We start from the raw sequence: 57671 nt of genomic DNA on the forward strand, positions 1-57671 counted from the left end.
GGCCTGAATCGAGCGGCCATTCGGCGTGAAATACAGCGCCGTGGTCAGCTTGAGCGCGCGGTCGTTGGCCAGTGGCAACACGGTTTGCACCGAGCCTTTGCCGAAGGTGTCCGTGCCCATCAGGATGCCGCGTTTCTGGTCTTGCAAGGCACCGGCGACGATTTCCGACGCCGAGGCGCTGCCGCCGTTGATCAGCACCACCAGTGGCGCGCCTTCGCTGGCGTCGGCCGGGTCTGCCGAGAAGCGCAGTTCGGAATTGGCGATGCGGCCCTTGGTATAGACGATCAGCCCTTTGGTCAGGAAATGGTCCGCCACTTCGACCGCCGCCTGCAGCACGCCGCCCGGGTTGTTGCGCAGGTCGAGGATCAGGCCGTTCATCTTCTTGCCGTTGTCCTTGCGCAGCTTGGCCAGCGCCTTGCCGACCTCTTCGCCGGTCTTGACCTGGAACTGCGTGATGCGGATATAGCCGTAGCCCGGCTCCAGCATCTGCGATTTCACGCTCTTGACCTGAATGGTCGCGCGGGCGAGCGTTACGTCGAACGGGTTGCCGCCGTCGCGCACCAGCGTCAGGGTGATCTTCTCGCCCAGCTTGCCGCGCATCTTGTCGACGGCTTCCTGCATGGTCTGGCCTTGGGTCGGCGCGCCATTGATCTTGACGATCAGGTCGCCTGCCTCGATGCCAGCCTTGGAAGCGGGTGTGTCATCAATGGGCGAAACGACTTTGATGAAGCCGTCTTCGACGCCCACTTCGATGCCCAGACCGCCGAACTCGCCGCTGGTGCTTTCTTGCAGCTCCTGGAAGTCTTCCGGGCCGAGGTAGGCAGAGTGCGGGTCGAGGTTGCTGAGCATGCCTTTGATGGCGTTTTCCAGCAGGGTCTTGTCATCCACAGGCTCGACGTAAGCGGCCTTGATCCGGTCCATCACCTCGGCGAAGGTCCGCAGCTCGTCGAGCGGCAGTGGCGCCTTGATATTCGCGGCGTTGGCGGGCGCGGCAGCAGCAGGCGCAGCAGCCGGTGCGGCACCTGCGGCCAATGCATGCGGAGCGCCGATAACCACGGCGATAGTCAGGGCCAGCGAGGTGAGGCGGGACGAAAACAGCATGTCTTACGAACTCCTGAGTGAGGTGTCGACTTATCCTTGAGTGCGACACCATTGGGCCGGATCACTAGGGCGACCCTGCTGACGAATAGCGAAATACAGCGCCGGAGTGTCCTGACCACCACCACTGTTGCCCACAGTGGCGATCGCTTCCCCGGCTTTTACAACGTCCCCAGCTTCCTTCAACAGGCTCTGGTTGTGACCGTACAGACTCAAATAACCGTTGCCGTGATCGAGAATGACCAGAAGGCCAGCCCCGCGCAACCAGTCGGCGAAGACCACACGACCCCCATGCACAGCGCGTACCTGACTGCCTGCGGCAGCGCTGATCATCACGCCATCCCATTTGGTTCGCTCGTCATCGCCACGGGTTTCACCGAAACGCGCCAACAATCGACCATCGACAGGCCAAGGAAGTTTTCCTTTTGCTTGTTCAAAAGGCCCGCCGTAGGACTGACCCGCGCTGGAAACCATCGCGCCGGGGGCTTTCACCGGCTTGCGAGGCGGCTCATCGCTGTCATCTTTGCTGCGGTTTTTTGCCAGTGCTTCCTGTTGCTCACGCTGACGCTTCTCGGCTTCCTGCTGGGCGAGAAGCGCTTTCTGACGCGCCTCTTCGGCTTCTCGCGCCTGACGGGCGAGGGTTTCTTCGATGGTCTTCAGGACTTTAGTCAGGTCTGCCTGATCCTGCTGGCGAGCCTGTAGCTTTTGGTCGCGAGCTTTGTAGTCCTGATTCAGCTTGGCCAGTGCAACCTGGCGCTCCTGGCGAACGGTGTCGAGCTGGGATTTCTGGTCATCCAGCGAGCTTTTCTGCACCAGCAGCTGCGCCTGTTGCAGGTCGATGTCTTTCTGGACTTCGGCCAGTTGGCGCAGGGTTTCGTTGAAGGCGTGCAGTTGTTTGAGGCGGGCCTGACTCACGTAATCGTAATAGGTGAGCGTGCGGGCGAATTTTTCGGGGTTCTGCTGGTTGAGCAGCAGTTTGAGGTATTCCTGACGGCCACTTTGATAAGCAGCGCGGGCTTGAATCGCGATCAGTCGTTGTTGTTCAACGCGTGCGCTTTGGAGTTTTTTTTTCTCTTCATCGAGCCGTTGGAGCTCGGCTTCGCTCTTTTTTAGTTCTTTTTGCAGGGCCTCCACCTGCTTTTCCAGCTGACCCATTTGGGTTTCGGTTGTGCGGAGGTCTTTTTGTACGCCGGATTTTTCGTCCTGGATCTGACTCAGGGTCTTCTTCAGCTCAGCAATGTCCTGACGCGTGGCATCCAGCTGTTTTTGGGTTTGTGCGCGATCATCGTCGGCAAAGGCCGGAGTGAGCAAGCACATCAAAGCAAGGACGATCAGGGCGCGGAGCATGGAGTTGGGCGATACCAGGAGTGAAGACGGGCTTAGTATGCCCGCCGAAGGCTGCAAAAAAAACGCTCATCGGGCGCGGCTTTCAGACATTTCATACAAAAACCGGCGTGTTTGGGATGAACACGCCGGTTTAGGGGCTTACTTGGCGACCAGAATCGACGTGCCGGTCATCTCTTTCGGGATTTCCAGGCCCAGCAAGGTCAGCATGGTCGGCGCCACGTCTGCCAGAACGCCGCCTTCGCGCACTTTCAGGTCACGCTTGCCGACGTAGACGAACGGCACCGGCTCAGAGGTGTGCGCGGTGTGCGGCTGATGCGTCTTCTCGTCTGTCATCTGCTCGACGTTGCCGTGGTCGGCCGTGATCAGCGCTTCGCCGCCGACTTTCTCCAGTGCTTCGGTGATGCGACCCACGCACACGTCCAGGCATTCAACCGCTTTGACTGCTGCCTCCATAATGCCGCTGTGGCCAACCATGTCGCCGTTGGCGTAGTTGACGATGATCACGTCGAAACGCTGGTTTTCGATGGCATCGACGATCTTGTCGGTGACTTCCGGCGCGCTCATTTCAGGCTGCAGATCATAGGTCGCGACTTTCGGCGAAGGAATCAGGATGCGCTGTTCGCCTTCGAACGGCTCTTCACGGCCTCCGGAGAAGAAAAACGTCACGTGGGCGTATTTTTCGGTTTCGGCGATGCGCAGCTGAGTCTTGCCGTTTTTGGCCAGGTATTCGCCGAGCACGTTGTTCAGGCTGCCTTTGGTGAACGCGGCGGGTGCGTGAATAGAAGCAGCGTATTGGGTCAGCATGACGAATGCAGCGAGTTTTGGCTGGCGGGCGCGTGCGAAGTCTTTGAAATCATCTTCGACGAACACACGCGTCAGTTCGCGGGCGCGGTCAGCGCGGAAGTTCATGAAGACAACAGCGTCGCCGTCTTCGACCTTGACCTGCTCGCCAATGCGCGTGGCTTTGACGAACTCGTCGTTTTCGTCTCGGGCGTAGGCGGCGTCCAGTCCTGCCTTCGCAGTGTCGGCCTGGAATTCGGATTTGCCGTCGACGATCAGGTTGTAGGCTGATTCAACGCGGTCCCAGCGATTGTCGCGATCCATGGCGAAATAACGGCCAATGATCGTGGCAGTACGACCTTTGCCCAGCCGGCCATAGGCCGCTTCCATAGTGTCGAGGTATTGATGCGCACTGCGTGGCGGCGTGTCGCGACCGTCGAGGAACGCGTGCAGGTAGATCTGTTCGGCGCCACGTTTGGCGGCCAGTTCGACCATGGCCACCAGGTGATCTTCATGACTGTGTACGCCACCATCGGAGAGCAGACCCAGGATGTGCACGGCCTTGCCGTCACCCACGGCTTGATCCACGGCCTTGCAGATGGCTTCGTTCTCGAAGAACTCGCCGTCCTTGATCGCCTTGGTCACGCGAGTGAAATCCTGATACACCACCCGTCCGGCGCCGAGGTTCATGTGGCCGACTTCTGAGTTGCCCATCTGACCGTCTGGCAGGCCGACATCCATCCCGGAACCGGAGATCAGGCCGTTGGGCATGGTCTTGTACAGGCGATCGAAGGTCGGGGTTTTCTTGCTGGCGGTCGCTTCGTAGACCGCGTTGCCGTCGTGGCTGTCGCTGTGACCGAAGCCGTCCAGGATGATCAGAACCAAAGGTTTAGGCGTGGTAGTCATGAATCCCACTCTTGGCTAATAGGTGAAGTAGAAAAAAGATCAGCAGTTTAGGACGAAGTTCCGACGGCGTCACTGCCGTACGGGCTTTGGCCCACCTTGGGGGCTGTGTATACTGGCCGACATTTTAACGCCCTGGAACCTGATGATGGTTGATCACCTGCTTGCATTTGCCACGAACCACTATTTGATCACTGGCGCTTTTGTCATTCTGCTGGCGCTGCTGATCGCGACAGAGCTGAACAAGGGCGGCAAGAGCTTGAGCACGGGTGAGCTGACCGCGCTGGTCAACCGTGATGAGGCGGTCGTCATCGACGTGCGTCCCAAGAAGGACTACGCCACCGGCCATATCGTGGGCGCCCTGAACTTCCCTCAGGACAAGGTCATGTCCCGTACCTCGGAACTTGAGAAGTACAAACCAAAGACCCTGATCATCGTCGATGCCGCCGGTCAGCACGCCGGTCACGTGGCCAGCGAGCTGCTCAAGGTCGGTTTCACTGCGGCCAAGCTGTCTGGCGGCGTCTCGTCGTGGCGCGGCGACAACCTGCCACTGGTGAAGTGACATGGCTGAAGTCGTCGTCTACTCCAGCGATTATTGCCCTTACTGCTCGCGAGCCAAGTACCTGCTCGAGAGCAAGAACGTCGATTTCGAGGAAATCAAAGTCGACGGCAAGCCGCAGATTCGCGCTGAAATGACAAAAAAAGCCGGGCGCACGTCGGTCCCGCAGATCTGGATCGGCTCGGTCCATGTCGGCGGTTGCGACGATCTGTTCGCATTGGAACGTGCCGGTAAGCTCGACACACTGTTGAGCGCCTGAATTCGAACCCTACAAGACCCAAGAGTAAGAAGGATCTGAGATGAGCGATCAAACGAATAACGGCGCTACTTCCAACGAAGAAGAAGCTCCACAATTTTCCCTGCAACGCATCTACGTGCGTGACCTTTCGTTCGAAGCGCCGAAAAGCCCGGCGATCTTCCGTCAGGAGTGGACCCCAAGCGTCAGCCTGGACCTGAACACTCGCCAGAAGCAGCTGGAAAATGACTTCTACGAAGTCGTACTGACCCTGTCGGTCGAAGTGAAGAACGGCGAGGAAATCGCCTTCATCGCTGAGGTCCAGCAAGCCGGTATCTTCCTGATCAAGGGTCTGGATGCTTCGTCGATGAGCCACACCCTCGGCGCGTTCTGCCCGAACATCCTGTTCCCGTACGCGCGCGAAACCATCGACAGTCTGGTGGTTCGCGGTTCTTTCCCGGCATTGATGCTGGCGCCGGTGAACTTCGATGCCCTGTACGCGCAAGAGTTGCAGCGCATGCAGGAATCGGGCGAGACCCCGACCGTTCAGTAAGCCTCGCGGCCTGAATGAATGAAAAAAGCGCCTGTGATGGGCGCTTTTTTATTGGAGATCGTACGGCATGCGCAGATCACCTGTAGGAGCGGGTTATTTAAACCCCAACTGCCGCCAGCCCTCGTACACCGCGATGGCCACGGTGTTGGACAGGTTCAGACTGCGGCTATCGGGACGCATCGGCAGACGCAGGCGTTGCTCGGTGGTCAGCGGGTCCAGCACTTCTGGCGGTAATCCCCGGCTTTCCGGGCCGAACAGGAAGGCATCGCCTTCCTGAAACGCCACGTCATGGAAAGGCCGCGAGCCCTTTGTGGTAAAAGCGAACAGGCGCGGCTGGCCGATGCTTTCAAGGCAACTGGCCAGATCGGCGTGGCGGTGCAGCCTAGCGTACTCGTGATAGTCAAGGCCCGCGCGGCGTAGGCGTTTGTCATCCAGCTCGAAGCCCAGCGGCTCGATCAAATGCAGGTTGCAGCCACTGTTGGCGCACAGCCTGATGACGTTGCCGGTATTCGGCGGAATTTCTGGTTGAAAAAGGATCACGTGAAACATGCACGGCTCCGAACAAAAGGACGGGATGCATTCTACCCCTGAAGAAGACCCGAGACCGAAGCTATGGCGGCGGTTTTTGGGGTCTATCGCGATATTTGGCGTGATGGTCGGGTTGATGATCGGTCGCGTGACCACGCCAGACCCGATTGAGCTGCAACGCGTCGAAATATTGCCCACGGGTGTGGCGGTGTGGTTCAACCGCGAGCCGCAGTTGCATGGCGAGATCATCGACGGCGCTGTGGCCTTGCTCTTCAACGCCAAAGGCGATGCGCAGCGGGGCGAGTTGAAGCTCAACGGGCGTGATGTGCGTTGGAGAGTTCAAAAGAGTGACAAGGGGTTGTTGCTGAACCTGCTGGCGGCCCGTCCGTTGCGCGGTGAGTGGCACGGCGCAACTGAGGACGGGCGCTGGAGACTGGAGGTCAGTCTCCGAGAGGAATAAAAGAGGGGAATCCCCGGCCTGCCTGTACCAAGGTCCCCAAAACTGGTGATGCTTAACCTATTGCAGAGCGCGTGCCAGTTCTGAGAAATATCTGTAGGAATTTTCTAAATAACCGCGAGACCCCTGTTTTCAGGCCCATTACCCCTGGATGGGAATGGTCGATACGGTTCATTGCGTATCGAATGGGCTTTCGGGTTTGATTATTTCTTGATCGTTTTTGCACGCTATTCGCGCATTTTCGAACGTTGAGGAGCCAAAGTGATGCACGACCTCGCGGGGTGAGCGATTGCTGCCCGCCCCCAACCCTGAATCATGGGAAACCCCGTGACAGGTAATATTTAACGCTTTTATCCATTCCAAATGTGCCGTAAAGCCCCCTGATTGCTATCAGGTTTTTGCGCTTTTTATGGGGCCTTTTCTGAATACGCTCAGAAATTCCATAAAAGTTTCAGGGCTTTATCGATGTCTCAGCAATTGAAAACCCTACAGAACAAAGTCCCCGAATGGCTGGCCAGTGCCTCGACGGACCTTCACCGCACATTGCGCAAAGCAGGCGCCACGCGACTCTCCTGGTTTGAACAGGCCCGACAATCCATGCCCGCCGTCGTCAACACGTTGCGGGACGACTATGTGCTGCACCTCTCAAGGGAGGCAGAACTCAATCAGGTGTTGAGTGATTTTCCATCCCTTGAGGCATTCGCCAAGCCCGTCCTTGAAGCGGCGATCAAAGAGCGGTTCGGGCTGGAAGTGGATGTTCGCGAAACCTGGCTGTTTCACGCTCGCCGAATCAGCGTTGACGACTCCTTCGCAGGAGCGTCCAAAGACCCGCTGATTGAGTATCAGAAGTCCCTCAAGGCGGCGACGCAAACGCTGCTGCACGCTGCCTTACAGAATTTCGAGTCCTGGGAGGCCGCCCCGGGCGGGATGGATCTGGATGCGCGGCAGAAAGCGGCTCTCTATGACCGTTACCCGGTAGAGGGGCTGGCGCTGACCGGAACGCAACTGTCCATCGCCCCTGAAGCCTTCGCGACTCTGTGCCGCGAGCTGGACCTCGGAGGCGAGTATCAGAAAAAAGTCAGCGCGTTTTTGAACCCGGTTTCCGACCCCGGCGATGCACCGGATGCCGCCGCGTTCAACCGCCGAGGTTTGCTCAAGCGCGTTGAAGCGTCAGCGCTCAGAATTCAAGTGCATCTGGCCTTCATGCAAGGTCAGATCAGCCACAGCCTTTACGGCCCGTTGCTGGAGGTCGCTGAAAACGGGACAAGCGTCAGCACCGATGGCAAGCCGGTGACCTGCAGTTTCCTACGCCTGTGGGACATCGAACTGACGGGCATCGTGGCCATTGGCAAAGCCCGTGAATACGCAGACTCCGTGCAGAGTGTCGTGGTGTACATCCCGAATGACCCGGTCTGCCCGCTGAAGGAATACGCGTCCAGCGCTGCGTTCACCAGCGCCCTGCGCGACAGGCTGTTGATGGAAGGCTACTCGGCGTTCTTCCAGCGGTTCGTTCCTGCTCGTCATCAAGCAGCGCTGTTCGCCAAGCTGGAGAAGTGCCTGCGCCCAGTCGTGTGGAACAAAGACAGAGGCTGGTACGAGCCGCAGGTTGATCTCAACGCGAAGCTGCACCTGCGTGAGGGTGAAATCAAGGTGGGTTTGCTTAAGGCCATCACTGAGCAAAAAGCCGCGATCCTCAAGGACGACGCGTTGTTTCACGCGGTGCCCACAGCTGTCGAGGATCAAAAAACCTTCGACCAGCGTGTTCACTATTTCGAGACCATCGCGTTACAGGCGCTGAACGCTGTGGGTTTTGTCGTTCCGCCGGTGGGCGCTGTGATGATGGCGGTGGCGGCCGCACAGTTGGGGGCGGAGGTTTTCGAAGGCGTGGACAGCTGGACGCGCGGCGAGTGGGAACAGGGCTGGCGCTGCCTCATGGATGTCGCCGAAAACGTGGCGCTGATGGCGGCGTTGGGCGCTGCTCATGGCAGCGGTACACCTGCGGTTGAAACCCTTACCGTCGAGACACCGTCGTTTATCGAAGAACTCGAAGAGGTCGAATTGCCGAACGGCGAGACGCGCCTCTGGAAGCCTGATATCACGCCTTTCGCCCACGATATCGTATTGCCCGCCGGGCTGAAGCCTGACGCTTACGGGGTCTATCACTACCAGAACAAAACGTGGCTTTCTCTCGACGGTAAGATGTTTTCCGTGAAAACGTCGTCCGCGAATGAGCTGTTGCGGATCGAACATCCGACGAAAGCCATCAGCTATGAACCCCCGCTGCGCAGCAATGGCGCAGGTGCCTGGTTGCACCCGGCGGATCGGCCGTTGGAGTGGGAAGGGCTGAAGCTGTTTCGGCGACTGGGGCATGCCACTGAAGCGTTTTCCGACGTCACGGCGCGGCGCATTCTGCAGGTCAGCGACACTCATGAAACCGTACTGCGCGGAGTGCTGGCGGAGCATCAGCGCCCACCGGCCCCGCTCGAAGACACGATGAGCCGTTTCCAGTTGGACGCTGACGTACGGCGTGAGTCGCAAGGTGAGGCCGGTTTCAACCGCGCAGCAGAATTCGCGTCGCGTTACCGCGCATCAAACTCCGCGCAGGAAGCCGAAGCGGTCGTGATCACCCGACGCTATCCCGAATTCCCAGCGACACTCGCCGACGAAGTGGTCCGCGCTGCATCAGCCTCCGAGCGTGTGGCATTGGCGAACGGCCAGGTACCCTTGCGCGTAGCCGAGGAGATTCGCGTCTACCAGCAGCAAGTCAGGCTGACGCGCGCGTACGAAGGGCTGTACCTCGAATCGGTGAGCAATCCCGACAGCGATACCCTGATCCTTCATTCTCTTGAGCGCCTGCCCGGCTGGCCATCGACGCTTCGTCTGGAGGTGCGTGATCAGCGATTGGCTGGCCCGCTGCTGGATGCCATCGGGCCTGTGGACTCGACGCTTCGCAAGGTCCTGGTTCGGCATGCGGATGGCTTTCAACCCTATGACGAACAGGGTCTGGAGTTGCATGGTCGCAGTGACTTTTATGTCTCCGTTCTGCATGCGCTACCTGACGCACAGCGGGTTGCGCTGGGCTTTCCTGGCACGTGGGATGGCCCCAAGCTCAAGCTTGCAATTCAAAACGGCTCGATGTTGCCCCGGCCTGCCTTGCGCAGATTGCTGAAGATGCAGCCTGTCGTACCGGGACGGCCCTCGCCGATGCGGCTGGCGGACGGGCGACTGGGCTACCCTTTGAGCGGCAGAGGAGCGATGCAGGGTTTTATCGCCCGAGACACGCTGCTGGACCTTATTCGATCCATCGGGTTGATGAGCGCTGACGTTTCTGCCGAACAGCGCCTGACGATGCTGGAAGGCGCCGGGCTTAATCGCCAGCAGATTCACCAACGGCTGATTCAAGCGCTGGACGAGCGTATTGCGCTGGATGTCAGTCTCAACGCTTGGGGTGACGGTTCGACGTCGATGCTTGAACTGGAGGAGCGGCAACTCAGCAGGACGCGTATTCATGAGGCGATCTGGCGGCAGTGGGCCGACACGGCCTTGCCGGAAGCCGCTCCGAACCCTTCGGCCTTGCGTTTGCAAAACGTGGTGTTGAGCGATTTTCCACCTGCGCTGCCTGACTTTTTTACCCAGCGAGTCACTCGCCTGGACCTGATCGACGTCGCTATTAACAGGCCCGTCGCGGCGGCGCCCCAGCCAGTGTCCCGTGCTGTGGATCAGCGTTTGGCGTTGGAGGCTTTCATGATTCGCTTCCCTGAGACCACCGAACTTGAGATCAGCCGCACGAACGCTGCGCTCTCGGGAAGTGAGCCTCTGGTGTATCAACTGCCCTATCTGATCGCCCAATGCTTTCCGGCGCTGCGTAGCTTGAGACTGATCAATCAGAGCCTCTCGATCAGTTTGTTGGAGGTGCAATCTCTGAGTCGGCTCGAACATCTGGAATCACTGGACCTGAGCGGAAATACAGTCAGCTTCATCCCGCCCACCAACCTGGCCAGTTTGCCGTTGCGCCACCTGACACTAGATAACATTGGGCTGAATCATTGGCCTGCCTGGCTCGACGGGTTGGCGACTTCGACGATCACCGAGCTGTCGTTGCGCAATAATCGCATGACGGAAGTGCCTTGGGATGTGCTCGGCGTTCAGACCACGACCGACCAGAGGACCTCGCTGTCATTGCAGGGTAACGCGCTGTCACGCCTGACGCTCACACGGATTCGTCTGAATGAAGGGCCGCTCAGCCGGTTCCAGTTTCACATCGACGTCCCGCCTCAGCTGGCCGCTCAAATCGCGTTAATGCGGCAAGAACGGGTGCAGCTGCAAGAAGCCATAGACAGCTGGACGCAGGCCTCTGGTTCGAATCAGTCTTTGAACGAAGAGACTCTAGAGGTTCGGCGCGCCATCGGCGAAACTGTGCTGGAGTTCTCGCGCCTCTACGGTGAAGGCCAGACGCAGACGGTTTTGACCCTCCAGGGCATTGCGTTGGCGGACTTTCCTGTACAACTGCCAGCGTTCTTTGACGTGCGTGTGCGCAGCCTGCAATTGATCCGGGTCGGGGCCAGCGAGGCTGAGCTGAATCGATTTCTGACGCGCTTCCCACAACTGACGAATCTGGAGTTGACCGGGGCCGTGGAGCCCATGCCGGCGCTGCCGTCCGTATTGTCGCGCCTGCCGCAACTGAACACCTTGAGCATCCGGGATCAGGGCCGTCTTATCGATCAGCAGATCATGACGTTTCTTGCGAGGCTACCTCATCTCAATGCGCTGGATCTGAGTGGAAACGTACTGGGCGCGATCTCCGATGTTTCCGCGATGCGAGGCCGTCTGACTTGGCTTTCCCTGGACAACACCGGCCTGACGCAGTGGCCTGACTGGGTTGACGGGCTGTTGCCGATGGAAGGGCTGACGTTGGATAACAACCAACTGAGCGAGCTGCCGGGACGGATTCTCCAGAACCCGCGCAACGACATTGGGCAGACCGAAATCGCCTTGCGCGGCAATCCGCTGACCCATGAAACGATGCGTAGGGCTCATGTCTCGGAGCGCTATCACGGCTCTTATACCTTCGCGATGGATTTGCCCGATGACATCCTCAATTTGTCCCCGGAACGTCACGACTCGGATTCCGACGACTATGAATCGGACTCGGACTCTTCCGGTGGTTTACACAGCCCTGAGCCTCCTCCGCCGGAAGAGACGCCAGACGTCGAGCAATGGCTGCTGGGATCGGTCGATGAAAATCAGACCCACAGAGAGCTCTGGCAGCGTGTCGAGGCACGTGAAGACGCACCAAACCTGATGGCGCTGATTGGTCGCCTGACCCAATCAGCGCCCTATCGCAACGCGCAGACGCGGGTGGGCTTCTCCGAGCGGGTATGGCGGGTGCTCGACGTGGCGGATCAGCGTCTGGAAAGCCGGCTGCTGTACAACGGCATCGCCGAGGAGGCGCTGGTGCAGCCTGAAACGGGATTCCAGACTTGCCACGACGGTGCCTGGCTAGTGTTCAACCAGATCGAAATCCAGATGTTCATCGAGCAATCGCTGAGCAACGTGCCTGCCGAGTTGCGCGGGCAATCGTTGTATCGGCTGACTCGGCGTTTATATCGATTGCATGAGCTCGATGCAGTCGCCCGGGAACAAGCGGGCGGACGTGATGAGGCCGAAGTGCGCCTGGCGTATCGCTTGCGTTGGGCTTCTGAGTTGGACTTGCCGCTCCCCCCGAGCAACATGCTGTATCAGGTACACGCCAGCATCCGCCCGGTGAGCTGGATGCCGCGCTCGCGCGAGTGCAGCAAGGCGAACACGGTGAGGCGTTCATGCGTTACGCGGCCCAACGTGACTTTTGGGTTGAATACTTGCGAGAGGCCTATGCCGAGCGCTTTGAGGTGCTGAAAGAGGATTATCTGGCACAGGTCGTCGCGCTGCCGGATCGCTTTCCTGGCCAGACGATTGACGAGTTGGGTGCGGAGTACGCGGCGTTGAAGGAAGCGTATGAGGCTCAGGAAACGGCGCTGATTCGTGAGCTGACCTACCGCGTGGGGTTTGAAGAGGGCTGATCATCGAGTTTGCGGTGGTCCACTGGGTCTGTGTGTGCGTGGACCACCGCCTTCGCTGCCGCCGTAACCTCCGGCGTGTCACACAGGGTGGTACATCGCCGGTCAGAACGGCGCGTCTCCAAGAATCGTCGCCCGATGCATCACCCTGCGCTGGGGGCGGTAATCGTCCACGGCGTAGTGTTGCGTTACGCGGTTGTCCCACATGGCGATGTCGTTTTCTTGCCAGCGCCAGCGAAGGGTGAACTCGGGACGCGTGGTGTGGGCGAACAGCAGTTTCAGAATCGCCTCGCTTTCCGCCGCTTCCAGCTCGTTGATGCGCGTGGTGAAGCCGTCGTTGACGAACAGCGCCTTGCGCCCGCTGACCGGGTGCGTGCGGATCACCGGGTGCGACAGCGGCGGGTTCTTGCGGCGGGTTTCTTCCCAGCGGGCGAGGTCCTCGACTGTGCTGCCGAAGCGTTCCACAGGAAAGGATCGGGTGAAATCGTGAGTAGCCGTCAGCCCATCGAGCAACGTTTGCAGCGGCCTGGACAGCGCTTCAAACGCTGCAATGCCACTGGCCCAGAGAGTGTCGCCGCCGTAGGCGGGTAATTGCTTCGCGCTCAGGACAGCACCGAGGGCGGGCGTCGGCAAGAAGGTCACGTCGGTGTGCCAGATGGCGTTGTCGCGCACGTCAGTCAGCGCCGTGTCGAGCACCATGATTTCGGGCTGCTCGGCCACGTTGGGGTAGATTGGGTGCACGTGCAGGTCGCCGAACAACGAGGCGAAACGCACCTGTTGTTGAGGCGTGATCGGCTGCTCGCGGAAAAACAGCACCTGATGGTCGAGCAGCGCCTGCTCGATGGCGTCCCGTTGATCGGCGGTCAGGTCCCGGCTCAGGTCGACGCCGCTGATCTGCGCGCCCAATGCTGAACTGATAGGGGTGATGTGAAGGCTCATGCGGGTTCTCACAATGTGCGCCGAAGTGTCGGCGTAGTCAGTGTCTGTTTATGTCAGCGGTCAATGATTCTGGCCTTGCCACGGCACCAGTTTGCGTTGCAGCGCGCGCAAGCCCATTTCCAGAGCGAATGCGATGAACGCGATCACCAGAATCCCCAGTACCACGACATCCGTGACCAGGAATTGCGCAGCGGACTGGACCATGAAACCCAGACCGCTGGTGGCCGCGATCAGCTCGGCGGCGACCAGCGTTGACCAGCCCACCCCCAGCCCGATGCGCACGCCGGTGAGGATGTCGGGCAGGGCGCTGGGCAAAATTACATGCCGAATCAGCTGCCAGCGCGTGGCACCCAACGACTGCGCGGCACGCAGTTTGGCGCTGTCCACGGTGCGCACGCCGGTGGCCGTGGCGATGGCAATCGGCGCGAAGATCGCCAGGTAGATCAGCAGCACTTTGGAGAACTCGCCGATGCCGCACCAGATCACGATCAACGGCAGATACGCCAGCGGCGGGATCGGGCGGTAGAACTCGATCAGCGGGTCGAAAATGCCCTGCGCGATACGGTTATGGCCGATGGCAATGCCGACGGGAATCGCCGTTAGCACTGCGAACACCAGACCCAGCCCGATGCGCTGCAAGCTGGCGCCGAGGTGCTGCCAGAGGGTGGACTCCATGTAGCCTTTGGTCATCAGCAACCAGGCTTTTTCCAGCACGGCAGAAGGGGGCGGCAGGAACAGCGGCTCGACCCATTCGAATGCCGTGACCACCCACCAGGCGGCGAGCAGTGCGACCAGTGTCAGCACGCTGATGGCGCGTGTGCTGATGTGAAGGCGCCGCGCTCCCGCTTTCGCAGGAAGCGACGTCGGTGTGAGGGCATCGGCCAGCGGCGGGGATTGGTATTTGCTCATGCCCGTTGCTCCTGAATGGCCTGACGTTGAGAAAACACCCGAGCCAACACGTGTTCGCGGGTTTCGATAAAACGGGGATCGGACTTGATCGCCCGTGCCGATTCGCCTGCGCTGTAGCGCTGGCCGAAGTCGAGCTTGAGGTGCTCGACGATTTGCCCCGGATTCGGCGCCAACAGGATCAGGTCGGTGGCGAGGAAGACGGCTTCTTCGATGTCGTGAGTGATCAGAAACACCGGTTTGGCGCTGCGCTGCCAGACTTGCAGCAACAGCTCCTGCATCTGTTCACGGGTGAAGGCATCCAGCGCACCGAACGGCTCGTCCATCAGCAAGACCCGTGGGTCGGCAGCCAATGCGCGGGCCAGGCCGACGCGTTGCTTCTGCCCGCCTGACAATTGCCAAATGCGGCGATCTTCAAACCCGGCCAGATCGACCAGCGCCAGCATTTCTCGGGCCTTTGCATCACGTTGTGTGCGAGGAACGCCTGCCAGCTCCAGTCCGAACGCAACGTTGGCGAGTACGTCCTGCCAGGGCAGCAAGGCGTCGTCCTGAAACACCACGCCACGTTCCGCGCTCGGGCCTTTGACCGGAACGTTGTCGAGGGTAATGCGACCGGCGCTTGGCTCGACGAAGCCTGCGATCAGGTTCAACAACGAAGTCTTGCCGCTGCCGGAAGGGCCGAGGGCCACCAGCAACTGTTGCGGGCCGAGGCTCAGGGAAATGTCGGACAGTACCGGCTCGGCCGCACCGGGATACTGTGCGCAGATGCGCTCCAGCTTTAACAAGGCCATGGCGATGACTCCGCTTCTTTAGATAGGTGTTCGTTTTGAGGTTGCATCCGTGTTGCCGGAACGGCGCACTTCTGTAGGAGCCGGCTTGCTGGCGAACGCGGTGTACCAGCACCTCATGGGCTGACTGCCCCAACACTTTCGCCAGCAAGCCGGCTCCTACAGGGTTATGTGCGTTACTGGGTCACGAACTTCGCGCTGACATACGGCGTGTAATCCGCCAGCACCGCATCGACTTTGCCTTGCTCTTTCAGGAAGGCAGCGGTCTTGCCAATGGCTTCGGTGGTCGGTACGCCCAGCTCTTTTGCCTGATCTGCCGCCAGCGGGTAGACGTTGCCTTCCAGCAGGCCTGGAATGTCAGTGGCTTTGGCGCCGGACAGCTTCACCAGCTTGTCAACGTTGCTGGCGTTGGCGATCCAGGCAGCCGGGTCTTTGCGGTAATCGGCGTAGGCGTCGAGGGTGGTCTTGGCGAAGGCTTTGACGATTTCAGGATGCTTGTCGGCGAAGTCCTTGCGCACGATCCAGGCGTCGAAGGTCGGTGCGCCAATTTTGGCCAGTTCGCCGGAGGTGATCAGCACCTTGCCGGTTTCCTTGGCGACGCCCAGCGCCGGGTCCCATACGTACGTGGCATCGATGTCACCGCGTTTCCAGGCGGCGGCGATGGCCGGTGGCGCAAGGTTCAGGATGGTCACTTTCGTTGGGTCGATGTTCCAGTGCTTCAGCGCTGCCAACAGGCTGTAGTGCCCGGTGGACACGAATGGGACGGCGATCTTCTTCCCGACCAGATCCTGTGGGCTGGTGATGCCTGCGCCATTGCGCGCCACCAGCGCTTCGGCGGCGCCGATCTGTGTGGCAATCAGGAAGGTTTCCACTGGAACCTTGCGCGTCGCCGCTGCCGTCAGCGGGCTGGAGCCGAGGTAGCCAATCTGCACATCGCCCGACGCAATCGCCGTGATCACGTCGGCGCCGTTATCGAATTTGCGCCAGGAGATTTTCGAGCCAGTGGCTTTTTCATAAGCGCCATCGGCCTGAGCGACTTTGGCGGGGTCCACGGTGGTCTGGTAAGCGACTGTGAAATCCGCAGCCTGGGCGAGCAGGGCAGAACCGGCCAGCGACAGGGCCGCCAACAAGCGAAGGGGTTTGAGCAGTTTCATGGTGAGGCTCCGGATCAAGGCAGACCGAGGGACTGAATGAGGCGAAGCGTAAATGATCTAAGAAACGCCAAGTAAATAACCTTTTGGCATGAGCTTAGAGAGGAAAGTAGAGCCTGTGCTGACTCCGGACAGCGAAATTCGGAAAAGATGCGGATACACTTTGACCGTTCATCGAAATGTCACATTCTGTAAATACGATCTGCCCGCTCGTCTGAAGGAAGCTGCTGAGCGCTTGCCTGCATCCGGCTGAAACCTCGGGGAAGGGCGATCAGTGATCTTGTGGCGCGCCAGGCGGCAGGTGTGCCTGTTAACTGACGAGTCAGAGACGCAATATTAAAAAAATTAGACAGATAGCACGGTGACAACTGTAACAATTGCGTCTACGTGGTTATCAAGGTCTTTATTTTCAACGGCTTATCTACCTTATTCTCATCCTGTTTCGCACGGAGACCATGACTGGGCAGTCGAGTTCCGGTCGTACGATGTGCAGAAACCAATCGATCTGACGAACGGGATGTAAATATTTTTTGGGAATTAGGTAAAGACGCCGATACACTCCGCAACGGACGGCTGAAACGACTTGTGACATATAACTGCGCGGCATAAAAGCAGGTCTACAAAGTCTTTTTAGGTTTAAAGGATTTCCCTTACCTTGCAGCCAGCTGTTAACGCGGTCTAGTCAATTAGTCTTGGGGCCATTGACTCGCCGAGTCAGGTCCAGCGCTAATCGCGCATCCGCGGTCTTGAGCCTTCGGTCTCGATACCAAGGAACTACAAAAATTAGATTCAAGAGGAGCGATACACAATGAAGAAGTCCACCCTGGCCTTGGCCGTATCCGTAGGTGTAATGGCCACTCAGGCTGGTGCAGCTGGTTTTTTTGAAGACAGCAAAGCCACAGTCAGTTCCCGCACCATGTATTTCGAAAACGACAACCGCGAGCAGTTCGGCGCCGCCAAGGCATCCGACCAGCGTGAAACTGCGGAAGGTCTGATCTTCAGCTTCATCTCTGGCTACACCCCAGGCACCGTTGGTTTCGGTCTGGATGTACAGAGCCTGGTCGGTATTCACTTGGGTGGCGGTATCACTCACCACGGCACTGGCACCTCGAACACCTTCTTCCCGACTGACACCGATGGTTCGTCGGTTGATGACTGGTCGCGTACTGGCGCCAACTTCAAGGCCAAGATCTCCAAAACCGAGTTGAAAGTAGGTACTGCTCTGCAGCCTAACCTGCCAATTCTGGTGGCGAACGACGGTCGTCTGCTGCCGCAGACCTTTCAGGGTGGCATCATCCAGTCGAAGGACATCGACAACTTCACGCTGACTGCCGGTAAGATCACCCAAGGCGCAAGCCGTGCATCCAGCAACTACGCCGGTCTGGCGACTGCAGGCGGCACCAAGGGCTCCAACAGCTTCACCTTCGCCGGTGTCGACTACAAAGTTACCAAAGACCTGACCTTGCAGGCTTACCACTCCGAGCTGGAAGACTACTACAAGCAGAACTTCTTCGGCCTGGTGCACATCCTGCCAATCGCTGACGACCAGTCCTTCAAGACTGACCTGCGTTACTTCGACAGCAGCTCCGACGGCAAGAACGGCGAAACCGGCTATGTCTTCAACAACAACGGCGGCTATGCCAAGCACGCTGGCGAAGTTGACAACAAAACCTGGTCTGCCATGTTCACGTACACCCTCGGTGGCCACTCTCTGATGCTCGGTCACCAAGACGTGGGCGACGACGGCGGCTTCGTGTGGATGAGCAACGGTAACGTGGCTGACGGCCGTGGCCGTCCAGACGGTGAAGGCGGTTCCAGCTTCTACCTGTTCACTGACTCGATGATCAACCAGTTCGCACGTGCCGGAGAGACCACTAACTTCGGTCAATACTCCTACGACTTCGCACGTCTGGGCGTTCCAGGTCTGAAAGCGGCATTCGCTTACCTGAAAGGTACCAACATCAAGTCGCAGCGTGGCAACTTGGGCGACAGCTCCGAGTGGGAACGCGACATGCGTATCGACTACGTGTTCCAGGAAGGCCCACTCAAAGGCTTCGGCGCTACCCTGCGTCGTGCTAACTACCGTGGCGACTTCTCGGGCACCAACGCACAGAACAGCCACATTGCTGACCAAGACCAGACTCGTCTGATCTTCAACTACACCTACGCTTTCAAATAAGCCGGGTCAGTTGAAAAGAGCCCCGCTTCGGCGGGGCTTTTTTATGCCTGTAATAAAGGGTCTGTGCTTATTTATATAGCCAAACAATCGTACGACATGACCACTCGGTCTTTCAGTTTCCGTGAATTCACAGGCAGAGTATCCCCAGAACACACACAACAAAGGAGCTGACTGCATGAGCCTAAAACTTGGCGACATCGCCCCCGACTTCGAACAGGATTCCAGTGAAGGCCGCATCAAGTTTCACGAGTGGCTGGGTGACAAGTGGGGTGTGTTGTTCTCCCACCCTGCCGACTTCACGCCCGTGTGCACGACTGAGTTGGGCTTCACCGCGAAACTCAAAGACCAGTTCGAAAAGCGCAATGTGAAAGCGATTGCGCTCTCCGTTGACTCGGCCGAATCCCACGTGAAATGGATCGACGACATCAACACGACCCAGAACACGATCGTGAACTTCCCCATCCTGGCCGACGCCGACCGTAAGGTGTCTGACCTGTACGACTTGATTCACCCCAACGCCAGCGAAACGCTGACTGTGCGCTCCCTGTTCGTGATCGACCCGAACAAAAAAGTGCGTCTGACCATCACTTATCCGGCCAGCACCGGGCGCAATTTCAATGAAATCCTGCGGGTGATCGATTCGCTGCAATTGACCGACAGCCACAAAGTCGCGACCCCTGCGAACTGGGTAGATGGCGATGACGTAGTGATCGTGCCGTCGATCAAAGATGAAGAAGAGATCAAGCAACGCTTTCCGAAAGGCTATAAGGCTGTCACGCCATACCTGCGCCTGACCCCACAGCCCAACCGCTGAAATTCTGTTTCAACCACGACATTCGGGCCGATTTATCGGCCCTTTTTTTTAGGCCACGAATCCATTCCTGTGGATGAAATGATGGACCTGTGGGAGCGAATTCATTCGCGAATGGCCAGTCCCGTCGACGCACATTTTTCGCCAGGCACATTGCATCGCGAATGAATTCGCTCCTACAGGCAGTACGTGTCGTCCGGAAGAGTCTTCATATTCACTTTGGTGCTAACCAAATGAATAAATATGATTTTAGAGAATAAACAACCCCTGTTATGGTTTCACCGTCCTGGCGAAATCGCTGGCAATGAATCCCATCCACACCTTACTTGCCCGCCATCGGACAAGCAGGTGCCACCTAAAAGCTACAAGCAAAGGAGCGTGCCATGCGCACTGTCATTTTGCGTCGAGGCCTGGTCGCTCTGTTTGCTGCGGCGGTGTCCTTCGGCGTTCTAACTCAAGCTCAAGCCGATACCTTGCGCATCGGCTATCAGAAGTACGGCACGCTGGTCCTGCTCAAAGCCAAAGGCTCGCTGGAAAAGAAACTGGCTGAGCAGGGCGTCCAAGTGCAATGGACTGAGTTCCCGGGTGGCCCTCAGTTGCTGGAAGGCCTGAACGTCGGTTCTATCGACTTCGGCGTGACCGGCGAAACCCCGCCGGTGTTCGCACAGGCCGCAGGCGCCGATCTGCTGTACGTGGCCTCCGAGCCGCCTGCGCCGACCAGCGAAGCGCTGCTGGTGCCCAAGGATTCGCCGATCAAATCGGTGGCAGACCTCAAGGGCAAAAAAGTCGCGTTGAACAAAGGCTCAAACGTGCATTACCTGCTGGTGCGTGCGCTGGAAGAGGCGGGTCTGAAATACAGCGATATCCAGACCGTCTACCTGCCACCGGCTGACGCCCGTGCCGCTTTCGAGCGTGGCGCGGTCGATGCCTGGGTCATCTGGGACCCGTACCAGGCCGCCGCCGAACAACAGCTGCAAGCACGCACCCTGCTCAATGGCACTGGCATCGTCGACAACAACCAGTTCTACCTGGCGACCAAGCCTTACGCACAGCAGCACCCGAAAGTGATTCAAACGCTGGTCGAAGAAGTCCGTGCGGTGGGCGAGTGGTCCAAGGCGAACCCCGATGACGTGACCAAACAAGTCGCGCCGCTGCTCGGTCTGCCGGAAGACATCACCAAAATCTCGGTGAAACGCCAAGGTTACGGGGCGCTGTTCATCACCCCTGAAACGGTCGCAGCCCAGCAGAAAATTGCCGACACCTTCTATCAACTGAAGTTGATCCCCAAACCGCTCAGCATCGCCGATGTGATCTGGACGCCACCCGCTGCTGTCGCGAAAGCGCAGTAAGCCTCGGCATTAAGAGGAGACAACTCCATGAGCGTGGAAAGAATCACTCACAGACTGGCGCCCTGGTTGCTACCGGTCTTGTTGCTGGCGATCTGGCAACTGGCGGTCAGCGCCGGTTGGCTCTCTACCCGTATCCTGCCTGCGCCAAGCGCGGTCATCGAAGCGGGCGTGACGCTGGTGCGCAGTGGCGAGATCTGGACCCATTTGGCGATCAGTGGCTGGCGTGCCGGGATCGGCTTCGCCATCGGCGGCAGCATCGGCCTGACGCTGGGCTTTATCACCGGCCTGTCGAAATGGGGTGAACGCCTGCTCGACAGCTCGGTACAGATGATTCGTAACGTGCCGCACCTGGCGCTGATCCCGTTGGTGATCCTGTGGTTCGGCATCGACGAAAGCGCGAAGATTTTTTTGGTCGCACTGGGCACCCTGTTTCCGATTTACCTGAACACTTACCACGGCATTCGCAACATTGACCCGGCGCTGGTGGAAATGTCCCGCAGCTACGGCCTGTCAGGTTTCGGCTTGTTCCGTCACGTGATCCTGCCGGGGGCGATGCCTTCGATTCTGGTGGGCGTGCGATTCGCCTTGGGCTTCATGTGGCTGACGCTGATCGTGGCCGAAACCATCTCGGCCAGCTCCGGCATCGGTTACCTGGCGATGAACGCCCGTGAGTTTTTGCAGACAGATGTAGTGGTCCTGGCAATCGTGCTCTACGCGGTGCTTGGCAAATTGGCAGACCTCGCGGCACGCGGTCTGGAGCGGGTCTGCCTGCGTTGGCACCCGGCGTATCAAGTGGCAAAAGGTGGCGCACGATGAGCAATCTCCAACAACCGGCAAACCTGTTGCGCGGGATTCCCCTGCAAGTGCGCAAGCTGAAGAAAACTTTCGGCTCGCGTGAAGTCTTGAAAGACATCGACCTGCACATTCCGGCCGGGCAATTCGTGGCCGTGGTCGGTCGCAGCGGTTGCGGCAAAAGCACCTTGCTGCGCTTGCTTGCAGGGCTTGATCAGCCCACCAGCGGCCAATTGCTCGCCGGAAACGCCTCGCTGGCCGATGCGCGGGAAGACACCCGACTGATGTTTCAGGAAGCGCGTTTGCTGCCGTGGAAGCGCATCATCGACAACGTTGGGCTTGGTCTGAGCGGCGACTGGCGTGACAAAGCGTTGGAAGCCTTGGCCGCTGTTGGCTTGGCCGAACGTGCCAATGAATGGCCAGCGGCGTTGTCAGGTGGTCAGAAGCAACGTGTCGCGTTGGCCCGTGCGCTGATCCATCAACCTCGCCTGTTGTTGCTGGACGAACCACTGGGCGCGCTGGATGCCCTGACCCGGATCGAGATGCAGCAACTGATCGAAGACCTCTGGCAAAAGCATGGCTTCACCGTATTGTTGGTGACCCACGACGTCAGCGAGGCGGTTGCCATCGCTGATCGCGTGTTGCTGATCGAAGAAGGCCGCATTGGCCTTGATCTGCAAGTGGACCTCGCTCGACCGCGCGCCCGTGGCTCGTATCGACTGGCAGCCCTGGAAACCGAAGTGCTCAACCGCGTCCTGTCGCTGCCTGGCAGCCCGCCCGAACCCGAACCGACTTCACCGCTGCCCACGCAACTGCGTTGGGCCAACTAATCCGGATGCAATACTGCACTCGGCACTGATCTCACAAAGGAAGACCTACCATGACTATCAAAGCCATCAACGTTCGTAACCAATTCAAAGGCACCATCAAGGAAATCGTCACCGGCGACGTCCTGTCCGAAATCGACGTACAGACCGCTTCCGGCATCGTCACCTCTGTGATCACCACTCGCTCGGTCAAAGAGCTGGAACTGGTCGTCGGCAGCGAAGTGATCGCGTTCGTAAAATCCACCGAGGTGTCGATCGCCAAGTTGTGATCGATGCGTTGTGAACTACCCCGACGGGCGCGAGCCCTTCGGGGTTTTTTGTTGTCTGGGCGGGGCATTCAGCACGTTACGTCGCACTTTCTCTGGGTGATGGCCCCACGCCTCCTGTCATTTCTGCCAGCTAGGCAGCGCTGCGAATACCTCATAGCCTGATTACCTCCGACAGGTGTATCGCCGTGCTGATCGAAGCCAGGCTCATTTTGCGAATTGATCGGACTCAACAGGACTTGGCTTCATCATGGACGGAGAACGATCATGGGCAACGGTAAAAAAGCAGCTGTTTCGAGGGTTTTCGAGGTTCCATTCGATGTGTCGTCGAACAAAGCACATGAAACGATCACGGCGTTAAACGCGACCAGAGACAAGCTGTACGTGACAGATAGCAGTTACGACCTGCCATCAGTATTCGTGGCCAGACTCGAGAGGGACGGCCCAGTGGACGACAAGTTTGGCGGTCCAGATGGATGGCGGAGCGAGGAGCTGCCCGGTAGTTGGACATACCCATTCAAACCCGCCGGGCTCGTCCCGCGAGGTTCAGATACTGACGAAGGTGTCATCGCTGGGCTGCAACTGGAGGGCGCGCTGGGACTGGTTTGCTTCAATGCTGATGGAACGCTGAATACAGGATTCGGCACCGGCGGCAAAGTTGTGCACAGGGTTCGCACGCCCATTGCGGACAAGCAAAAAGCCGACAAAGACACGGCCGACCGCAATAACAAGGTTCAGATTGCTGGCAGCGCGGGGGTACTGGCAGGGGCTGAAGACGGCACACTTTACGGTTTGATCGGTCAGCGGTTTGGCAGCTCGGGCACCTTGATGCGCATCATGGAGAATGGGCAGTTGGATAGCGCATTCGGTGAAGGCGGGATGGTGGTCGTCAAATACCAAGAAAAAGCCACGGGGCCGGTCGGGATGGTCTGGGACGGGAGGGGCCGAGGAGTGACAGTGATCGGAACCATCGGCAACAGGCTGTCGGGATTTGAGCTGTTCCTCGCCCGCTATTCTTTTAATGGCCAACTGGACGAAAGTTTCGGCAATGAAGGCTTTGTGTTGTTCCGTCCTGCCGACCTAGGCCTGCCTGGGAACCCATTTCAGATGGAGTTCAACTACGTCGTGCGTCACCAGGACGGTGGATACTTTGCGGGTGGTAATGTCATGGATAACGGCGTGTCTGGTCTCGTCGTGCGGGTGGACATGCACGGCCAGAAGGTCGATGAATTCAACGATGGCAAGCCTGTCCTGTTTCGAGTGCCTAACCCCGCAGTGCCCGGAGCCTATCTGGATACCGACTTCATCTTCGGCGGCACAAGTGTTCAATTCAACGGCAAGCTTGTGATCGGTGGTGGCGTCGAGGACAGGTCTTCAGGTTCTGCCCGCGAGATGCTCGTGGTGCGTTTCACAGATAAAGGCAAAGTCGATACGTCTTTCGCGCCAGACGGATGGCTGACGTTCAAGCCCGATATTCCATCCGGAGGGGAGGCCAAGGTTTCAAACATGCGCAATCTGCTCATTCACTCTGCAACCGACGAAACGATCTACGCGTCGGGAGACGGAGGGCCGGACGATAACCCGAGCTCGCAAATAGGCTTCATTGCAGAGATCAAATAACCGTGCTCGTCTTGGCCAAGAACGGCGGCAAATAAAGCCCCAGATACGCGTCGAACACCCGCTGGCCTTCTTCGGCCATGCGCGGGGTGATGCTGTCGTGCAGTTGGACCGAGCGGGCGTAGACGCGGTCGGCCAGCTCCAGCGCCAGGGCAAAGACATCGACGTCGTCAGGCAGTGCCGGGAGCTGAAAGTGCTTGGCGAACAGCTCGTGCATGAGGTTGCCCAGCTCGATGTCGTGCTGGCGGTCGGCCTGAGTGACTTCAGTCAGGCCGTGCTGCGCCAGAATGAGCTGGCGGGCGGCGGCGTCTTCGCTGTAGATCGTGAGCATGCGCGTTTCAACCAGTCGCGACAGGTCGTGCCAGGTGTTCAGCTGCACGTGATCGATGGGCTGTTGCAGGCTGTCGCGGAAGGCGCCGTGGATGTCTGCCGTCAGACCTTCCAGCAGTGCAGGCACGCTGGCGAAGAAGTGGTAAACCGACGACGGAGGAATCCCCGCGCGCTCGGCCACGCTGTAGATCGACAGGCTCGCCACCCCGTCGGACGCCAGCAGCGTGCGAGCAGCATCGAGGATCGAATCGATCCGGGCCTGGCTGCGTGCGCGGGGTTTGCGGGGTGTGGCGGGGCGGGTCATCGAAGCGTCTCGGCGTTGAGGTCCGGGGCATTGTACGCGAGGGCATGGCGTCGTAGCGCCTGGCGGCGGCCTTCGCGAATAAATTCGCTCCCACAGGGAATTTGCGCACGCGCCAAACATCGCCGCGCCGCCCCGGCCTGTGGGAGGGAATTCATTCGCGAAAACTGGCATAGACGGCCTATCCATCCGGACCTGACCTCTGCCGTCTAAAATAAAAAACGCCCCCAACCGCAAGGATTGGGGGCGTTCTTTTTATTTCACACAGCCGTCACACGGTGTGCAGATACCAGTTGTACTCAAGGTCGGAGATGGAGTGCTCGAACTCCTCCAGCTCACTTTCCTTGCACGCAACGAAGATATCGATGTACTTCGGATCGATGTACTTGGCCATGACTTCGCTGTCGTCCAGCTCACGCAAGGCATCGCGCAAGTTGTTCGGCAGGCTCTGCTCATGCTGCTCGTACGAGTTGCCTTCGACCGGCGCACCTGGCTCGACCTTGTTGGTCAGGCCGTGGTGGATGCCCGCCAGAACAGAAGCCATCAGCAGATACGGGTTGGCATCGGCACCGGCCACGCGGTGTTCGATACGCACGGCATCGGCTGTACCGGTCGGCACACGAACGGCGACCGTCCGGTTATCCAGCCCCCAGGTTGGCGAGTTGGGCACGTAGAACTGAGCACCGAACCGGCGATACGAATTGACGTTCGGGCAAAGGAACGCCATCTGCGCCGGTAGGGTCTCGAGCACACCGCCGATCGCATGACGTAATGCGGCGTTCTGCTCGGGATCCTCGCTGGTGAAGATGTTCTTGCCATCGCGATCCAGGATCGAGATGTGGACGTGCAGACCATTGCCCGCCTGGCCTGGGTAAGGCTTGGCCATGAAGGTGGTGTCCATTTCATGGTCGTAGGCGATGTTCTTGATCAGACGCTTGAGCAATACCGCGTAGTCGCAGGCTTTCAGCGCGTCGGCGGTGTGGTGCAAGTTCACTTCGAACTGTGCTGGGGCACTTTCCTTGACGATGGCGTCAGCCGGGATGCCTTGCTCTTTCGCACCTTCCAGAATGTCCTGGAGGCAATCGACGTATTCGTCGAGGTCGTCGATCAGGTAGACCTGTGTCGAGTGCGGGCGTTTGCCGGAAATCGGCGAGCGTGGCGGTTGTGGACGACCGTTCACGTTCTCCTGATCGATCAGGTAGAACTCCAGTTCGAACGCAGCGCAGATGGTCAGGCCCATTTCATCGAACTTGGCCACCACCTGACGCAACACTTCACGGGGGTCAGCGAAAAACGGCTCGCCTTCCAGTTCGTGCATGGTCATCAAGAGTTGTGCGGTAGGACGCTTCTGCCAGGGCTCATTGCAGAGAGTGTCAGGGATGGGATAACAGATTCGGTCAGCGTCACCGATGTCCAGGCCAAGACCGGTGCTTTCCACCGTCGAGCCGTTGATATCCAGTGCGAAAAGAGAAGCTGGGAGGTTGATGCCTTTTTCGTAAACCTTATGGAGGCTAGTGCGTTCGATGCGCTTGCCACGCACCACTCCATTCATATCTGCAATCAGAAGGTCAACGTATAGAACCTCAGGATGTTCCTTAAGGAACGCGTTCGCTTCGTTGAGCTGAACGGCACGCGGGGGTACCGACATGATGCAACACCTTTGTTGTTGAAAATATCAATCATCGAGCATTACGGGGTTCAGTCAATCCGAAAGCCCTGATGAAGTCAAGAGAGCCCTGATTTGCCCTAAAAGGGCGCCGTGAGGCCATTTTTGCCGCACTTTAGGGCGGTTTTTAACCGTTGGAATCGATAGGAACTGCGACCTTGAGCGGGGCGTGTTTTATTTTTTACGGGGTTGTTGTGTAAAAAAATGAACAAGGCTAAGCTCGGTCGCAACCCATAACAGCAATAACACCGGGGGTCACATGTCTCGCCTTCCGCTGATCGGCATCACTGCCTGTACTCAGCAAATTGGCTCGCATGCCTATCACATCAGTGGTGATAAATACGTCCGGGCAGTCGCCGTCGCTGCCAAGGGCCTGCCGCTGATTCTGCCGTCTCTGGCAGAGCTCCTCGACCCGGCCGATATCCTCTCGGTGGTCGATGGTTTGCTCTTCACCGGTTCTCCCTCCAACGTCGAACCCCATTACTACAGTGGGCCCGCCAGCGCGCCGGGTACTGCTCATGATCCTGAACGCGATCGCACCACCTTACCTCTTATTCGTGCTGCTGTGGCCGCCGGCGTGCCTGTATTGGGCATTTGCCGCGGGTTTCAGGAGATGAACGTGGCATTTGGCGGTAGTCTGCATCAAAAGGTTCACGAGACTGGAACGTTCATGGATCATCGTGAACCTGAGAACGAACCCGTTGAAATTCAATACGCTCCGAGCCATCCGATGCAGATCGCACCGGGTGGAGTTCTGGCCGGATTGGGACTTGCCAAAGAAATTCGTGTCAATTCAATACACGGACAGGGCATCGAACGCCTTGCGCCGGGTCTGCGTGTCGAAGCCACGGCCCCGGATGGCTTGATCGAAGCCATTTCCGTACCGCCGGGCGCGCCTTTTGCTTCATCTGACGTGTTTGCGTTGGGCGTTCAATGGCATCCGGAGTGGCAGATCACGCTGAACCCCGACTATCTTTCAATTCTTCAGGCATTTGGCGATGCCTGTCGAAAGCGTGCGACACAACGCGACGCGCAAGCGTCAAAGAACGCCTGATCGCCATAACGACGACCAGGAACCGAAACCCCTGAGGTATTTATGAGTACCAACCTCGACCAGCTCACCGATTGGTTGAAAGAGCACAGGATTACCGAAGTCGAGTGCATGATCGCCGACCTCACCGGTATCACGCGCGGCAAAATCTCCCCGACCAACAAGTTCATTGCCGAGAAGGGCATGCGCTTGCCGGAAAGCGTATTGCTGCAGACCGTGACCGGGGACTACGTCGAAGACGACATCTATTACGAATTGCTGGACGCTGCGGACATCGACATGTTCTGCCGTCCTGACCAGAATGCGGTGTTTCTGGTGCCTTGGGCCATTGAGCCCACCGCGCAGGTGATTCACGACACCTACGACAAGCAGGGCAACCCGATTGAGCTGTCCCCGCGCAACGTTTTGAAGAAAGTCCTCAAGCTCTATGCCGACCAAGGCTGGCAGCCTATCGTGGCGCCGGAGATGGAGTTCTACCTGACCAAACGCAGCGACGACCCCGATTACCCGTTGCAGCCGCCGGTGGGCCGCTCGGGTCGTCCGGAAACTGGTCGTCAGTCGTTCTCCATCGAAGCCGCCAACGAATTCGACCCGTTGTTCGAAGACGTCTACGACTGGTGCGAGCTGCAGAACCTGGATCTGGACACGCTGATTCACGAAGACGGCACGGCGCAGATGGAAATCAACTTCCGTCACGGCGACGCGCTGCATCTGGCCGACCAGATTCTGGTGTTCAAACGCACCATGCGTGAAGCCGCGCTCAAACACGACGTGGCCGCGACCTTCATGGCCAAGCCCATGACCGGCGAGCCTGGCAGCGCGATGCACCTGCACCAGAGCATCATCGATATCGAGACCGGCAAGAGCATCTTCTCTAACGAAGACGGCACGATGAGTGAGCTGTTCCTGCAACACATCGGCGGTCTGCAAAAGCTGATCCCCGAGTTGTTGCCGCTGTTCGCCCCCAACGTCAACTCGTTCCGTCGCTTCCTCCCCGACACCTCGGCGCCCGTGAACGTGGAATGGGGCGAGGAAAACCGCACCGTCGGCCTGCGCGTACCGGATGCGACCCCGCAAAACCGTCGCGTGGAAAACCGCCTGCCCGGCGCTGACGCCAACCCGTATCTGGCGATTGCCGCGAGCCTGCTGTGCGGCTTCATTGGCATGGTCGAAGGCCTCAATCCGAGTGCGCCAGTGGTGGGCCGCGGTTACGAGCGCCGCAACCTGCGTCTGCCGTTGACCATCGAAGACGCGCTGGAGCGGATGGAAAACAGCAAGACGGTCGAGAAATACCTCGGCAAGACCTTCGTGACCGGCTACGTCGCCGTGAAGCGCGCCGAGCACGAAAACTTCAAGCGTGTGATCAGCTCGTGGGAGCGGGAATTCCTGCTCTTCGCCGTCTGAAGATCACGGGCGCCATCGAGCCTGAGAAGGCCGATGGCGCCACACGCGATACGCAGCTAATGGAGTGGTTTCATGAGTTCCAACAACCCGCAAACCCGCGAATGGCAAGCCCTCAGCAGTGATCATCACCTGGCGCCGTTCAGCGACTTCAAACAGCTTAAAGAGAAAGGCCCGCGCATCATCACCAACGCCAAGGGCGTTTACCTGTGGGACAGCGAAGGCAACAAGATCCTCGACGGCATGGCCGGTCTGTGGTGCGTAGCGGTCGGCTACGGACGTGAAGAACTGGCCGAAGCCGCCAGCAAACAGATGCGCGAGCTGCCGTATTACAACCTGTTCTTCCAGACCGCTCACCCGCCCGCATTGCAACTGGCCAAGGCGATTTCCGACATCGCTCCGCAGGGCATGAACCACGTGTTCTTCACAGGTTCCGGCTCCGAAGGCAACGACACCGTGCTGCGTCTGGTGCGCCACTACTGGGCGATCAAGGGTAAGCCTAGCAAGAAAGTCATCATCAGCCGCATGAACGGCTACCACGGCTCTACCGTGGCAGGCGCGAGCCTGGGCGGCATGACCTACATGCATGAGCAGGGCGACCTGCCGATTCCGGGCATCGTCCATATCCCGCAGCCGTACTGGTTCGGTGAAGGCGGCGACATGACCCCGGACGAATTCGGCATCTGGGCGGCTGAGCAACTGGAAAAGAAAATCCTCGAACTCGGCGTGGACAACGTCGGTGCGTTCATCGCCGAGCCGATTCAAGGCGCAGGCGGTGTGATCGTTCCGCCTGACACCTACTGGCCGAAGATCAAAGAGATCCTCGCCAAGTACGACATCCTGTTCGTGGCCGATGAAGTGATCTGTGGCTTTGGTCGCACCGGCGAGTGGTTCGGCAGCGATTTCTACGACCTCAAACCTGATCTGATGACCATCGCCAAGGGCCTGACCTCGGGCTACATCCCCATGGGCGGCGTGATCGTGCGCGACGAAGTGGTGAAGGTGCTGAACGAAGGCGGTGATTTCAACCACGGCTTCACTTATTCAGGTCATCCGGTGGCTGCGGCAGTGGGGCTGGAAAACATCCGCATCCTGCGCGAAGAAAAGATCGTCGAGCGCGTGAAGTCGGAAACGGCACCCTATTTGCAAAGACGTTTGCGTGAGCTGAGCGATCATCCGCTGGTGGGTGAAGTGCGGGGCGTCGGCCTGCTCGGCGCCATCGAACTGGTGAAAGACAAAGCCACTCGCGCGCGTTACGTGGATCAGGGCGTGGGCATGATCTGTCGCACTTTCTGCTTCAATAACGGACTGATCATGCGTGCGGTTGGAGACACGATGATCATCTCGCCGCCGCTGGTGATCAGCTTCGCCGAGATCGATGAGTTGGTGGAAAAGGCCCGCAAATGCCTGGACCTGACGCTCGACGCGCTGCAGAACTGAAGCGCTGTGTTGGTGTGCAGATGAAATCTTTGAAAGCTAAGCAAGAAGGCAGGCCGCTCTGCTTGTAAGCCCGCCCAGGAAATTGCCAGACTAACGGTTGTTTTAGTCGCCGCTAACATAAAAACATTGGAGCTGTACGCATGAAGAAATTTGGCAAAACCCTCCTCGCCCTGTCCCTGATGGGCGCAGTGGCCGCAGCGGCACACGCCGATGACAAAGTTCTGCACGTCTACAACTGGTCCGATTACATCGCGCCAAACACCATCGCCGACTTCGAAAAAGAGTCGGGCATCAAAGTGGTATACGACGTCTTCGACAGCAACGAGACCCTCGAAGCCAAATTGCTGGCAGGTAAGTCGGGCTACGACATCGTCGTCCCGTCCAACAACTTCCTGGCCAAGCAGATCAAGGCCGGTGTTTATCAGGAGCTGGACAAGTCCAAACTGCCTAACTACAAAAACCTCGACCCAGCGCTGTTGAAAGCCGTGTCCATCAGCGACCCGGACAACAAGCACGCCTTCCCGTACATGTGGGGCTCGATCGGTATCGGCTTCAACCCCGATAAGGTCAAGGCTGCACTGGGCGCCGACGCACCGACCAACTCCTGGGACCTGCTGTTCAAGCCAGAGAACGCCGCCAAGCTGAAAGGCTGTGGCATCAGCTTCCTCGACTCGCCGACCGAAATGCTGCCAGTGGCGCTGCATTATCTGGGTCTGCCGACCGACAGCCAGAAGAAAGAAGACATCGAGAAAGCTGAAGCGCTGTTCAAGAAAATCCGCCCTTCGGTCACCTACTTCCACTCGTCCAAGTACATCTCGGATCTGGCCAACGGCAACATCTGTGTCGCCGTGGGTTACTCGGGTGACGTGTACCAAGCCAAGGCCCGTGCTGAAGAAGCCGGTGGCAAGGTCAAGGTCAGCTACAACATTCCGAAAGAAGGTGCTGGCAGCTTCTATGACATGGTCGCCATTCCTAAAGACGCCGAAAACGTCGAAGGCGCCTACAAGTTCATGAACTTCATCCTGCAACCGAAAGTGATGGCCGAGATCACTAACGCCGTTCACTTCCCGAACGGCAACAAGGCTGCGACCGAGTTCGTCGATAAAGAAATCACTTCGGACCCAGGCGTTTATCCACCTGCCGACGTGCTGGCCAAGTTGTATGCGATTGCTGACCTGCCTGCAGCGACTCAGCGTCTGATGACCCGCAGCTGGACCAACATCAAATCGGGCAAGTAAGCCTGGCTGAAGCGTGCCGTTGAAAAGCGGCACGTGCATTACGTTTGTAGGAGTGAGCTTGGTCTGGGCCGCGTCCGGACCAAGCTCACTCCCACAGGCCTCACTCCGGGCCGAAATAAAAAGTTTTTTTGCGAGATGGGTTCAACGAAGGTAAGTTGCGCGCCGGATTTGTCACAGGCAGTCGTTACTGTCGTCGGCCAGGGCAACATGCCCACCTACTAAAAGGGACTGCACACGTGTCTATTTCTTTGTTTTCCAAAGGCTTGCTACTCGGAGCCGGCCTGACGCTCGCCGTCGGCGCCTACGCGGATTCCACCGTCCGCATTTATAACTGGTCCGATTACATCGGCACCACGACCCTCGCGGATTTTGAAAACACCACGGGGATCAAGACCAAGTACGACGTCTTCGACTCCAACGAAACCCTGGAAGGCAAACTGCTTGCCGGTCACACCGGTTATGACGTGGTAGTCCCTTCCAACCACTTCCTTGGCAAACAGATCAAGGCCGGTGCGTTTCAGAAACTCGACAAATCGCAACTCCCCAATTATTCCAACCTCGATCCCGAACTGATGAAGCGCCTGGAGAAAAACGATCCGGGCAATCAGTACGCCGTGCCGTACCTGTGGGGGACTAACGGGATCGGTTACAACGTCGACAAGATCAAGGAAGTGCTGGGCGTCGACACCATCGATTCATGGGCCGTGCTGTTTGAACCCGAGAACATCAAGAAGCTGCAGAAGTGCGGCGTCGCGTTCCTCGATTCGGCTGACGAGATGATGCCGGCCGTGCTCAATTACATGGGCCTGAACCCTAACAGCACCGACGAAAAAGACTACAAGAAGGCCGAGGACAAGTTGCTCAAAGTGCGTCCTTACGTGACCTACTTCAACTCCTCCAAATACATCACCGATCTGGCCAACGGCGACATCTGCATCGCGGCCGGTTTCTCCGGCGACGTGTTCCAGGCCAAGGCGCGTGCAGCGGAAGCGGGCAAAGGCGTGAACATCGCTTACGCGATCCCGAAAGAGGGCGGCAACCTGTGGTTCGACATGCTGGCGATCCCTGCTGACGCGCCGGACGTCAAAGCCGCGCACGCCTTCATCAACTACATCCTCAAGCCTGACGTGATCGCCAAGGTCAGCGACCAGGTGGGTTACGCCAACCCCAACCCGGCGTCGGGCGAGCTGATGGATCAGGAAATCCGCAAAGACGAAGCGGTCTATCCGTCTGCGGACGTGCAGAAGCGGCTGTACGTCAACTCCGAGTTGCCACCGAAAATCCAGCGCGTGATGACGCGCAGCTGGACCAAGATCAAATCCGGTAAATAAAGACCTCGCGCCCGGTCATATCGGCCGGGCGCAAGCACAGTTGGGAGTTTCACCCATGGCAGTTGCCTCCGGCGCCTACAAAAAAGCCCTTGAGGGTGGTCAGCAACCTAAACAGGTGCTGGTCAAAATCGATCGGGTCACGAAAAAGTTCGACGAGACGGTTGCTGTGGACGATGTGTCTCTGCAAATCAACAAGGGCGAGATTTTCGCCTTGCTCGGCGGCTCGGGCTCCGGCAAGTCCACGCTGCTGCGCATGCTCGCCGGTTTCGAGCGTCCGACCGAAGGCCGGATTTTCCTCGACGGCGTCGACATCACTGACATGCCGCCGTACGAACGTCCGATCAACATGATGTTCCAGTCTTACGCGCTGTTCCCGCACATGACCGTGGCGCAGAACATCGCTTTCGGCTTGCAGCAGGACAAGCTGCCTAAGGCCGAGGTCGAGGCCCGCGTGGCCGAGATGCTCAAGCTGGTGCAGATGACCCAGTACGCCAAGCGCAAGCCGCACCAGTTGTCCGGTGGCCAGCGTCAGCGTGTGGCCCTGGCCCGTTCGCTGGCGAAGAAACCGAAACTGTTGCTGCTCGACGAGCCCATGGGCGCGCTGGACAAAAAACTGCGTTCGCAAATGCAGCTGGAGCTGGTGGAAATCATCGAGCGCGTTGGTGTGACTTGCGTGATGGTGACCCACGACCAGGAAGAGGCCATGACCATGGCCCAGCGCATCGCGATCATGCACTTGGGCTGGATCGCACAGATCGGCAGCCCGGTGGACATCTACGAAACCCCGACCAGCCGTCTGGTCTGCGAATTCATTGGTAACGTCAACCTGTTCGACGGCGAAGTCATCGAAGACATGGAAGGCCACGCGCTGATTCACAGCCCGGAGCTTGAGCGTGAGATCTACGTGGGCCACGGCGTCAGCACTTCCGTGGAAGACAAACGCGTGACCTACGCGATCCGGCCAGAGAAGCTGCTGATCACCACCGAGCAACCGACCACGCAATACAACTGGTCGCGCGGGAAGATCCACGACATCGCCTACCTGGGCGGCCACTCGGTGTTCTACGTACAGCTGACCTGCGGCAAGCTGGTTCAGTCGTTCGTCGCCAACTCGGAACGCCTCGGCGCGCGCCCTACTTGGGACGACGAAGTGTTCGTCTGGTGGGAAGACGACAGCGGCGTGGTACTGCGCTCATGAAAATCCGAAAAATCAAACGTGCGCTCCACCGCATAACGCCCACTGGCCGTCAGGCGGTCATCGGGGTTCCGTTTCTGTGGCTGTTCCTGTTCTTCGCGCTGCCGTTTCTGATCGTCATCAAGATCAGTTTCGCCGAAGCCGACGTCGCGATTCCGCCGTACACCGAGATATTCTCCTACGCCGAGCAGAAGCTCGACATCGTCCTCAACTTCGCCAACTACGCGTTGTTGACCGGTGACGACCTGTACATCTCGGCGTACCTCGGTTCGTTGAAGATGGCGTTCTTCAGCACCTTGCTGTGCCTGTTGATTGGCTATCCGATGGCCTACGGCATCTCCATCGCCCGCAAGGAAATGCAGACGGTGCTGTTGCTGCTGATCATGATGCCCACCTGGACCGCAATCCTGATCCGCGTTTACGCGTGGATGGGCATTCTCAGCAACAACGGTTTGCTCAACGCGTTCCTGATGTGGCTGGGCGTGATCAGCGAGCCGTTGCAGATCCTCAACACCAACCTCGCTGTTTACATCGGCGTGGTCTATTCGTACCTGCCGTTCATGATCCTCCCGCTGTATGCGAACCTGGTGAAGCACGACCAGAGCCTGCTGGAAGCCGCGTCGGACCTGGGTTCGAGCACCTTCAACAGCTTCTGGAAAATCACCGTGCCGCTGTCCAAGAACGGCATCATCGCCGGCTGCATGCTGGTGTTCATCCCGGTGGTGGGCGAGTTCGTCATCCCTGAATTGCTGGGCGGCCCCGAGACGCTGATGATCGGTAAGGTCCTGTGGCAAGAGTTCTTCAACAACCGCGACTGGCCGGTGGCGTCTTCGCTGGCGGTGGTGATGCTGTTGATCCTCATCGTGCCGATCATTCTGTTCAACCGTAGCCAGGCCAAAGAACTGGAGGGCAAGGCATGAGAGGCTTCCGATTCTCGAACCTGATGTTGGTACTGGGCCTGATTTTCATCTACGCGCCCATGGTCATCCTGGTGATCTATTCGTTCAACGCCTCGAAACTGGTGACGGTCTGGGGCGGCTGGTCGGTGAAGTGGTACGTCGGCTTGCTCGACAACACCCAACTGATGAGTGCCGTGATGCGCTCGCTGGAGATCGCCTGCTACACCTCGATTGCGGCGGTCGCTCTCGGCACCATGGCGGCATTTGTGCTGACCCGCGTCACGCGCTTCAAGGGCCGCACGTTCTTCGGCGGCCTGGTGACGGCGCCACTGGTGATGCCCGAAGTGATCACCGGTCTGTCGCTGTTGCTGCTGTTCGTGGCCATGGCGCAGTTGATCGGCTGGCCGCAGGAACGCGGCATCGTGACCATCTGGATCGCCCACACGACTTTCTGTGCGGCCTACGTGGCGGTGGTGGTGTCGGCGCGTCTGCGTGAGCTGGACATGTCCATCGAAGAGGCGGCTATGGACCTCGGCGCGCGTCCGTGGAAGGTGTTCTTCCTGATCACCATCCCGATGATCGCGCCGTCGCTGGCAGCGGGTGGCATGATGTCATTCGCTTTGTCGCTGGACGATCTGGTACTGGCGAGCTTCGTGTCCGGCCCCGGCTCCACGACGCTGCCGATGGAAGTGTTCTCGGCGGTGCGTCTGGGCGTGAAGCCTGAGATCAACGCCATTGCCAGTTTGATTCTGCTGGCCGTTTCGATCGCGACGTTCATGGTGTGGTTCTTCAGCCGTCGCGCTGAAAACAACCGCAGAAAGGCTATTCAACAAGCCATCGAAGAAGCGGCAGCGGATGGCTGGAAACAGCCGGATGTGCGTCGTGCGAAGGTAGAAACGGTTTAGATGCTCACCTTGTGGTGAGCGAATTCATTCTGGGCGGCAATCCGCCAAAAAATGGTACAGGCGATAGAGATGCATTGCCTGATAGACCATCGCGAATGAATTCGCTCCCACAGGTGCGCCACGTTGTTCTTATCTTCCCGGCACCAACCTCAACATCTCTTTGCTATTTCCTGCCACATCTCTCTCACTGAACCGCTCCGGCCTGTACTGGCCGTTGACGTAATCCTGTGCCTGATCCGCGTAGTGTTTGTCGAACAACACCCCGCTTTGCCCGACCGGGTTGATGCCCAGCGCATGCGCAGGGTCGGCGAAGTCGATTAGGCGCCGTGTGGAAGGCCCATAGGTTACGGGCCATGGCGCGGGCGTGATGCTGGCCGACAGGTTGTTCGGCACTTCGTGGGTGCCTGGCGCGGCGAACTTGCCGACGTTGAACAGCCTGTCCAGCGGCGGCTGGCGTCCCAGCGGGTGCTCGTGGGTCAGGGTGTGCGCCTTGCCCCACGTCCACTCATCCGGATTCAGGCCGTACAGCGATTTCAGGTGCGAAACCGTGGCATGCCAGGCCACCTTCACGGTGTTATCCCGGCTCTCCGGCTCGTTGGAGTTTCGATTGTTCCACCACGGCGAGTTCGCATCGGCGGCCAGCCTAGGCAGCGCCAGGTCGACCACCCGTGTTGAGAGCAGGGTTGCGAACATCCCGTCGCCCAAGTCATCGCGAAAGGTTTGATTGCTGAGGTCATAGACGAATTGATTGAACAGCGTGGCGCCCACTGAATCCACCGGGTAATCGCCTTTCCAGGCCGCCAGGCGCTCGATCAAATCATGCTCTTCGGGATCGCTGATGACCCGACGCAACACGGGAATCAGTGGTGTGAGGATCTGCTGCGCGTAATCCGTCTTCGTGCCCAGTTGCAGCGTCTTGCTGTTGTCCAGGTTCCATTTAACTGAAGTGTCGCTCAGCTGTTTGTCCAGCTGGCGGCCCCGTTCCGCGAGGTTGTAATAGCCCGGAATTTCCATGCCCGTTGGCGACACCGGCTGAAAGTTGGCCGAGACGATATAACCCCGAGCCGGGTTCTCTTCCTGGGGATTGGCGCTGAAGGGGTAGAAGCCGAGCTTGTCGGCTTGCTCGCCGCTGCCATCGAGGATAAAGGCCGGGTTCACACCATTCGGGCGCACAGGCAACTGTGCCGCCGCCCACCAGCCGATGTCCCCTTTGGCATTGGCGTAAACCACATTCAAGCCGGGCGACTGAATCTTCTCGGCAGCGCTGCGCATCTTGTTCAGCGTGTCGGCGCGATTGGCTTCATAGAAGCCTTGCAGGATCGGGTTTCCGGATTCCAGGAAAGACCACCACATGGCGACCGGCGTGTCGGCGTGGTCCTGGATGCCGCTGGCGTTCAGCACGTCATTAACGATCGGGCCATGGGGCGATTGGCGCAGCGTGAAGGTGATCGGCGACTCGCCTTTGACCTTGATCTGCTCGGGGCGCGAGGTCATGTCTGCCCAGGCGCCGTGATACCAGACCAGATTGGGATTCTCCGGATTCACCTTTTCCGCGATCAGGTCAACGTCGTCGTTCTGAAACATGGTCAGGCTCCAGCCAAACTCCATGTTGTGGCCCAGCAGAGCAAACGGGTTGAGCGCCTGAAAATGCCCATACAGCTCAAAACCCGGTGCCGACAGCTGTGCTTCATACCAGACCGCAGGCACCGAGAACCGGATGTGCGGATCGCCCGCCAGCAACGGTTTGCCGCTTTGGGTGCGACTGCCGGACACCGCCCACGCGTTACTGCCCTCGAACTGCGGCAGGCCCGCGTCCTCCAGCGCCTTCGCGCTCAGTTGCGCCAGATCGCTCAGGCCTTTCCAGTCCTTGCTGCTCAACGTTGGGGAGGGGTGCAAGGCGCCTTGAGGTTGCCAGTCCAGATCAAAGACTTTCAGGTAATCCGGCCCCAGTTGATCGCGCACATACGTCAGCAACGGCTCGGTGCGAAAGGCAGCGGCAAAACTGTAGGCCAGGTAACCGCCGATGCTCAGGGTGTCTTCAGCGGTGAATGGCCGCTTCTCGATGCCCAGCACGTCGAACTCGATGGGTTTGGGGTGGGTCGCCTGAAACTGGTTCACGCCGTCGAGGTAGGCTTGCAAGGCTTTCCAGGCGGGGGTGTTCTTGTCCTGCCGAGCAACGTAGGCGTCAGCGTGTTCGCGGATTCGCAGGCTGCGAAACAGTTTGTCGGTGTTCACCAGCTTGGGGCCAAGCACTTCGGCCAGCTCGCCACGGGCCAGCCGACGCAGGATTTCCATCTGGAACAGCCGGTCTTGCGCGTGGACGTACCCCAGTGCGCGATACAGATCGTCCTGATTTTCGGCCTTGATGTGCGGCACGCCGCGTTCGTCGTAGCGCACGCTGACCGGCGCATGAAGCTCCGGCAGAGCCACCTCGCCATCGCGCACAGGCTGCTTGCTGTGGACATACCAGGTTCCACCGCCTGTGATCAGAACGATCACGATGGCGATCACGGAAAGGCTGCGTTTCATCCGAAGGCTCGAAAAAACAGAGAGAAGCGGGGAAGGCTACAGATTTGTCGCGGGGCTGTGTAGCGGTGCTGCAACGGAGCGAGGGCGCCGGATGGAGTAAGCTCCTCCCCAACTCAGCAAGAGCCTCGAACCATGCGAATTCAAACCTGCGCGCTGACACTGTTGCTCGCCTTGGCCTGCGCCCCTGTCTTCGCTTTCAGCGGCCCGAAACCCGGAGACGTCGTTGAGGTCAGCCTCGACCAACTGCACCCAACCCAAGCGGTGATCGGATTCGATCAGGTGTATTACCAGCTCGAACGTTTCGCCAAGGATCGCCAAAAGCTGTTCGACGAAATCTGCGAAAGCAACGGTCAGCACGAGGCCAAGGCGATCAACGCAAGCGCTGACCCGCTGAATCCTGAGAGCTATACCTGCAAAGACGAGCCAAACGCCCACCCCAAAGACATGAAAACCGTGGTGGTCGGCCCCGAAGGGCGTTTTTATCTCACGGACGGTCACCACACGTTCAGCACGCTGTGGGAGCAGCCCGGCGCGGGGCCGCAGATGAAAATGAAGGTGCGCATCACCGATGTGTTCAGCGACAGCCCTGACATGGCCGCTTTTTGGACGCGCATGCGGAAAGCGCACAAGGTTTGGCTCAAGGACGGCAACGGCCAGTCGATTTCCCCTGATCAACTGCCAGAACACGTCGGGTTGCAAGCGATGCACAACGACGTCCTGCGCAGCCTCGTTTATTTCGTGCGGGGCGCGGCGTACGACAAACCCAAGTCAGGCGGCGTCTCGCCGGAGTTTCTGGAGTTCTATTGGGCAGACTGGCTGCGCCATCGTTTGGTCCTGGCGGATTACAACCTTAGTGAACGCAGCGGCTACCATCGGGCGTTGCAGGCGGCGAGCGAGTTAATGGTCAAGCCGCCCTTGAGCAAACCGGTCGGCGAAGGCATGACCGCCAAGCAGTTGGGGGGCTTCAAGTCGGTCAAACGCAAGGTGCTGACCAAAACCGCCGATGAAAAGCTGCCGTACGTGATCGATTACAAGGCGAGTCACTGATTTCAGAGCGGATGCATGACCACTGTGGGATTAATCTGCGGCTAAAGCAGCAGGTTCAGTCAGAAGACGCCCAAGGGCAATAACACCCCACCGCCATGGTGTGCGTGGCATTCACCGGTCGATCTGCCTTGAGCGCCTGAAGGATCGGCTCGATGAAGCTGTTCTGCGCATTGCAGACCAGCCCTTCGCTGTACGGCCCGAAATACGCAAGGTTGCCCTGTCGGTCCCAAATCGCCACAGCCGGGCTGGACGTGATTCGTTCAGCCCCTGGCAAGTCGTTCAAAGGTTTGATGGCGCTCAGCGTCGAGGGCAAGGTTCCGTGGGTACCTGGCTTCTGCACGGCATAGAAATCCACGCCGCCTTCGCCGGAGAAGCGCTCGACCATCTCGTTCAAGTGTTCCTGATTGCCCACGTTGCAGGGGCAGGCCGGGTCCCAGAAATGCACGACCCGAATACGCCCCGGCCCTGCAATCGCCGCAGGCAGGCTAAGCTTGTCACCTGCAAACAGTGCCGTTTGATCACTGAACGCTCGGACGTATCGACCCTCAAACCAGCTGTAGCCCAGCCACAAGGCTGCCACACAGCCCAAGGCGATCAGCGCGAGGAACAGCGTGCGGCGACGAACGAGCGGATGAGCAGTCATGAGGTGGCTTCGATGTGGGTGACGTAGCTTGCCACGCCTGTGTGGACGGAAGAAACTCGCAGGCATGCGTCACTGTGAATTCCTATTGCCTGATGTGGATTGCCGATGCCCAACACGTTCGACCCCGATCACCTGCGCGCTGGCCTGCAACCGTTGAGCGCAAAGCTGGCGCTCACTGAAGAGGAGCTTGCCTACCAGCGCTTCTACAGCCTGGTAGGGCTGGGGCGTGACGGCTTGGTCAACAGCCGTCTCGGACGTTTCGAGATCGGCGGTTACGAGATCGTCACCCAGCTCTGGACCCCCGAGTCTCCCGTGGCAACGCTGGTGCTGGTGCACGGTTTCTACGACCACATGGGCCTGTATCGACACGTTATTGAATGGGCACTGGAGCTTGGCTTTGCGGTGATTTCCTGCGATTTGCCGGGCCATGGGTTGTCCAGTGGGACACGGGCAAGCATTACCGATTTTTCGGAATATCAGGTGGTGCTCGATCGGTTGTTCGTCGAGGCTGAAATCCTGCAACTGCCCAAGCCGTGGCACGTGTGCGGACAGAGCACGGGCGGGGCCATAGTCATCGACCATTTGCTCAATCATGGCGACGACAGCCCGATTCAGGGGCAGTCGATTCTGCTGGCGCCGCTGGTGCGTCCTCGCGGCTGGACGTGGTCCAAGGTCAGTTATTACCTGCTGCGGGCATTCGTGAAAGGCATCGACCGGCGTTTCAGCGAAAACTCCAATGCCCCTGCGTTTTTGCCCTTTCTGATGGCCGACCCCTTGCAGCCTCGACGCTTGCCGACGGTTTGGGTGGGGGCATTGGCTCGGTGGATCGAACGCATCGAAAACGCCCCGCGCAGCAATCGCAGCCCGCTGGTCGTGCAAGGCGAGTCCGATATGACCGTGGACTGGAGCCATAACCTCGCGGTGCTCAACGAAAAATTCGACCACCCGCAAATCTTCATGCTGCACGAAGCGCGGCATCATCTGGCCAATGAATTGCCAGCGTTGAGAGCACAGTTTTTCGGGTTTTTGACGCAGCGGATGGGGTGAGGAAGAGGGCCGCGGCCCGCAGTCAATTCACGTTTTGCCCAACCGCCAACCCCGCCCGAATCGCTGCCAGTGCCGCCTGGTAGTAAGCCTTGCCCTCGTTCGATTCCGCGAAGGTCGAGAACTCGTCCAGCTCGTCGTCAGACAGGTCGCGGTACACGTACAGCAGCGTGTTGCTCATGTCGTTGGCGATCTGCGCCATAAGCCGCTGGCGTTGGCCTTCAAGCATGCCCTGGGTCGACCCGCCGCCCATCAAGCCTGGAATCATCGAGCTCAGGCTATCAGCCGCCACACCCGCAATCGCCAGGCTCACCTCCGCGCCCGCTTCCTTGGCGGGGAGGGCGCTGGACAAGTGGCCGATGATCAGCATGCGGTTATCGCTGGCCTGCATCTTTGGCAGGCCCTGAGCGTTCTTGGCGAGTTGATCAGGGCGGGTGGCGGTCAACTCGGCGTTGACGATCTTGCGACCCAACGGCGACTGAAAAAACTGCAACGCGGGGTTCGGGTCCTGCAAGGTCTGGCGCAGCTTCTGCTCGGCACGCTGGTCCATGGCCTGTGGCGCGAACCGTTGGTTGCTATTGCTGACGAGGGCGTCGTACACCGCAGGCGGCAGGCTGTTTTTGTAGCGCTGTTGTGCGGCTTTCAGGGCGTCGTTGAAATGCGCGCGCTGTTCCGGCCAGCCGGCGACCTTGTACAGCTGGTCGTGGCCGTCTGCCCAAACGGGCATGGTGCAGAACATCAACAGCAGGAAAAACAGACGGCGCATTAGAGACTCCTGTCGGCAGGCCGCTATTCTCGGCGGGGCGGCGGGGATTTGTCGAGTTAACAAGTTGCCAGACCCCAAGAAAATCCGTGGGTTCGGCGATCTTTCGGATAAAGCGGATGCAGATTTTTACCGCCCTGAAAATATTCTGTGGCTGGCAGACCGCGGGCTCTGTTGGATTGTTCGGCGTGTGGATACTATGCGCGGCATGCACATATCCCCTGATGATCCCCTGCTGATGAAAATCGTCGACGATCTGGCCGAACATGGCTGGTCGCAGCAGGACGTCTTTTTGCCCGAAGCGCTGACCCGCGAGCTGGCGCTTGAGTGCCGCAAACGCGCGGCCGAAGGCGAGCTGGCTCCGGCGGCGGTGGGGCGTGGTCCTGCACAGGAGGTTCGAGAGGGGATTCGCGGCGATCACATTCAGTGGCTGGAAGCGGGGCAGGCCGAACCGTGCGACCGATATCTGGAAGTGATGGATCAGTTGCGCCTGGCGCTCAATCGCGGTTTGTTCCTGGGGCTGGAGGATTTCGAGAGCCATTTCGCTTTTTACCCGCCGGGCGCGTTTTATCGCAGGCACGTCGACCGCTTTCGGGACGACGACAAGCGCATGGTCTCGGCGGTGATTTACCTGAATGACCCTTCCTGGCAGCCCGAAGATGGCGGCCAGCTGCGCATGTTCTTGAAGGAAGGCAACGAACTGGATGTCCAGCCCACAGGCGGCTCGTTGGTGTTATTCCTGTCGGGCGACATGCCCCACGAAGTCCTGCCCGCCCGGCGTGATCGACTGTCGCTGACCGGCTGGTTCCGGCGCCGGGGCAATGAGCCGTTTGAGTTGTAGGGCGTCCTGCTCAGTGATGGATAAACACGCTCCCCCTGTAGGAGCGAATTCATTCGCGAGAGGCCGTTACATTCGATGAAAATGTGTCGTTTGTAGAACCGCATCGCGAATGAATTCGCTCCCACAGGATCGAGCGTTAATCGTGCCTGTGAGAAGCATCCAAAATGAAATCTTCTACACACAACCACTCTCCCCGCGCCCTCTGCCGCTGTTCGGACTAAGGTGAACGCCGTGCCAGAGCGTTTGTCCGCAGACCTTGAACCGAGTCCCGGCTGACAGGTCCGACGTTGAGCGCTTTATAAAAAGTAGAAACGGGAGAGCTTCATGAAAACCTTATTCGCAAGAACTGCCCTCGCAGGCCTGCTGCTGGGCTCGACATTCATGGTTCAGGCGGCCGACGTGCCACGCACTCCATCGCCGGCCGGGGCTGAGGTTTACATCATCTCGCCCAAGGACGGCGCCGTGGTCAACGGTACGTTCAAAGTCCAGTTTGGTCTGAAGGGCATGGGCGTAGCGCCAGCGGGCGTTGACGTGCCGGACACCGGGCACCATCACCTGCTGATCGACGTGAAAGAACAGCCCGACATGAACGCGCCGCTGCCGACCACCGACAACATCCGCCACTTCGGCAAAGGCCAGACCGAAACCGAATTGAACCTCACGCCGGGCCAACACACTTTGCAACTGCTGGTCGGTGACAAAAACCACGTCCCGGTCAGCCCGGTGGTTGAGTCGCAGAAGATCACGATTACTGTGAAGTAACCCCGAAGCGCCGCCTATCTTCTGTGGGAGCGAATTTATTCTGGGCGGCATTCCGACGATTGGCCGGTACACCCGACACCCCTTTATCGGATGTACGATTTTCGCGAATGAATTCGCTCCCACAGGTGTCCGGCGGTGTGCCTTCGACATCACACAAAAAATCAGGCACAAAAAAGGAGACCCGAAGGTCTCCTTTTTTCATTCCGGCGCGACGCTTAGAACAGCACGCGGCTGCGGATGGTGCCTTTGACGTGTTGCAGCTTCTCTTGCGCCAGGTCCGAGTACTCGGCGTCGACGTCGATGACCACGTAACCGACTTTCTCGTTGGTCTGCAGGAACTGACCGGAGATGTTGATGCCGTTTTCCGCGAACACCTTGTTGATCTCCATGAGCACACCCGGAATGTTTTCGTGGATGTGCAGCAGGCGGTGCTTGCCTGGGTGAGCTGGCAGGGCCACTTCCGGGAAGTTGACCGAAGACACCGACGTACCGTTGTCGCTGTACTTGACCAGCTTCTCGGCCACTTCCAGACCGATGTTGGCCTGGGCTTCGGCGGTCGAGCCACCGATGTGCGGGGTCAGGATCACGTTGTCCAGGCCACGCAGCGGGCTTTCGAAGATGTCGTCGTTGGAGCGTGGCTCGACCGGGAACACGTCGATGGCGGCGCCGATCAGGTGCTGATCCTTGATCGCGCGGGCCAGTGCGTCGAGATCGACCACGGTGCCACGCGCAGCGTTGATCAGGATCGCGCCCTTCTTCATGGCGCGGATTTCTTTCTCGCCAATCATCATCTGAGTGGATGGCAGCTCAGGCACGTGCAGCGACACGATGTCGGCCAGGCCCAGCAGCTCGGTCAGGCTGGCCACCTGATTCGCGTTGCCCAGTGGCAGCTTGGTCAGTGGGTCGTAGAAGAACACCTGCATGCCCAGGCTTTCGGCCAGAACCGACAACTGAGTACCGATCGAGCCATAGCCGATGATGCCCAGTTTCTTGCCACGGATTTCGAACGAGTTTGCCGCGCTCTTGATCCAGCCACCGCGATGGCAGGAAGCGTTTTTCTCAGGAATGCCACGCAGCAACAGGATCGCCTCGGCCAACACCAACTCGGCCACGGAGCGGGTGTTGGAGTACGGGGCGTTGAACACCGCGATGCCGCGCTCGCGGGCCGCGTCGAGGTCAACCTGGTTGGTGCCGATGCAGAAGCAGCCCACCGCGACCAATTTCTTGGCACTGTCGAAGAGTTCTTCGGTCAGTTGGGTGCGGGAGCGAATACCGATGAAGTGAGCGTCGGCAATCTTTTCCTTCAGCTCGGCTTCCGGCAGCGACTTGGTGTGGTACTCGATGCTGGTGTAACCGGCGGCCTTGAGGACGTCGACTGCGGATTGGTGGACGCCTTCGAGAAGAAGGAACTTGATCTTGCTCTTGTCGAGGGAAGTCTTGCTCATCTGCGTAAACCTGTGTCCCGGAGAAAATGGCAGGGAATTGGACAGCGCAAGCTGGCCTCACGGCGCAACGGCGCCTTCGCAGGTCGGCCTCAGGCACGTCTCTGCGGGGGCGGTATGCTAGCATATGTGCCCCGCTAAATACCCGTTCCTGCGACGTGAGCCGTTCTCAGGATCACCATGAATCGTTCGAGAGTTCCTTGATGACACAGTCTGCGTTGATAGAAGAACTTAAGTCCCTGGTCGAGCCCGGAAAAGTGCTCACCGATGCCGATTCTCTCGAAGCCTATGGCAAGGACTGGACCCGGCAATTCGCCCCGGCGCCCAGCGCCATCGTGTTCCCCAAGACCACCGAACAGGTCCAGGCCATCGTCCGCTGGGCCAACGAGCACAGGTTTGCGCTGGTGCCATCGGGCGGTCGTACCGGGTTGTCAGCCGCTGCCGTGGCAATGAACGGCGAGGTGGTCGTTTCTTTCGACTACATGAATCAGATTCTCGAATTCAATGCCACCGACCGCACCGTGCGTTGCCAGCCGGGCCTGGTCACCAAGCAATTGCAGAACTTCGCTGAAGAGAACGGCCTTTATTACCCGGTGGATTTCGCGTCGTCCGGTTCCAGTCAGATCGGCGGCAACATCAACACCAACGCCGGCGGGATCAAGGTCATTCGCTACGGCATGACCCGCAACTGGGTCGCGGGCCTGAAAGTGGTGACGGGCAAGGGCGACATCCTTGAACTGAACAAAGACTTGCTCAAGAACGCCACCGGCTACGACTTGCGTCAGCTGTTCATCGGCTCGGAAGGCACGCTGGGTTTCGTCGTCGAAGCGACGATGCGTCTGGACCGCGAGCCGAACAACCTGACCTGCATGGTGTTGGGCACGCCGGATTTCGATTCGATCATGCCCGTGCTGCACGCCTTCCACGGCAAGCTGGACCTGACCGCCTTCGAGTTTTTTTCCGACAAGGGCCTGGCCCACATTCTGGCCCGAGGCGACGTGCCCGAGCCGTTCGAAACCAAAACGCCGTTCTACGCCTTGCTGGAATTCGAAGCGAGCAACGAAGAGATCGCCAATCAGGCGCTGGCGACCTTTGAGCATTGTGTGGAGCAGGGCTGGGTCATCGACGGCGTGATGAGCCAGAGCAAGCAACAGCTGCAGAATCTGTGGAAATTGCGCGAATACCTGTCGGAAACCATCTCCCATTACACGCCGTACAAGAACGACATCTCGGTCACGGTCTCGAAGGTGCCGGCGTTCCTGAATGAAATCGACGCCATCGTCAGCACGCACTACCCTGATTTCGAGGTCGTCTGGTACGGCCACATCGGCGACGGCAATTTGCACCTGAACATCCTCAAGCCGGGCGATCTGCCCAAAGAGGAGTTCTTCGCCCGGTGCGCGACGGTGAACAAGAAGGTGTTCGAGACCGTCGAGAAGTACAACGGCTCGATCTCGGCCGAGCACGGGGTCGGGTTGGTCAAACGCGATTACCTTGAATACAGCCGCTCGCCCGTGGAAATCGAGTACATGAAAGCGGTGAAAGCCGTGTTCGACCCGAACGGCATCATGAACCCTGGCAAAATCTTCGCGCAGTAGGCGACGATTGACTGAATAGACGCTGTATTAAAGGAACGCTCATGAGCTATCAGCACAAATACCTCGACGGCACCAAGGTTCACTTCCCGCTGGGCAAAGTGGTCTGCATCGGTCGCAACTACGCCGAACACGCCAAGGAACTGGATAACCCGGTGCCGACCGAGCCGCTGCTGTTCATCAAGCCAGGCAGCTGCGTGGTCGAGATCGAAGGCGGTTTCAGCATCCCTCAGGATCGGGGCTCGGTGCATTACGAGGCGGAAATCGTGGTCTTGATCGGCAAGCCGCTCAGCAAGAACCCGAGCCGCGAAGAAGTGCTGGACGCCATTTCCGGTTTTGCACCGGGGCTGGACCTGACCCTGCGTGACGTGCAGTCCAAGCTCAAAGAGAAAGGCCTGCCGTGGGAAATCGCCAAGTCGTTCGACGGCGCGGCGGTGATCGCCCCATTCGTCTCGGCAGACGTCTACCCGGACCTCGCCGACATCGCCATCCGCTTGACCGTCAACGGCGAAGTGCGCCAGGACGGCAACAGCAGCCAGATGCTCAACCCCATCGTGCCGATGATTCAGCACATGGCGTCGCAGTTCTCGCTGCAAGCGGGTGACCTGATTATGACCGGCACGCCAGCCGGTGTCGGGCCGTTCAACGTGGGCGATCAGATCGTCCTGGAACTGCCGGGCCAGAGCCGTTTCGAAAGCGACGTGCGCTGATCCCGGCGTGTTTGGCCAAAGGCCGCTTGTGATGCTGCAAGCGGCCTTTTTTGTGAGTACGAGAACTGTCCAGATTGCCGTTTTTTTCACACCCCATCTGGATAATCTGCGCCGACCGCAGCGAGACATAGCCGCTGTGCCATGGAATCTCTCTTTTCAGGATCGTTTTAATGGCTGTTACTGATCAATCGCTGACCACCTCTACGCGCCGACGTTTCTCCTGGTTCTGGTTGCTGATCGCCGTGGTGGTGATTCTGGTGGGCCTGTCTTACGCCTGGCATTGGGACGACCGTGGCCTGCTGTGGCTGCGCGAGCAGACGACCTCTGCAACCGAGCGCAATGCCAGCGTCTGGCTACCGGATTATCACGCCGTCATCGACGGCAAAACCCTCACAGGACTGGAGAAAGACGAAGCGTCGGACCTGTCCTATGACGCCGCCAGCAAGACCCTGTATTCGGTGATGGGCAAAAACGCGTTTCTGGCCGAGCTGAGCCTGACCGGTGACGTGTTGCGCAAGATTCCGCTGGTGGGCTGGAGCAACCCTGAAGGGGTCGCCGTGCTCGGTAATGGGCTTATCGCGATTGTCGATGAACGCCAGCATCTGATGACCATCGTAACGGTCACCCCTGATACCAAGACCTTGAACATCGCCGACTTCCCGAAATACGACCTCGGTCCGTCCGCCGATCAGAACAAGGCGTTCGAAGGGGTGGCCTGGGACCCGCGTAATCAGCAGATCATGCTCGGCGAAGAGCGCCCGCCTGCATTGTTCAGCTGGAAATCCGACGGCAGTGCTGTGTTGAAGGGCGACAAGCAGAAGCGCGAGAACGACAACCTGATCGTCCGCAACCTGTCGGCGCTGTACGCCGATCAGAAAACAGGGCACCTGTTGGTGCTGTCTGCCGAATCCCACTTGCTGTTGGAGCTGGACGAGAAGGGCAACAAGGTCAGCTTCATGGCGCTGGTGAGAGGCCTCAACGGCCTGGCCCACACCATCCCTCGCGCCGAGGGTATTGCGATGGACGAAAACGGCACGATTTACATGGTCAGCGAACCGAACCTGTTTTATTCGTTCAAGAAGAGCTGATTTCTCCTACAAAGGCTTTCAGCTTGGTTTCAGACTAGGGTGATATTAATGCGCCCCCATCTGAAACCGAGTGCCCTCCATGCGTCGTCTGCTCCCTCTCCACGCGGTGTTGCTGACCTTGCTGGCCGTACTTGTGCTGGCTGTGTCGTACATCGCCATGCGCGAGTACCGCGTGATCGAGCGACTTTGGTTCAACTGGCAGGTCTTCTGGCAGTCAAGCGATGCGCAAGCGTTGGGGTTGGACGATTACGAAGTGGTGATTGAGGCACGAGCGATTGAAGGGCTGGCGGATAACGTGTCCGCGCTGAGCTTCGATCCTGATCGCAAAACCCTGTTCACCGTGACCAACAAAGACCCTGAACTGGTGGAACTGAGCCTGAAAGGCCACATCCTCAGGCGAATTCCGCTGACGGGGTTTGGCGATGCCGAGGCGGTGGAGTACATCAGCCCCGGCATCTACGTCATCAGCGATGAATACCAACAACGCCTGATCAAGGTCCACGTGGACGACGACACCCTGTTTCTCGATTCTGCCGATGCCGAGCAGCTGACGTTGGGTATTGGTGCAGGGGGCAACAGCGGTTTCGAAGGGCTGGCTTATGACAACAGGGGCAAGCGCCTGTTTGTCGCCAAGGAGCGCAAGCCCGTGCAGATCCTCGAAGTGCGCGGTTTCCCCAACCTCGATGCGAGCGCGCCAACCCCCCTGGAAGTGACCTCTAGCAAACGCCGGGACGCGGGGCTGTTTGTCCGTGACCTCTCCAGCCTGCAATTTGATGAGCGCAGCGGCCATTTGTTGGCGCTCTCCGATGAGTCGCGGCAGATTCTGGAGCTGGATACCGAAGGCAGGCCGGTGGGCAATGTCTCGTTGAGCAAAGGCAGCATGGGCCTGAGCAAGAGCGTGCCGCAGGCGGAGGGGATCGCGATGGGGGATGACGAGACGTTGTATCTGGTGAGCGAGCCGAATCTGTTTTATGTGTTCAAGAAGCAGTAGCTAAATGGTTTCTTGATAACCCTGTAGGAGCGAATTTATTCGCGAGCGGCCCTTACAGCCGATACACGTCTATCGGCTGTACCGACGTCTCGCGAATGCATTCGCTCCTACAGGGTTTCATGTTTCGACAGAACTGCGGAGGTCGCCCGGCCAGGGTTCAGCGGGTCAGGGTTTTCACGCCTTCCTGAGTGCCCAGCAGCAGCAAATCCGCCGAACGCGCCGCGAACAGGCCGTTGGTGACCACGCCAACGATGGCGTTGATCTGTGCTTCCAGCTCCACCGGATTGGTGATGTTCATGTTGTGCACGTCGAGAATGATGTTGCCGTTGTCGGTCAACACGCCTTCGCGATACACCGGGTCGCCGCCCAGTTTCACCAATTGACGCGCAACGTGACTACGGGCCATCGGGATGACTTCCACAGGCAGCGGGAACGCGCCCAGCACCGGCACCAGCTTGCTGCCGTCGGCGATGCAAATGAAGGTTTTCGCCACGGCCGCCACGATCTTCTCGCGAGTCAGGGCTGCGCCGCCGCCTTTGATCAGGTTCAAGTGCTCGTCGCTTTCATCGGCGCCGTCGATGTAAAACTCCAGATCGCTGACCGTGTTCAGCTCATACACCGCAATGCCGTGGCCTTTCAGGCGGGCGGCGGTGGCTTCGGAACTGGCGACTGCGCCGTCGAACGCGCCTTTGTGCTGCGCCAGCGCGTCGATGAAGCAGTTGGCGGTGGAGCCGGTGCCGACGCCCACGATGCTTTTGTCGTCGAGTTTCGGAAGGATGAAGTCGACGGCGGCCTGTGCAACGGCCTGTTTGAGTTGATCCTGGGTCATGCGGGGCTCCACGGGGGCCAAAGGACACAAAAAGGGCGGGCATTATAGCGACATGCCGTCGGTAAAGCCTGACTCTTGGTGTGGTCGTGCGTCGGGTCGCGGGGTAGACTTCCGGCTCTTGCCCCTTTCGCCAGTGATGCTCTCCGATGCTCGAACAGTACGTGAAGAAAATCCTCACCTCCCGCGTCTACGACGTCGCCATCGAAACCCCGCTGCACGGCGCTCGCCAGTTGTCCGAACGGCTCGGCAACACGGTTCTGCTCAAGCGCGAAGACTTGCAGCCGGTGTTCTCTTTCAAGATTCGCGGCGCTTACAACAAGCTGGCGCAACTGAGCGCGGAAGAACTGGCGCGGGGCGTGGTCACGGCATCGGCGGGCAACCATGCACAGGGCCTGGCGCTGGCGGCGAAAACCTTGGGCGTGTCGGCCACTATCGTCATGCCGAAAACCACCCCGGAAATCAAAGTCGAGGGCGTGCGTTCGCGCGGCGGAAAGGTCGTACTGCACGGTGACTCGTTTCCCGAGGCGCTGGCGTATTCCCTGAAGTTGGTTGAAGAAAAAGGCTACGTCTACATCCACCCGTACGACGACCCTGACACCATCGCCGGGCAAGGCACGGTGGCGATGGAAATCCTCCGTCAGCACCCCGGGCGACTGGACGCGATCTTTGTCCCCGTGGGCGGCGGCGGTCTGATCGCGGGCATCGCGGCCTACGTGAAATACCTGCGGCCGGAGATCAAGGTGATCGGCGTCGAGCCGGACGACTCCAACTGCCTGCAACAGGCCATGGCCTACGGCGAGCGCGTGGTGTTGCAGCAGGTCGGATTGTTCGCGGACGGCGTGGCCGTGGCGCAGATCGGCCAGCACACCTTTGACATCTGCAAGGATTACGTCGATGAAGTCATCACCGTCAGCACCGACGAAATTTGCGCGGCGATCAAGGACATCTACGACGACACCCGCTCGATCACCGAGCCTGCGGGCGCTTTAGGTGCAGCGGGGATCAAGAAATACGTCGAACAGTACGAGGTCAAAGGCCAGACGTTTGTGGCCATCGAGTCCGGCGCCAACGTCAACTTCGACCGCCTGCGCCACGTCGCCGAGCGCGCCGAGCTGGGCGAAGGCCGCGAAGCGATCATTGCCGTGACCATCCCCGAGCAGCCGGGCAGTTTCAAGGCGTTCTGCGAAGCCGTGGGCAAGCGCCAAATCACCGAATTCAACTACCGCTACCACACCGACCGCGAGGCGCACATCTTCGTCGGCGTGCAGACCCACCCCGAGAACGACCCGCGCAAGGCTCTGATCGCGAGCCTCACCGACCAAGGCTTCCCGGTGCTGGACCTGACCGACAACGAACTCGCCAAGCTGCACTTGCGGCACATGGTGGGCGGGCATTCGGAGCGGGTCAGTGATGAAGTGGTGTTCCGCTTCGAATTCCCCGAGCGGCCGGGAGCGTTGTTCAATTTTCTGAATAAGCTGGGCGGGAAGTGGAATATTTCGATGTTTCACTACCGTAATCACGGCGCGGCGGACGGTCGGGTCGTGGCGGGGTTGGTGGTGCCGGAGGATGAGCGGCATCTGGTGCCGAAGGCACTGGCGGAGATTGGTTACCCGTATTGGGATGAGACGAATAATCCGGCGTATCGGTTATTTCTCGGCTGACATCGTTGGTCGCGGTGAGGGCGCACGCTCTTGATTCTGCCCGAAGGGCGTAGGAGTGCCGGGGTGGCGCTCCACCTTGCCTGGGATCTGTCGCGAAGCGGCAGTAAAACCGGACACCTCGGTTGTGTCAGGCAGACCGCGTCGTCGGGTTTACGACTGCTACGCAGCCGATCGCGAGCAAGCTTGCTCCTACGCCTTCGGCAGAAGCGGATCGGGTGCAACGCGGTAGCCCAACGCAACTTCCCGCCCCCGACTACGCTCAAAGCACGGCCTCTATAAAGGAAAGCGCCACCATGGAACACTTCGCCGCCCTGAAAATCCTGCACATGGTCACGACCGTGCTGCTGTTTGCCTGTGGGTTGGCATTAACGTTCTGGATCGTACGCGGACGGCGGGCCGGGGATCTGACGGTGCAGAATCGCGCCATGCAGAGGCCTTGGGTGTTTGTCTGGTTGCTGATGGGGTTGTGCCTGCTGACGCTGCCGATCAGCGGCTGGTGGCTGGTGCATTATGCGGGCTGGTCGCTGGGGCAGAGCTGGTTGTTGATCGCCAGCATTCTTTATACCTTTGGTGCGTTGAGTTGGGCCTGGCTGGCGGTGCGGGTCAATCGGCTGCGCAGGCCAGTGATCGTCGGCAACCCTAAATTTACCTTGGCGTTGGCGGTCTTCAGTGCGGTCTGTTTTGTCGCCATCGCCGGATTGATGGGTGCCAAGCCGGTTTAATTCCGCTGCATCACAATCACTACAAGGACGGTAATGAGGGTACTTCTGGCAGGTGCGACGGGATTCGTCGGACGTCACTTGCTCAAGGCGCTGAGCAGCGCCGGTCATCAGATCATCGCGACCAGTCGCACCCGGCAATCGTTGCGGTTGCCGGGTGTCGAATGGCGTCAGCTCGACCTCGACACCTTGGCTTCAGTGCCTGACCACTTCGAATTCCCCGAAGCCATCGATCTGCTGATCAACGCCGCCGGTTTGTTGAGTGTGGACGAGCAACAACTGAGCCTGACCCAGGACCTTGGGACTCGTGCGCTTTTCGATCTGGCGAAACAGGCCGGTGTCCGGGTCCTGCACATTTCGGCCCTCGGCGCGGGCGGACAGCCGGACGTGCCGTTTCTGGCCAGTAAAGCTGCGGCGGATGACTATCTGATGGCGCTCGGCCTACCCGCCGTGGTGCTGCGCCCTTCGTTGATCGTGGGGCAGGGCGGTGCCAGCAGTGACTGGCTCGCTCGTCTTTCCGCATTGCCGGTGATCCCGTTGCTGGACCGCAAAGCCCGATTGCAGCCTTTGCACATCGATGATCTGGTCGGTGCCGTACTGGCCTTGATGCGCCGCTGGCCGAACGCCGCCGTTGTCTTGCCCGTGGTGGGGCCTGAGGTCATGACGCTGGGGCAGTTGATCGACCAGATGCGCATGTCTCAAGGATGGCCGACCGCCTGGTTTCTCAAAATCCCTGACGCTGTGACCGAGCTGGGGGCTTCGATGGGCGATCGCTTCGGCTGGAGAGCCCTGAATTATCAAAGCCTGCTCATGGCCCGTCGCGACAACATCGCCGACCCCGAAGTGCTGGAGTCGGTCTGTGGGTATCGCTGCGCCAGTTTGCGTGATCGTTTGCAGGAGTGGCCTGATCCGGCCCAAAGCGCACAGCTCGCCCTGCGTCCCATGATGCTGGCGGTGCTGGCGCTGATCTGGCTGGGCACGGCGTTCGTCAGCCTCGGGCCCGGCTTTGATTGGGGATTGCGAATTCTTGCCGAGGCCGGACTGACAGGCCCCTTCGCGCAAATCGCGGCGGTGAGTGGTGCGCTGTGCGACGGAGTGTTGGGGGTTGGCATGCTCATCCCGCGCTGGCGCCGCCGTGTGTTTCAGGCGCAACTGTGCCTGATGGCGGTTTACACCGTCATCATCACCTTCATCCTTCCCCATTACTGGTTTGACCCTTACGCCGCTGTCGCCAAAAACCTGGTGCTGATGGTGGCCACTCTTTGGCTTTTACGGACGGAACCGCGTCGATGAACGCCTATTTACTGCTCAAAACCCTGCACATTCTGTCGTCCACGATCCTGTTCGGCCTCGGCGCGGGCTCGGCCTATTACGCGCTGAGGGCCTGGCGGACCGGCAAGGTCGAGGTCATCGCCGTGACGTTCAAGCATTTGGTGTTTGCCGATTGGGCGTTCACCACGACGACCGCGATCTTTCAGCCCCTTAGCGGGTTAGGCTTGGTATTGCTCGCAGGCTGGCCGCCTCATCAAAGCTGGCTGATGTGGAGTTTCGGGTTGTACGTGCTGGCGGGAATTTGCTGGCTGCCGGTGGTGTGGCTGCAGATCCGGGTGCACAAGATGGCGAATCAGGCGTTGCTGGAGGGTTCTGCGATGCCGATGAAGGCGACTGTTTATATGCGATGGTGGTTTGGCCTGGCGTGGCCCGCGTTCTTTTCGTTTATCGCGATTTTTTATTTGATGGTGGCCAAGCCGAGTTGAGGATGGCCACCGATCTTAAGCGTCAACACTACCTCCCTGTGGGAGCGAATTCATTCGCGAGGGGCCAGTACATTCGATGCATCTCTACCGCCTATACCGCCGTCTCGCGAATGAATTCGCTCCCACAGAAAAGCCGCGTTTGCCCAGTGTCTGGTCCCCCGGCAAGTTGAGGTGCCCCTGATATCTCAATCGCGCAACGAAATCACCGGCCAGCCACGACGAGTCGCTTCGGCGCGCAGTTTTTCATCGGGGTCGACGGCCACCGGGTTGGCGACTTGCTCCAGCAGCGGCAGGTCGTTCATCGAGTCGCTGTAGAAATAGCTGTCTTCCAGATCAAAGCCGTTTTCCTCGATCCAGCGGTTCAGGCGCGTCACCTTGCCTTCACGGAAGCAGGGCACGTCGGTGGTGCGGCCGGTGTAGCGGCCTTCGACGATCTCGCACTCGGTAGCCAGCAACGTGTCGATGCCCAGACGGGCCACAATGGGCGCGGTCACGAAACGGTTGGTCGCGGTGATTACTACCAGCTTGTCGCCCGCATCACGGTGTTGGGCGATCAGTGCCAGAGCCTTCGGCAGCATCAATGGCTCGATGCAATCGCGCATGAACTCGCCATGCCATTCGTCGAGTTGCGCCATTTCAGTGCGACCGAGGATTTCCAGGCTGAAATTCAGGTAATCCGTCAGGTTCAGAGTGCCTGCCAGATAGTCCTGATAAAAGGCATCGTTACGCGCCTTATAAGCAGCACCGTCAAGGATGCCGCGTTCGCACAGGTAATCACCCCAGGCGTGGTCGCTGTCGCCACCCAAGAGTGTGTTGTCGAGGTCGAATAAGGCCAGGCGCATGCGGTTACTCGCTGAATTGGCTGAAAAAAGAGCACAAGAATACGAGGTTTCATCAAGAGATCGCATCTATTAATGCAGTTGTCGCGATAAGCTGCCTGTGCCTCGTTGCTGCCTTCACGATCTTTGTGGAACAATGCGGCGACATGCGTTTGCGAGGTTGTAGCCGTGATCGACCCCGATGGTTTCCGCCCTAATGTCGGGATAATTCTGACAAATGATGCTGGCCAGGTCTTATGGGCTCGCCGTATCAACCAAGATGCCTGGCAGTTTCCGCAAGGAGGGATCAACCCTCAGGAAACGCCGGAAGACGCGCTCTATCGTGAATTGAATGAAGAAGTCGGGCTGGAACGGCACGATGTTGAAATTCTGGCCTGCACCCGTGGCTGGTTGCGATATCGTCTGCCGCAGCGCCTGGTCCGTACCCACAGCCAGCCGCTGTGCATCGGCCAGAAGCAAAAATGGTTTCTCCTGCGCCTGATCTCCAACGAGCAGCGGGTGCGGATGGATTTGACCGGTAAACCGGAGTTCGATGGCTGGAAATGGGTCAGCTATTGGTATCCGTTGGGCCAGGTGGTGACATTCAAGCGCGAAGTGTATCGCCGCGCACTCAAAGAGCTTGCCCCGCGCCTGTTGGCGCGCGACTGACACGGAGTTCGACCCCGAGCCATGCTCAATACGCTGCGCAAGATCGTCCAGGAAGTTAACTCCGCCAAGGATCTCAAGGCGGCGTTGGGGATTATTGTGTTACGCGTCAAAGAGGCCATGAGCAGCCAGGTCTGCTCGGTCTATTTGCTCGACCCCGAAAGCAACCGTTTCGTGCTGATGGCCACCGAGGGCTTGAACAAGCGCTCCATTGGCAAAGTCAGCATGGCGCCCAATGAAGGCCTGGTCGGTCTGGTCGGCACGCGCGAAGAGCCGCTGAACCTGGAAAACGCCGCCGATCACCCCCGTTATCGCTACTTTGCCGAGACTGGCGAAGAACGTTTTGCTTCGTTCCTTGGCGCGCCGATCATTCACCACCGGCGTGTCGTCGGGGTGTTGGTGATCCAGCAAAAGGAGCGCCGTCAGTTCGACGAAGGGGAAGAAGCCTTCCTCGTGACCATGAGCGCCCAGTTGGCTGGCGTTATCGCCCACGCCGAGGCCACCGGTTCGATTCGCGGGCTGGGGCGTCAGGGCAAGGGCATTCAGGAAGCCCGTTTCGTCGGCGTGGCCGGTTCGCCGGGTGCGGCAGTCGGTACGGCGCTGGTCATGTTGCCGCCCGCCGATCTCGAAGTGGTGCCGGACAAGACCGTCACCGACATCGATGCCGAACTGAAACTCTTCCAGAACGCCCTTGAAGGCGTTCGCAGCGATATGCGCACGCTTTCGGCGAAGTTGGCCACTCAGTTGCGTCCTGAGGAGCGCGCGTTGTTCGACGTCTACCTCATGATGCTCGACGATGCATCGCTGGGCAGTGAAGTCACCAACGTCATCAAGACCGGCCAATGGGCACAGGGCGCGCTGCGTTCGGTGGTCAATGAGCACGTCAACCGTTTTGAACTGATGGACGACGCCTACCTGCGCGAGCGTGCCTCGGACGTCAAGGACCTGGGCCGTCGTCTGCTGGCTTATCTTCAGGAGGCGCGCCAGCAGGCGCTGGTCTATCCCGACGCGACGATTCTGGTCAGCGAGGAATTGACCCCGGCCATGCTCGGCGAAGTGCCGGAAGGCAAGCTTGTCGGTCTGGTCTCGGTGCTGGGTTCGGGCAACTCCCACGTGGCGATCCTGGCGCGTGCGATGGGTATTCCGACGGTCATGGGTGCGGTGGATTTGCCGTATTCCAAGGTCGATGGCATCGAGCTGATCGTCGACGGTTATCACGGCGAAGTCTTCACCAACCCCAGCGAAGCACTGCGCAAGCAGTATTCGGTGGTGGTCGAGGAAGAGCGTCAGCTGTCTCAAGGCCTCGACGCCTTGCGCGAGCTGCCCTGCGTGACGCTCGACGGGCACCGCATGCCGCTCTGGGTCAACACGGGTCTGCTGGCCGACGTGGCGCGGGCTCAGCAGCGCGGCGCCGAAGGGGTGGGCCTGTACCGCACCGAAGTGCCGTTCATGATTCAGCAGCGTTTCCCGAGTGAAAAGGAACAGCTGGCGATCTACCGCGAGCAACTGGCCGCGTTCCACCCTCTGCCCGTGACCATGCGCACGCTGGACATCGGCGGTGACAAGGCGCTGTCCTATTTCCCGATCAAGGAAGACAACCCGTTCCTGGGCTGGCGCGGTATCCGCGTGACCCTCGATCACCCGGAAATCTTCCTGGTGCAGACTCGCGCGATGCTCAAGGCCAGCGAAGGCTTGAACAACCTGCGGATTTTGCTGCCGATGATCTCCGGCACTCATGAAACCGAAGAAGCTTTGCACCTTATTCACCGGGCTTGGGGCGAAGTGCGCGACGAAGGCACCGATGTGCCGATGCCCCCGGTGGGCGTCATGATCGAAGTGCCAGCGGCGGTGTACCAGACCCGCGAGCT

The 57671-nt window shown here is 59.1% G+C and carries 51 protein-coding genes (2 of these 51 cut by a window edge); 35 read left to right on the forward strand and 16 right to left on the reverse strand.

Annotation, left to right across the window (positions count from 1 at the left end; genetic code table 11):
- From ACIQAL_RS13550 to gpmI, 3 genes are all read right to left on the reverse strand, one after another.
- Nucleotides 1-1101 carry the 5' portion of a S41 family peptidase gene (locus ACIQAL_RS13550; RefSeq protein ID WP_401146040.1) on the reverse strand. The gene continues 231 nt to the left of window position 1, outside the view, so the window shows 1101 of its 1332 coding nt (coding positions 1-1101); its start codon is at nt 1099-1101; the stop codon falls past the left edge of the window.
- A 30-nt stretch (nt 1102-1131) separates the two neighbouring features.
- Nucleotides 1132-2445 (reverse strand): murein hydrolase activator EnvC family protein, encoded by a 1314-nt coding sequence (locus ACIQAL_RS13555; protein ID WP_401146043.1) that lies wholly within the window; start codon nt 2443-2445, stop codon nt 1132-1134.
- Between the two features lie 138 nt (nt 2446-2583).
- A complete protein-coding gene (gpmI, locus tag ACIQAL_RS13560; RefSeq protein WP_401146044.1) occupies nt 2584-4131 on the reverse strand; it encodes a 2,3-bisphosphoglycerate-independent phosphoglycerate mutase in 1548 nt (515 codons plus the stop codon).
- A 145-nt stretch (nt 4132-4276) separates the two neighbouring features.
- Here gpmI and ACIQAL_RS13565 point away from each other — a divergent pair, with 145 nt between their 5' ends.
- From ACIQAL_RS13565 to secB, 3 genes are read left to right on the forward strand one after another with little or no spacing between them, the layout of a single operon-like run.
- Nucleotides 4277-4690, forward strand: coding sequence for a rhodanese-like domain-containing protein (locus tag ACIQAL_RS13565; RefSeq protein WP_401146230.1), 414 nt, complete (start codon nt 4277-4279; stop codon nt 4688-4690).
- Between the two features lies 1 nt (nt 4691).
- Nucleotides 4692-4946, forward strand: coding sequence for a glutaredoxin 3 (gene grxC / locus ACIQAL_RS13570; protein ID WP_166594228.1), 255 nt, complete (start codon nt 4692-4694; stop codon nt 4944-4946).
- Nucleotides 4947-4986: 40 nt separating this feature from the next.
- On the forward strand, nt 4987-5475 hold the full coding sequence (gene secB / locus ACIQAL_RS13575; RefSeq protein WP_166594229.1) for a protein-export chaperone SecB: 489 nt from the start codon (nt 4987-4989) through the stop codon (nt 5473-5475).
- A gap of 93 nt (nt 5476-5568) precedes the next feature.
- Here the strand turns inward: secB and trmL are convergent, their stop codons facing one another.
- Complete coding sequence (gene trmL / locus ACIQAL_RS13580) at nt 5569-6024, reverse strand: tRNA (uridine(34)/cytosine(34)/5-carboxymethylaminomethyluridine(34)-2'-O)-methyltransferase TrmL (protein WP_401146048.1); 456 nt, start codon at nt 6022-6024, stop codon at nt 5569-5571.
- Between trmL and ACIQAL_RS13585 the strand changes: the two genes are divergently transcribed.
- The 3 genes from ACIQAL_RS13585 to ACIQAL_RS13595 all read left to right on the forward strand — a co-directional run bounded on the left by ACIQAL_RS13585 (nt 6023) and on the right by ACIQAL_RS13595 (nt 12519).
- Nucleotides 6023-6463 (forward strand): hypothetical protein, encoded by a 441-nt coding sequence (locus ACIQAL_RS13585; RefSeq protein ID WP_401146050.1) that lies wholly within the window; start codon nt 6023-6025, stop codon nt 6461-6463. The genes trmL and ACIQAL_RS13585 overlap by 2 nt on opposite strands.
- A gap of 462 nt (nt 6464-6925) precedes the next feature.
- Nucleotides 6926-12355: a dermonecrotic toxin domain-containing protein gene (locus ACIQAL_RS13590; protein ID WP_401146052.1), complete on the forward strand. Its 5430-nt coding sequence runs from the start codon at nt 6926-6928 to the stop codon at nt 12353-12355.
- Complete coding sequence (locus ACIQAL_RS13595; protein ID WP_401146056.1) at nt 12280-12519, forward strand: hypothetical protein; 240 nt, start codon at nt 12280-12282, stop codon at nt 12517-12519. Before ACIQAL_RS13590 ends, ACIQAL_RS13595 begins: the two co-directional genes overlap by 76 nt.
- Nucleotides 12520-12621: 102 nt before the next feature.
- Here the strand turns inward: ACIQAL_RS13595 and tauD are convergent, their stop codons facing one another.
- From tauD to tauA, 4 genes are all read right to left on the reverse strand, one after another.
- Complete coding sequence (gene tauD / locus ACIQAL_RS13600; protein WP_401146059.1) at nt 12622-13455, reverse strand: taurine dioxygenase; 834 nt, start codon at nt 13453-13455, stop codon at nt 12622-12624.
- A gap of 60 nt (nt 13456-13515) precedes the next feature.
- A complete protein-coding gene (tauC, locus tag ACIQAL_RS13605) occupies nt 13516-14340 on the reverse strand; it encodes a taurine ABC transporter permease TauC (protein WP_401146232.1) in 825 nt (274 codons plus the stop codon).
- 20 nt (nt 14341-14360) lie between these two features.
- Nucleotides 14361-15152, reverse strand: coding sequence for a taurine ABC transporter ATP-binding subunit (gene tauB, locus ACIQAL_RS13610; RefSeq protein WP_401146062.1), 792 nt, complete (start codon nt 15150-15152; stop codon nt 14361-14363).
- A 173-nt stretch (nt 15153-15325) separates the two neighbouring features.
- Nucleotides 15326-16303, reverse strand: a complete 978-nt coding sequence (gene tauA, locus ACIQAL_RS13615) for a taurine ABC transporter substrate-binding protein (RefSeq protein WP_401146064.1) — start codon at nt 16301-16303, stop codon at nt 15326-15328.
- An 805-nt stretch (nt 16304-17108) separates the two neighbouring features.
- Here tauA and ACIQAL_RS13620 point away from each other — a divergent pair.
- The 7 genes from ACIQAL_RS13620 (at nt 17109) to ACIQAL_RS13650 (ending at nt 24144) form a co-directional block, all read left to right on the forward strand.
- Entirely contained in the window at nt 17109-18479 is a 1371-nt protein-coding gene (locus ACIQAL_RS13620) for an OprD family outer membrane porin (protein WP_166594237.1), read from the forward strand.
- Between the two features lie 175 nt (nt 18480-18654).
- Nucleotides 18655-19293, forward strand: coding sequence for a peroxiredoxin (locus ACIQAL_RS13625; protein ID WP_401146067.1), 639 nt, complete (start codon nt 18655-18657; stop codon nt 19291-19293).
- Nucleotides 19294-19673: 380 nt separating this feature from the next.
- Nucleotides 19674-20639, forward strand: a complete 966-nt coding sequence (locus tag ACIQAL_RS13630) for a sulfonate ABC transporter substrate-binding protein (RefSeq protein ID WP_401146069.1) — start codon at nt 19674-19676, stop codon at nt 20637-20639.
- Between the two features lie 27 nt (nt 20640-20666).
- Nucleotides 20667-21455 (forward strand): aliphatic sulfonate ABC transporter permease SsuC, encoded by a 789-nt coding sequence (gene ssuC, locus ACIQAL_RS13635; RefSeq protein WP_166594240.1) that lies wholly within the window; start codon nt 20667-20669, stop codon nt 21453-21455.
- Entirely contained in the window at nt 21452-22261 is an 810-nt protein-coding gene (gene ssuB, locus ACIQAL_RS13640; protein ID WP_166594241.1) for an aliphatic sulfonates ABC transporter ATP-binding protein, read from the forward strand. The genes ssuC and ssuB overlap by 4 nt, the downstream gene beginning before the upstream one ends.
- Nucleotides 22262-22311: 50 nt before the next feature.
- Nucleotides 22312-22527, forward strand: coding sequence for a molybdopterin-binding protein (locus tag ACIQAL_RS13645; RefSeq protein ID WP_062379390.1), 216 nt, complete (start codon nt 22312-22314; stop codon nt 22525-22527).
- Nucleotides 22528-22791: 264 nt separating this feature from the next.
- Complete coding sequence (locus tag ACIQAL_RS13650; protein WP_401146073.1) at nt 22792-24144, forward strand: hypothetical protein; 1353 nt, start codon at nt 22792-22794, stop codon at nt 24142-24144.
- On the opposite strand, the gene ACIQAL_RS13655 is transcribed toward ACIQAL_RS13650, so the two are convergent.
- Together ACIQAL_RS13655 and ACIQAL_RS13660 are read right to left on the reverse strand one after the other, a co-directional pair.
- A complete protein-coding gene (locus tag ACIQAL_RS13655) occupies nt 24137-24775 on the reverse strand; it encodes a TetR/AcrR family transcriptional regulator (protein WP_401146076.1) in 639 nt (212 codons plus the stop codon). The genes ACIQAL_RS13650 and ACIQAL_RS13655 overlap by 8 nt on opposite strands.
- A 268-nt stretch (nt 24776-25043) precedes the next feature.
- Entirely contained in the window at nt 25044-26420 is a 1377-nt protein-coding gene (locus ACIQAL_RS13660) for a glutamine synthetase family protein (protein ID WP_166594244.1), read from the reverse strand.
- 277 nt (nt 26421-26697) lie between these two features.
- Between ACIQAL_RS13660 and ACIQAL_RS13665 the strand changes: the two genes are divergently transcribed.
- From ACIQAL_RS13665 to ACIQAL_RS13700, 8 genes are all read left to right on the forward strand, one after another.
- Nucleotides 26698-27492, forward strand: a complete 795-nt coding sequence (locus ACIQAL_RS13665; RefSeq protein ID WP_401146079.1) for a gamma-glutamyl-gamma-aminobutyrate hydrolase family protein — start codon at nt 26698-26700, stop codon at nt 27490-27492.
- Between the two features lie 42 nt (nt 27493-27534).
- Nucleotides 27535-28893 (forward strand): glutamine synthetase family protein, encoded by a 1359-nt coding sequence (locus ACIQAL_RS13670; protein WP_166594246.1) that lies wholly within the window; start codon nt 27535-27537, stop codon nt 28891-28893.
- A gap of 72 nt (nt 28894-28965) precedes the next feature.
- Nucleotides 28966-30330 carry an aspartate aminotransferase family protein gene (locus tag ACIQAL_RS13675; protein WP_401146081.1) on the forward strand — a complete coding sequence of 455 codons (1365 nt, stop codon included), beginning with the start codon at nt 28966-28968 and terminating at the stop codon, nt 30328-30330.
- Nucleotides 30331-30470: 140 nt separating this feature from the next.
- Nucleotides 30471-31568: a polyamine ABC transporter substrate-binding protein gene (locus ACIQAL_RS13680; protein WP_166594248.1), complete on the forward strand. Its 1098-nt coding sequence runs from the start codon at nt 30471-30473 to the stop codon at nt 31566-31568.
- Nucleotides 31569-31804: 236 nt separating this feature from the next.
- Nucleotides 31805-32899 (forward strand): polyamine ABC transporter substrate-binding protein, encoded by a 1095-nt coding sequence (locus tag ACIQAL_RS13685; protein WP_401146083.1) that lies wholly within the window; start codon nt 31805-31807, stop codon nt 32897-32899.
- A 55-nt stretch (nt 32900-32954) separates the two neighbouring features.
- A complete protein-coding gene (gene potA, locus ACIQAL_RS13690; protein WP_401146085.1) occupies nt 32955-34097 on the forward strand; it encodes a polyamine ABC transporter ATP-binding protein in 1143 nt (380 codons plus the stop codon).
- A complete protein-coding gene (locus tag ACIQAL_RS13695; protein ID WP_166594251.1) occupies nt 34094-35014 on the forward strand; it encodes an ABC transporter permease subunit in 921 nt (306 codons plus the stop codon). The genes potA and ACIQAL_RS13695 overlap by 4 nt, the downstream gene beginning before the upstream one ends.
- Entirely contained in the window at nt 35011-35898 is an 888-nt protein-coding gene (locus ACIQAL_RS13700) for an ABC transporter permease subunit (RefSeq protein ID WP_401146088.1), read from the forward strand. The genes ACIQAL_RS13695 and ACIQAL_RS13700 overlap by 4 nt, the downstream gene beginning before the upstream one ends.
- 129 nt (nt 35899-36027) lie before the next feature.
- On the opposite strand, the gene ACIQAL_RS13705 is transcribed toward ACIQAL_RS13700, so the two are convergent.
- A complete protein-coding gene (locus tag ACIQAL_RS13705; RefSeq protein ID WP_401146090.1) occupies nt 36028-38427 on the reverse strand; it encodes a penicillin acylase family protein in 2400 nt (799 codons plus the stop codon).
- 132 nt (nt 38428-38559) lie between these two features.
- Here ACIQAL_RS13705 and ACIQAL_RS13710 point away from each other — a divergent pair, with 132 nt between their 5' ends.
- Nucleotides 38560-39474 carry a ParB/Srx family N-terminal domain-containing protein gene (locus tag ACIQAL_RS13710; protein ID WP_401146092.1) on the forward strand — a complete coding sequence of 305 codons (915 nt, stop codon included), beginning with the start codon at nt 38560-38562 and terminating at the stop codon, nt 39472-39474.
- A 55-nt stretch (nt 39475-39529) separates the two neighbouring features.
- Here ACIQAL_RS13710 and ACIQAL_RS13715 read toward each other — a convergent pair whose 3' ends face one another.
- Nucleotides 39530-40117: a DUF6436 domain-containing protein gene (locus tag ACIQAL_RS13715; RefSeq protein WP_401146095.1), complete on the reverse strand. Its 588-nt coding sequence runs from the start codon at nt 40115-40117 to the stop codon at nt 39530-39532.
- Nucleotides 40118-40222: 105 nt separating this feature from the next.
- Here ACIQAL_RS13715 and ACIQAL_RS13720 point away from each other — a divergent pair, with 105 nt between their 5' ends.
- Nucleotides 40223-41164: an alpha/beta hydrolase gene (locus ACIQAL_RS13720; RefSeq protein WP_401146097.1), complete on the forward strand. Its 942-nt coding sequence runs from the start codon at nt 40223-40225 to the stop codon at nt 41162-41164.
- A 22-nt stretch (nt 41165-41186) separates the two neighbouring features.
- Here ACIQAL_RS13720 and ACIQAL_RS13725 read toward each other — a convergent pair whose 3' ends face one another.
- Nucleotides 41187-41927, reverse strand: coding sequence for a DUF2059 domain-containing protein (locus ACIQAL_RS13725; RefSeq protein WP_401146099.1), 741 nt, complete (start codon nt 41925-41927; stop codon nt 41187-41189).
- A 196-nt stretch (nt 41928-42123) separates the two neighbouring features.
- Between ACIQAL_RS13725 and ACIQAL_RS13730 the strand changes: the two genes are divergently transcribed.
- Complete coding sequence (locus tag ACIQAL_RS13730) at nt 42124-42765, forward strand: 2OG-Fe(II) oxygenase (RefSeq protein WP_401146234.1); 642 nt, start codon at nt 42124-42126, stop codon at nt 42763-42765.
- Between the two features lie 381 nt (nt 42766-43146).
- Nucleotides 43147-43527, forward strand: a complete 381-nt coding sequence (locus ACIQAL_RS13735; protein ID WP_401146237.1) for a DUF4399 domain-containing protein — start codon at nt 43147-43149, stop codon at nt 43525-43527.
- A 215-nt stretch (nt 43528-43742) separates the two neighbouring features.
- Here the strand turns inward: ACIQAL_RS13735 and serA are convergent, their stop codons facing one another.
- Complete coding sequence (gene serA / locus ACIQAL_RS13740; protein ID WP_401146102.1) at nt 43743-44972, reverse strand: phosphoglycerate dehydrogenase; 1230 nt, start codon at nt 44970-44972, stop codon at nt 43743-43745.
- Nucleotides 44973-45172: 200 nt separating this feature from the next.
- Between serA and ACIQAL_RS13745 the strand changes: the two genes are divergently transcribed.
- The 4 genes from ACIQAL_RS13745 to ACIQAL_RS13760 all read left to right on the forward strand — a co-directional run bounded on the left by ACIQAL_RS13745 (nt 45173) and on the right by ACIQAL_RS13760 (nt 49353).
- Entirely contained in the window at nt 45173-46567 is a 1395-nt protein-coding gene (locus ACIQAL_RS13745) for an FAD-binding oxidoreductase (RefSeq protein ID WP_341960575.1), read from the forward strand.
- A gap of 41 nt (nt 46568-46608) precedes the next feature.
- The gene (locus ACIQAL_RS13750) at nt 46609-47274 is read left to right on the forward strand and encodes a fumarylacetoacetate hydrolase family protein (protein ID WP_341960574.1); all 666 of its coding nucleotides are present in this window, start codon (nt 46609-46611) and stop codon (nt 47272-47274) included.
- Nucleotides 47275-47444: 170 nt separating this feature from the next.
- A complete protein-coding gene (locus ACIQAL_RS13755; protein WP_401146105.1) occupies nt 47445-48362 on the forward strand; it encodes an SdiA-regulated domain-containing protein in 918 nt (305 codons plus the stop codon).
- A gap of 79 nt (nt 48363-48441) precedes the next feature.
- On the forward strand, nt 48442-49353 hold the full coding sequence (locus tag ACIQAL_RS13760) for an SdiA-regulated domain-containing protein (RefSeq protein WP_401146107.1): 912 nt from the start codon (nt 48442-48444) through the stop codon (nt 49351-49353).
- Nucleotides 49354-49510: 157 nt separating this feature from the next.
- Here ACIQAL_RS13760 and rpiA read toward each other — a convergent pair whose 3' ends face one another.
- Nucleotides 49511-50182, reverse strand: a complete 672-nt coding sequence (gene rpiA, locus ACIQAL_RS13765; protein ID WP_401146109.1) for a ribose-5-phosphate isomerase RpiA — start codon at nt 50180-50182, stop codon at nt 49511-49513.
- 146 nt (nt 50183-50328) lie between these two features.
- On the opposite strand from rpiA, the gene ilvA reads away from it, so the two are divergent.
- The 4 genes from ilvA (at nt 50329) to ACIQAL_RS13785 (ending at nt 54319) form a co-directional block, all read left to right on the forward strand.
- Nucleotides 50329-51843, forward strand: a complete 1515-nt coding sequence (ilvA, locus tag ACIQAL_RS13770) for a threonine ammonia-lyase, biosynthetic (protein WP_401146111.1) — start codon at nt 50329-50331, stop codon at nt 51841-51843.
- A gap of 293 nt (nt 51844-52136) precedes the next feature.
- Entirely contained in the window at nt 52137-52565 is a 429-nt protein-coding gene (locus tag ACIQAL_RS13775) for a DUF2269 family protein (protein WP_401146112.1), read from the forward strand.
- Between the two features lie 33 nt (nt 52566-52598).
- A complete protein-coding gene (locus ACIQAL_RS13780) occupies nt 52599-53855 on the forward strand; it encodes an SDR family oxidoreductase (protein WP_401146115.1) in 1257 nt (418 codons plus the stop codon).
- Entirely contained in the window at nt 53852-54319 is a 468-nt protein-coding gene (locus ACIQAL_RS13785; protein ID WP_401146118.1) for a DUF2269 family protein, read from the forward strand. The genes ACIQAL_RS13780 and ACIQAL_RS13785 overlap by 4 nt, the downstream gene beginning before the upstream one ends.
- A gap of 185 nt (nt 54320-54504) precedes the next feature.
- Here the strand turns inward: ACIQAL_RS13785 and ACIQAL_RS13790 are convergent, their stop codons facing one another.
- Entirely contained in the window at nt 54505-55161 is a 657-nt protein-coding gene (locus ACIQAL_RS13790; protein WP_401146120.1) for an HAD family hydrolase, read from the reverse strand.
- A 165-nt stretch (nt 55162-55326) separates the two neighbouring features.
- Between ACIQAL_RS13790 and ACIQAL_RS13795 the strand changes: the two genes are divergently transcribed.
- Nucleotides 55327-55806, forward strand: coding sequence for an RNA pyrophosphohydrolase (locus tag ACIQAL_RS13795; protein WP_074751434.1), 480 nt, complete (start codon nt 55327-55329; stop codon nt 55804-55806).
- Between the two features lie 21 nt (nt 55807-55827).
- A protein-coding gene (gene ptsP / locus ACIQAL_RS13800; protein ID WP_166598738.1) for a phosphoenolpyruvate--protein phosphotransferase crosses the window boundary here: on the forward strand, nt 55828-57671 show its 5' portion. 436 nt of this gene lie beyond the right edge of the window; 1844 of the gene's 2280 nt are visible here — the first part of the coding sequence; the start codon lies at nt 55828-55830; its stop codon lies beyond the right edge, outside the window.

Source organism: Pseudomonas sp. NPDC088368, from assembly GCF_044753445.1.
Lineage (GTDB): Bacteria > Pseudomonadota > Gammaproteobacteria > Pseudomonadales > Pseudomonadaceae > Aquipseudomonas > Aquipseudomonas bambusae.

Bases quoted from the DNA above. Each gene is read 5' to 3' on its own strand.
- ACIQAL_RS13555 (WP_401146043.1), bottom strand. From the start codon at position 2,445: ATGCTCCGCGCCCTGATCGTCCTTGCTTTGATGTGCTTGCTCACTCCG.
- gpmI (WP_401146044.1), bottom strand. From the start codon at position 4,131: ATGACTACCACGCCTAAACCTTTGGTTCTGATCATCCTGGACGGCTTC.
- ACIQAL_RS13565 (WP_401146230.1), top strand. From the start codon at position 4,277: ATGGTTGATCACCTGCTTGCATTTGCCACGAACCACTATTTGATCACT.
- grxC (WP_166594228.1), top strand. From the start codon at position 4,692: ATGGCTGAAGTCGTCGTCTACTCCAGCGATTATTGCCCTTACTGCTCG.
- secB (WP_166594229.1), top strand. From the start codon at position 4,987: ATGAGCGATCAAACGAATAACGGCGCTACTTCCAACGAAGAAGAAGCT.
- ACIQAL_RS13585 (WP_401146050.1), top strand. From the start codon at position 6,023: ATGCACGGCTCCGAACAAAAGGACGGGATGCATTCTACCCCTGAAGAA.
- trmL (WP_401146048.1), bottom strand. From the start codon at position 6,024: ATGTTTCACGTGATCCTTTTTCAACCAGAAATTCCGCCGAATACCGGC.
- ACIQAL_RS13590 (WP_401146052.1), top strand. From the start codon at position 6,926: ATGTCTCAGCAATTGAAAACCCTACAGAACAAAGTCCCCGAATGGCTG.
- ACIQAL_RS13595 (WP_401146056.1), top strand. From the start codon at position 12,280: ATGCGTTACGCGGCCCAACGTGACTTTTGGGTTGAATACTTGCGAGAG.
- tauD (WP_401146059.1), bottom strand. From the start codon at position 13,455: ATGAGCCTTCACATCACCCCTATCAGTTCAGCATTGGGCGCGCAGATC.
- tauB (WP_401146062.1), bottom strand. From the start codon at position 15,152: ATGGCCTTGTTAAAGCTGGAGCGCATCTGCGCACAGTATCCCGGTGCG.
- tauA (WP_401146064.1), bottom strand. From the start codon at position 16,303: ATGAAACTGCTCAAACCCCTTCGCTTGTTGGCGGCCCTGTCGCTGGCC.
- ACIQAL_RS13620 (WP_166594237.1), top strand. From the start codon at position 17,109: ATGAAGAAGTCCACCCTGGCCTTGGCCGTATCCGTAGGTGTAATGGCC.
- ACIQAL_RS13625 (WP_401146067.1), top strand. From the start codon at position 18,655: ATGAGCCTAAAACTTGGCGACATCGCCCCCGACTTCGAACAGGATTCC.
- ACIQAL_RS13630 (WP_401146069.1), top strand. From the start codon at position 19,674: ATGCGCACTGTCATTTTGCGTCGAGGCCTGGTCGCTCTGTTTGCTGCG.
- ssuC (WP_166594240.1), top strand. From the start codon at position 20,667: ATGAGCGTGGAAAGAATCACTCACAGACTGGCGCCCTGGTTGCTACCG.
- ssuB (WP_166594241.1), top strand. From the start codon at position 21,452: ATGAGCAATCTCCAACAACCGGCAAACCTGTTGCGCGGGATTCCCCTG.
- ACIQAL_RS13645 (WP_062379390.1), top strand. From the start codon at position 22,312: ATGACTATCAAAGCCATCAACGTTCGTAACCAATTCAAAGGCACCATC.
- ACIQAL_RS13650 (WP_401146073.1), top strand. From the start codon at position 22,792: ATGGGCAACGGTAAAAAAGCAGCTGTTTCGAGGGTTTTCGAGGTTCCA.
- ACIQAL_RS13655 (WP_401146076.1), bottom strand. From the start codon at position 24,775: ATGACCCGCCCCGCCACACCCCGCAAACCCCGCGCACGCAGCCAGGCC.
- ACIQAL_RS13660 (WP_166594244.1), bottom strand. From the start codon at position 26,420: ATGTCGGTACCCCCGCGTGCCGTTCAGCTCAACGAAGCGAACGCGTTC.
- ACIQAL_RS13665 (WP_401146079.1), top strand. From the start codon at position 26,698: ATGTCTCGCCTTCCGCTGATCGGCATCACTGCCTGTACTCAGCAAATT.
- ACIQAL_RS13670 (WP_166594246.1), top strand. From the start codon at position 27,535: ATGAGTACCAACCTCGACCAGCTCACCGATTGGTTGAAAGAGCACAGG.
- ACIQAL_RS13675 (WP_401146081.1), top strand. From the start codon at position 28,966: ATGAGTTCCAACAACCCGCAAACCCGCGAATGGCAAGCCCTCAGCAGT.
- ACIQAL_RS13680 (WP_166594248.1), top strand. From the start codon at position 30,471: ATGAAGAAATTTGGCAAAACCCTCCTCGCCCTGTCCCTGATGGGCGCA.
- potA (WP_401146085.1), top strand. From the start codon at position 32,955: ATGGCAGTTGCCTCCGGCGCCTACAAAAAAGCCCTTGAGGGTGGTCAG.
- ACIQAL_RS13695 (WP_166594251.1), top strand. From the start codon at position 34,094: ATGAAAATCCGAAAAATCAAACGTGCGCTCCACCGCATAACGCCCACT.
- ACIQAL_RS13700 (WP_401146088.1), top strand. From the start codon at position 35,011: ATGAGAGGCTTCCGATTCTCGAACCTGATGTTGGTACTGGGCCTGATT.
- ACIQAL_RS13705 (WP_401146090.1), bottom strand. From the start codon at position 38,427: ATGAAACGCAGCCTTTCCGTGATCGCCATCGTGATCGTTCTGATCACA.
- ACIQAL_RS13710 (WP_401146092.1), top strand. From the start codon at position 38,560: ATGCGAATTCAAACCTGCGCGCTGACACTGTTGCTCGCCTTGGCCTGC.
- ACIQAL_RS13715 (WP_401146095.1), bottom strand. From the start codon at position 40,117: ATGACTGCTCATCCGCTCGTTCGTCGCCGCACGCTGTTCCTCGCGCTG.
- ACIQAL_RS13720 (WP_401146097.1), top strand. From the start codon at position 40,223: ATGCCCAACACGTTCGACCCCGATCACCTGCGCGCTGGCCTGCAACCG.
- ACIQAL_RS13725 (WP_401146099.1), bottom strand. From the start codon at position 41,927: ATGCGCCGTCTGTTTTTCCTGCTGTTGATGTTCTGCACCATGCCCGTT.
- ACIQAL_RS13730 (WP_401146234.1), top strand. From the start codon at position 42,124: ATGCGCGGCATGCACATATCCCCTGATGATCCCCTGCTGATGAAAATC.
- ACIQAL_RS13735 (WP_401146237.1), top strand. From the start codon at position 43,147: ATGGTTCAGGCGGCCGACGTGCCACGCACTCCATCGCCGGCCGGGGCT.
- serA (WP_401146102.1), bottom strand. From the start codon at position 44,972: ATGAGCAAGACTTCCCTCGACAAGAGCAAGATCAAGTTCCTTCTTCTC.
- ACIQAL_RS13745 (WP_341960575.1), top strand. From the start codon at position 45,173: ATGACACAGTCTGCGTTGATAGAAGAACTTAAGTCCCTGGTCGAGCCC.
- ACIQAL_RS13750 (WP_341960574.1), top strand. From the start codon at position 46,609: ATGAGCTATCAGCACAAATACCTCGACGGCACCAAGGTTCACTTCCCG.
- ACIQAL_RS13755 (WP_401146105.1), top strand. From the start codon at position 47,445: ATGGCTGTTACTGATCAATCGCTGACCACCTCTACGCGCCGACGTTTC.
- ACIQAL_RS13760 (WP_401146107.1), top strand. From the start codon at position 48,442: ATGCGTCGTCTGCTCCCTCTCCACGCGGTGTTGCTGACCTTGCTGGCC.
- rpiA (WP_401146109.1), bottom strand. From the start codon at position 50,182: ATGACCCAGGATCAACTCAAACAGGCCGTTGCACAGGCCGCCGTCGAC.
- ilvA (WP_401146111.1), top strand. From the start codon at position 50,329: ATGCTCGAACAGTACGTGAAGAAAATCCTCACCTCCCGCGTCTACGAC.
- ACIQAL_RS13775 (WP_401146112.1), top strand. From the start codon at position 52,137: ATGGAACACTTCGCCGCCCTGAAAATCCTGCACATGGTCACGACCGTG.
- ACIQAL_RS13780 (WP_401146115.1), top strand. From the start codon at position 52,599: ATGAGGGTACTTCTGGCAGGTGCGACGGGATTCGTCGGACGTCACTTG.
- ACIQAL_RS13785 (WP_401146118.1), top strand. From the start codon at position 53,852: ATGAACGCCTATTTACTGCTCAAAACCCTGCACATTCTGTCGTCCACG.
- ACIQAL_RS13790 (WP_401146120.1), bottom strand. From the start codon at position 55,161: ATGCGCCTGGCCTTATTCGACCTCGACAACACACTCTTGGGTGGCGAC.